Source organism: Castellaniella sp. (genome assembly GCF_041677825.1).
Lineage (GTDB): Bacteria > Pseudomonadota > Gammaproteobacteria > Burkholderiales > Burkholderiaceae_B > Castellaniella.
In genome coordinates this window covers 1-57,362 of record NZ_JBAYPG010000021.1, presented here as the reverse complement: position 1 = coordinate 57,362, position 57,362 = coordinate 1, and the positions used below count along the sequence as shown (strand labels likewise).

Below are 57,362 nucleotides of genomic sequence, written 5' to 3'. Positions count from 1 at the left end.
CACGTTCCTTAACGAAATCATGGTTTATCCCTATGCGAGAGCATGATAAAACACGTATTGCAATGGCCAATCGGATTTTCTTCCGTTTGTATCAATGCGCAAACATGTTGCATAAAACAGGGACCAGGGCAATTGATTCCGCGGGGTTGACCACCCAGCAGTGGGCGGTCCTGGGCGCCCTGTCGCGTCCGCAGGTCGAAGGCGGGATGAGTGTCGGCGATCTGGCTCGGTACCTGAAGGTCAGCCGGCAGAATCTTTCTGGTGTGCTGAGCCGCATGGACCGGGCCGGGCATGTCTGCATGATGGCCGACGAACATGACCGCCGCTCACGTCTGGTGCAGATGACTGCGTCGGGCCGGAACGTCTGGAAAATGGGTGCGCAGCCAAAGATCTTCGACTACTACGAAGACGTATTGACCGGATTCTCGGTCAACGACATGGCGCACATCATTCACTACCTGCTCAAACTGCTCGACAACATGGAGCGCATCGACAAGGCGCAGAGCCAAGGCAGTGGCAGGCCAGAGTGAGCAGAATCCCGATCTGCGAACTTCCTGGCCTGCGCACCACACGTGCCACGGCCCCGTTGCTGCACTGCGCGTGCAATGCCGCGCAGCGTGCACGGTGCTGCTGCGCAGAGCATGCCAGGGTCAGCGCAGCGCCCCACCCTGCGGTGCACAGAACAAGCCCTGAGCCACCTCAGCGGTTGCCGTTTCGGTGGCCTTGTAATGCAGCTTCTTGCCGGTTGCCGAAAGTGGCAGGGCATCGACGATGCGATACTGCCTGGGCCGCATGAACGAGGACAGCATGGGGTGCGCGCGGCAATGTTCGTCCAGCGCATCGGCCATCTCCTGCACCGAGCCCTGCGCCCTCGCATCATCGCGCAACACCACATAGGCCACCACACGCTGGCCCCATTTTTCATCCGGCACACCCACCACCAGAGCATCGGCCACGGCAGGATGTTCGCCCAACGCAGCCTCTACGCCAACTGGATAGACTTTTTCACCCCCCGAGAGCAGCATGTCATCCCGACGGCCAACGATGGTGACGTATTCGTTCTCGTCCCAGGTCGCCAGATCGCCGATGTACAGCCAGCCATCACGATAGTGTTCGGCATCCTGATCCGGATTGTTGAAATACTGGGCGGCGCACTTGGGCGAACGGACGATGACCTCGCCCACTTCCTGGCCATCACGGGCCGCCAGTTCATGGGGCCCCGCGCGTCGATCGTCGAAAATCTTCACCACGGCCACATCATCGTCGATCATGGCCCGCCCGGCGGAGCCCGACATGGCCGGCAGATCGGTCGGGCGCAGGAACGTGTTCCAGAACCCCTCGGTACTGCCGTACCCATTGAAGATACGCGGGCTGAGCACGCGCTGGTAGCGCAGCGCCGCCTCGCGATCCAGGGGCGAACCCATGGTCACCAGACCTTTCAGGGACGAAAGGTCACGCGGATTCTTTTCCTGGGCATCGGCCAGCATGGCCAGATTCGTGGGCGCGCCGATCAGGAACGTGAGCTGATGGCTGGTCACCAGGTCGAGCACACGCTCGGCATTGAACGCCCGCAATGGCACGATGCAACTGCCCACATAGAACGAAGGGTTCGGGCCGGCACAATAGAGCCCGCCACGATGGAACCACGGCGTCATGTTGAGCGTGCGGTCTTCGGGCGCCAGCGGGAACTGCATGATCACATCATGTGCCGACATGACCTCGATCATGCTGTTCATCGGCACCCCCTTGGGCATGCCGGTGGTGCCCGATGTATGCAGACGGGTGGTTTCTTCCCAGATGGTGCAGGAGACCTGCGGCACCGGCCCGCTCGATTCGAGCACATCCCGAAACCCCAGGGCCACGGCCCCCGATGGCGCCTCGATGGCATTGTCGCCCACGGCAACCAGGGCACGGGGCACATGACTGCAGCGCTTCAGGGCATCATCGATCAATGGGCCCAGCTCGGTGTCGTAAATGAACACCTTGGGTTTGTAGAAGTCCAGCAGGAATGCCGTTTCGCCAGACGCCAGGCGGAAATTCATGGGTGCACCCACGGCACCCGCGATCTGCGTGGCCAGGTACAGAAGCGCGAACTCGGGGCCATTGAACAGCTGGTAGGCCACGACATCGCCGTGGCCCACGCCGAGTTCTGCCAGGCCAGCGGCGACCCGATCCGCGGCCTCGCCCAGTTCGCGGTAGGTCCAGCGTTGGCCGGATACCGGGTCCTCCATCGCAATGCGTGTCGCGTAGCGACCGAGATTGCGCCGAAAGCCATTGATGTAGGTGAAGTGATTCTCGATGTAGTCACGATAGGGTGCTGCATCGTAGGCCGGGGGTACTGCAGACTGGTTCATGGATTGTCTCCCTTGATAACAAGGGTTCGACCGGATCGTTCGTCGATGTTTTTCCGGTCGATGCCCTGAAAGATAGCGTGCCGGGGCCACCGGCAGGTCTTATTTCGCGTACTTGCGAAAATCGGGCTTGCGCTTTTCCTTGAAGGAATTGACGCCTTCCCGTGATTCCTCGGTGTCGTAGTACAGCTTCAGGGCGTACATGCCCATGCCGGCAATGCCCGCCTGGTGGGCCGTGTCCATGTTGAAGCTGCGCTTGGCGATGGCAATGGCCGTCGGGCTCTTGGCGCAGATTTCTTCGGCCCACTGCTGTACGGTTTCATCCAGCTTCTCGGGCGCCACGCAGATATTGGCCAGCCCCATGGCGACCGCCTCCTGGCCGCTGTAGCGACGGCACAGGTACCAGATCTCGCGCGCTTTCTTTTCGCCGACCACGCGCGTGAGATAGGCCGTGCCAAAGCCGGGATCGACCGAGCCCATGCTGGGACCGACCTGGCCAAAGATGGCCTTTTCGGAGCAGATCGTCAGGTCGCAGATGGTGCACAGGACATTGCCGCCACCGATGGCATAGCCCTGCACGCGGGCAATGACCGGCTTGGGGACATCGCGCAGGGTGCTGTGCAACTCTTCCACCGGCAGGCCCACCGTGCCACGGCCATCGTAATTGCCGTCATGCGCGGATTGGTCGCCCCCTGTGCAGAAGGCCCGGTCACCGGCACCGGCCAGAACGATACAGCCCACTTCGCGGTCGTAGCCCGCCTTGTTCAGTGCCTGGATCAGTTCTTCGCAGGTCGTGCCGCGAAACGCATTCATTTTCTCGGGCCGGTTGATGGTGATCCAGGCCACGCCGTTGCGGACCTCATACAGAATGTCTTCAAACGCTTTCGTCATAGAGAGTTCTCCTTGGTTGTCATTCAAATTAACCGTGCATGGTCAGCCCGCCAGACACGCTGAGGACCTGCCCGGTGACAAAGCCCGCATCGTCGCTGGCAAAGAATGCAATGGCCGCGGCCAGATCCTCACCCTTGCCCAGGCGGCCCAGCGGGATGGCGCTGCGAAACGCCTCGACCAGTTTGGCCGGATCGCGTGCCCCTTCGGTGACACTGTCGAGCAGCGCCGTTTCCGTGGGCCCCGGGCACACCACATTCACCGTGATCCCATGGCGCGCATGCTCGCGCGCCAGCGTCTTGGCAATCGACACCAGCCCGCCCTTGCAGGCCGAATACACGGCCTCGCCGGATGACCCGCCCCGGGCCGCGTCAGAGGCCACGTTGACGATACGGCCATAGCCGCGCTCGACCATCTGCGGCAATACCACGTGCAGCATGTGCAGGGCGCCAACCAGATTGATGGCAATGATCCTGTCCCATTCGGCGGGAACCGTCTTGACAAAGGGTTTGAAAATATCCCAGCCGGCATTGTTGACCAGGGCATCGATGGGGCCGAGTTGGGCCTGCACCCCGGCCACTGCGGCTTCGACCTGCGCGCGCTCGGTGATGTCGCACTGGAAGGCTGCGGCCTGGCCACCGGCCTCGCGAATCTGGGCGACCACCGCCTCGGCGGCCTCGTGGTTCAGATCCAGCACCCCGACCCGGGCGGATTCCTGCGCCAGGCGCCGGGCCGTTGCACCACCAATTCCGCCGCCGCCACCTGTTACGATGACCGTCCTGTCCCGGAATCTTTGCATCTTGCTTTCCCCTGTTGGCTATCGAGTGTGTCAGGCTTACGGCTCTGACACATGAACTAAGACAATATATTGTTATACATCAACCTGGATCTTGCAATCCTGTTTCTATGAAGAACACAAAAATTATGGTTTTCACTTATGAGTGATCATGATCCTGTCCAGATGGCACTGGCCAACAGAATCTTCTTTCGTTTGTATCAATGTGCAAACATGTTGCATAAAACAGGGACTCGGGCCATTGATTCAGAGGGGCTGACCACGCAGCAATGGGCGGTGCTGGGTGCCTTGTCCCGGGATCGGGTCAAGGACGGCATGAGCATCGGCGATCTGGCGTGCTACCTGATGGTGAGCCGCCAGAATCTGTCGGGCGTGCTCAGTCGCATGGAGCGCGACGGCCACGTCTGCATGGCCGCCGATACCCGCGACCGGCGTTCGAGATTGGTGAAGATGACGGAGACCGGCCGGTATGTATGGCAAATGGGGGCCCAGCCCAAGATCTACGATTACTACGAAGAGGTGCTCACCGGCTTCTCGATCAACGACATGACCCACACCCTGCACTATCTGCTCAAGCTGCTCGACAATATGGAACGCATCGACAAAGCACAGAGCGAAAGTCGCGGGGACGGGCACTGAACCTTGCGTACAGCCCCGAACCCACAGGCCCTTGCACACTGATTCTCATGCAGAACCACAAAAAACCATCCAGCCACGAGGCCGGCTTCAGCCACCTTCTGTCGCCGCTTCACCTGCGCGGCGCCCGGCTGCCCAACCGCGTGATCATGGGCGCCATGCACACCCGCCTCGAGACCCTCGAGCGCGCCCCGGAACGCATCCATGCCTTCTATCGCGAACGCGCCCTGGGCGAGGTCGGCATGATCATCACCGGCGGTGTCGCCCCCAATGAAGCCGGCCGCATGGAGGTCGACGCACCGGTGATGGGCACCGCCAGCGCGCGTCAATGGCATCGCGCCATCATCGACGCCGTCTCCGGCACAGCCACGCTGATGTGCCTGCAGATCCTGCACGCCGGCCGCTATGCGCGGGGGCCGGGGTCGGTTGCGCCGTCGGCCATCCAGAGCCGCATCAGCCGGCAGATGCCGCGCATGCTGACCACGGCCGAGGTCTGGCAAACCATCGATGATTACGCACGCGCCGCCGCGATGGCCCGCGATCTGGGCTACCACGCCGTTGAGATCATGGGCTCCGAAGGCTATCTCATCAACCAGTTCACCGCCCCGGTGACGAACCAGCGTGAAGATGAATTCGGCGGCAGTTTCGAGGCCCGCGTGCGCTTTCCCCTCGAAATCCTCAAAGCGGTGCGCGCCCGGGTGGGCGCGGACTTCCCCATCATGTACCGCATCTCGGCCGTGGACCTGGTCGATGGCGGCATGTCGGGCGACGAGACGCTGGCCTTTGCGCGCCTGCTCGACCGATCCGGATGTGACATCCTGAACACGGGCATCGGCTGGCATGAATCCACGGTGCCGACCATTGCGCACTCGGTGCCCCGTGCCGCCTGGCGCTACGCCACCGCACGCATCAAGCAAGTGGTCGACATGCCGGTGGCCGCCTCGAACCGCATCAATGACCCCCATCTGGCCGAACAGCTGCTGGCCGATGGCAGCGCCGATCTCGTGTCCATGGCGCGCCCGCTGCTGGCCGACCCCGAATTCGTGCAAAAAGCACGGCAGGGCCGCACGCGCTCGATCAACACCTGCATCGCCTGCAACCAGGCCTGCCTGGATCGCATTTTCAGCGCCGACACGGCATCGTGCCTGGTCAACCCACGTGCCGGGCATGAACTCGAACTGCAAATGGCCGCGCCAGCACGCGCAAAGCGCATCGCGGTGATCGGTGCGGGGGCGGCTGGCATCAGTTTTGCATTCAACGCGGCGCAACGGGGCCATCAGGTTGCGCTGTATGAAGCATCGGACCGTATCGGCGGCCAATTGCTCATGGCCCGGAACATCCCCGGCAAGACCGAATTCGATGAGATGCTGCGCTATTTCTCCACCCGCCTGGCCGAAGAGCGGGTCGACATCCGCCTGCGCTGCGCTCCCACAGCAGACGAACTGCTGGCCGCAGGCTTTGACGAGATCGTCATCGCCACGGGCGTGGTGCCCAGACGCCCGGACATCCCCGGCATCGATCACCCCAAAGTGCTCGACTATGCCCAGGTGCTCGTGCAGGGCGCGCCGGTCGGCCACCGGGTGGCCATCATCGGGGCCGGGGGCATCGGCTTCGACATGGCCGAGTTCCTGCTGGGTGGCCCCCCGCACGTGCCCCCGGCCATGGCCGAATTTGCACGTGAATATCCGCTGGATCTGACCTGCCGGGCGCCGGGTGGGCTGCGGCCCGCCACGCCGCCTGTTCCCACGCGCCGCGAGGTAACTTTGCTGCAACGCAGCACAAGGCGTTTCGGCGCTGCGCTGGCGCCATCCACCGGCTGGATCCGGCGCGACAGAATCAAGCGCCAGGGCGTGCAGTGCATCGGCGGGCTGACCTACCGGCACATCGACGATCAGGGCCTGCACTATGCCATCGACGGCACGCCACACACGCTCGCGGTCGATACCATCATCCTCTGCGCGGGCCAGGACCCCGACCGGCGCCTGCACGCGGCCCTGCAGGCCCGCAAGCCGACCATGCCCGTGCACATGATAGGCGGCGCCGATGTCGCCGTCGAACTGGACGCGGTGCGCGCAATCGACCAGGGTACCCGCCTCGCACTGCGCATCTGAACCGCAGGCCGGCTCAACTGCAGGCCGGCGGCGTGACCCACCACGCCCGGACGTACGGGCTCAGGGTGCGAGGAAAAGCTCCATGCGGATGCCGCCGGGCTCGTAGAACATGCAGTGCCTGGCCGGCCCATCGCCCACGGGCTGCGGTGCGAACTCGACCTGAACCCCCGGGTAGGCCTCGATGCGGGCAAACAGGGACAGCAGTTCGGACTCGTCGGCCACCGCCAGGGCCACATGATGCAGGCCCACCTGATTCTTGCGATCGAAGGCCGTGGCCTGTGGACCGGTTTGCCAGAGCGTGAAAAACGCCGTGCCGTTGGTGACGAAGCGGGCGGGATAGTCGGGCACTTCGCGCGCCACCTTCCAGCCCAGGCAATCAGTGAAAAAGGCGCTCGTCTGGTCCAGGTCGGAAACAGACAGGCCCAGGTGATGGATACCGGATGCGCTCATGGACAGCCCCTATCGGCTATTGGAACAGGCCCCATTGTGCCACCCGTGCGCGCCCCTGGCGACAGTACCCACGCCTGCAGGCGAGTCTCCCGAATGCAGGCAAGTCTCCCCGACGGGCATGCCTGCCCACCACTGCGCCGCCACCGCCTATTCGACCGTCACGCTCTTGGCCAGATTGCGCGGCTTGTCGACATCGGTGCCGCGCACGCAGGCCGCATGATAGGCCAGCAACTGCAGCGGCACCGTGTGCAGGATGGGCGACAGGCGGCCGTAGTGCTCGGGCATGCGGATCACATGCATGCCTTCGGACACCACGATCTGTGAATCGGCATCGGCAAACACGTAGAGTTCACCACCCCGGGCGCGGACTTCCTGCATGTTGGACTTCAGCTTCTCGAGCAGTTCGTCGTGCGGCGCGATGGTGACCACGGGCATGGCATCGGTCACCAGGGCCAGCGGCCCGTGCTTGAGTTCGCCCGCCGGGTAGGCTTCGGCGTGAATGTAGCTGATTTCCTTCAGCTTGAGCGCGCCTTCGAGGGCAATCGGATAATGCATGCCGCGCCCCAGGAACAGGGCGTGTTCCTTGCCGGCAAAGCGATCGGCCCAGGCCATGATCTGCGGCTCGAGCGCCAGCACGGCGGCCAGCGCCACCGGCAGATGGCGCAGGGCCTTGAGCGCCTGCTCTTCGGCGTCGGCATTCAGCCGGCCACGCGTCTTGGCCAGCGACAGGGCGAGCAGGTAGAGCGCCGTGAGCTGGGTGGTGAACGCCTTGGTGGACGCCACGCCGATTTCGACCCCGGCCCGGGTGATGAAATTGAGCTCGCATTCGCGCACCATGGCGCTGGTGGCCACGTTGCAGACGGTCAGCGTATGCATCATGCCCAGGCCGCGCGCATGCTTGAGCGCCGCGAGCGTGTCGGCAGTCTCGCCCGACTGCGAGATCGTGACCACCAGCGTGCGTGGATCGGGCACGCTGGTGCGGTACCGGTATTCGCTGGCAATCTCGACGTTGACGGGAATGCCGGCCATGGATTCGATCCAGTAGCGTGCGGTCAGGCCGGCGTAATGGCTGGTGCCGCAGGCCAGGATGAGCACCTGGTCGATGGCATCGAATACCGCGCCCGCCCGCTCGCCGAACAGCGCCGGGGATATGGCCTCGATGTCCTGCAGCGTGTCGCTGACGGCGCGCGGCTGCTCGAAAATCTCTTTCTGCATGTAGTGCCGATACGGGCCCAGTTCGGCCTCGCCCGTGTGCAACTGGACCCGATGCTCGACACGGGTCACGGCGCGGCCGGCCCGGTCGTAGACGTGCACCCCGTCCAGATGCACATCGACCACGTCGCCATCATCCAGATACAGGATGCGCGAGGTCGTGCCGGCCAGCGCCAGGGCGTCGGATGCCAGGTACTGGCCTTCATCGGCCAGGCCCACTACCAGCGGCGAACCCTGGCGCGCGCCCACGATGCGTTGCGGCTCGCCCGCGCAGAACACCGCAATAGCGTAGGCGCCCTCGAGGCGCCGGGTGGTCTGCTGCACCGCCTGCAGCAGATCGCCCTGGTACAGATGATCGATGAGATGGGCGATCACCTCGGTATCGGTCTGGCTGTGAAAGACATAGCCCGCGGCCTCGAGTACGGCCCGCAGGGCATCGTGATTTTCTATGATGCCGTTGTGCACCAGGGCAATGCGCGCCGCGCCGCCCTCGGGCCCCGAGAAGTGCGGATGGGCATTGTGCGTGAGCGGCGCACCGTGGGTCGCCCAACGGGTATGGGCAATGCCGGTGGCCCCCTGCACCCCGTCGCGCACGGTCTGCGCGACCAGTTCGGCGACCCGGTGGGTGCTGCGCAGCCGCTGCAGCCCCTGCCCGTCGTGCACGGCCACGCCACAGGAGTCATAGCCGCGGTATTCGAGCCTGCGCAGGCCCTCGAGCAGGACAGGGACGATGTTGTGCCGCGCCACCGCGCCGACGATGCCACACATGAGCAGGCTCCGCAAAAAGTCTGACCGTCATATTACGACGAAATGGATTCCACACATTTTATTGCAATGCAGTACAATGCTCGATTGCCTGTTTTCTGACCACAGGTCCAGCGCCGGGGCGATGCCCCTGGCTGCAACGCGATTCATCATGGCGTTCTGGGTGCACACGGTCGGCACATGCGACTGATACGCCGCGGCAGCATTCTGCGGCTCACCCCCTGGGGCGCGACCCGCCCCGGGCATACGGCTGCAACGGCAGCCACAAGGAACCCATGTCGTTCTCCTCTCTGGGGCTTGGCCCCATGCTGCTCGCTGCCCTGACCGATCAGGGCATCCACACCCCCACATCCGTCCAGGCCGCAGCCATCCCGCGCGCGCTGGCCGGCCACGACCTGATGGTGTCGGCCCAGACCGGCAGCGGCAAGACCGCCGCCTTCATGCTGCCCGCACTCGAGCACCTGAGCCAGCGTCACGCTGCCGGCAAGCGGGGCGTGCGTGTGCTGGTTCTGGCGCCCACCCGTGAACTGGCCCTGCAGGTCGCCGACGCGACCCGCGCCTATGCCGGCAAGATGAACGGCCTGCGCGTGGCCACGGTGGTGGGTGGCATGCCCTACGGCACCCAGATCAAGGCCCTGGCCCGGCGGGTCGATGTATTGGTGGCCACCCCGGGGCGCCTGCTCGATCATCTGCAGGCCGGCCGTGTCGACCTGTCCGGCGTCGAAACGCTGGTGCTGGACGAGGCCGATCGCATGCTCGACATGGGCTTCATCGATGACATCCACACCATTGTCGGGGCCACGCCGGGCAGCCGCCAGACGCTGCTGTTCTCGGCCACGCTGGATGACCACATCAGCCGGCTGGCCCAGGCCCTGATGCGCGATCCGCAACGCCTGCAGATCACCACCCCGCAGCACCGGCACGCCAACATCCACCAGCACCTGCTGTACGCCGACAACCCCGGCCACAAGCGACGCCTGCTCGATCACCTGCTGCGCGACAGCGACCTGGATCAGGCCATCGTCTTCACCGCCACCAAGCGCGGCGCCGACGACCTCGCCGACCACCTGGCCGATCAGGGCTTTGCCGCAGTGGCCCTGCATGGCGACATGAACCAGCGCCAGCGCACCCGCACCCTGGGGCTGGTGCACAAGGGCCGGGTGCGCGTGCTGGTCGCCACCGATGTGGCAGCGCGCGGCCTGGACGTGCAGACCATCACCCACTCGATCAACTATGACCTGCCCATGCAGGCCGAAGACTATGTACACCGCATCGGCCGCACCGGGCGGGCCGGACGCGACGGCCAGGCCATCACCCTGGCGATGCACGCCGAGCGCCACAAGGTGCGCCGTATCGAGCACTACATGGGCTGCCCCATCCCCACGGAGACCATCCCCGGGCTCGAGCCGCAGGCCCCTGCGCCGAGCCGCCAGAAGCGGCCGGCACGGCACCATGGCAGCCCGGATACCGGGCGACCGGGTGCCGGCAGGCCGGGCGCGGGTCGGGCGACGGCGGGTGGCCGAAATGACACGCGTCGATCGACCGATGGCCGCACTGACGCACGCCAATCTGCGGGTGGCCGCAGTGAAACACGCCGGGCCGCTGCCGATGCCCAGCCCGGAACAGGGCGCCCGGCTTCGCGCGCCGCCCAGAAAACGCCGCGCCCCCGCGCTCAGACCCCCAGATACGCCTGAATCACCCGGGGGTGCTGCAGCAGCTGCTGCCCCGTGTCGGACAGCACCATGTTGCCATTTTCGAGCACATAGCCGTACTGTGCCAGCCTGAGCGCCTGCCGGACATTCTGCTCGACCAGCAACAGCGTGAGGCCGTCTTCGTGGATGGTACGCAAGGCCTGGAAGATCTCGCGCACGATCAGCGGGGCCAGCCCCATCGAGGGCTCGTCGAGCAGCAGCAGCCGGGGCCTGGCCATGAGCGCGCGGCCGATCGCCAGCATCTGCTGCTCGCCGCCCGACAGGTTGCCCGCCAGACCATGCAGGCGTTCGCGCAGGCGCGGAAACAGGTTGAAGACGTAATCGAAATCCTGCGGGCGGCCATTGCCCCCGAATCGATAGGCCCCCAATTCCAGGTTTTCCTTGATGCTCATCGTGGCCAGGATGGCCCGGCCCTCGGGCACCTGGATGATGCCGCGCGCGACGATCTTGTGCGCCGGCAGATGGGTGATGTCATCGCCCTCGAACAGCACCTGCCCCTGCGCCTTGGGTATCAGCCCGGACAGCGCCAGCAGGGTGGTGGTCTTGCCGGCCCCATTGGCGCCCACCAGCGCGGTGATGCCGTTCTGGACCAGGGTGAAATCGATACCACGGACTGCCTGGACATGCCCATAGCGCACGGCAAGACCACGGACTTCGAGCGCATTGCTCATGGCGTGTCCTCATCGTCGCGCCCCAGGTATGCCTCGATCACATCCGGGTTGCGCTGGATGTCGGCGGGCGCCCCGGAGGCGATCACCTTGCCGAAGTTCAGCACGGTGATCTGGTCGCACAGCCCCATGACGAAGTGCATGTCGTGTTCGATCATCAGGATGGTATAGCCCCTGCCCCGTATCTCCTGGATCCAGTTCATCAGTTCGGCGCGTTCACCCGTATTCATGCCCGCTGCCGGCTCATCGAGCAGCAGCAGGCTGGGCTGGCTCGCCAGGGCCCGGGCCAGTTCGAGACGCCGCTGTTCGCCATAGGAAAGATTGTCGGCCAGTTCGTCGGTCTTGTGGTCCAGCTTGAGCCACTGGAGCAGCTCGCGTGCGCGACCGAGTGCAGCCGATTCTTGCTGGCGAAAGCCGCTGGTGCCCAGCAGCATGGGGAAAAAGCCATACATCAGGTGGCGGTGTGCCCCCACGACCACGTTCTGCAGCAGGGTCATGTCCTTGAACAGCCGGATGTTCTGGAAGGTTCGCGCCAGCCCGCGGCGCGCGATCTGGTGGGGTCGCCGGCCCAGCAGGGACGCCTGATGGAAGCGGATGTCGCCGCGATCGGGTGCCAGCAGCCCCGTGATCAGATTGAACAGCGTCGTCTTGCCGGCGCCATTCGGGCCGATCAGCCCATGGATGGCCCCCTCGGGCACCTGCAGGTCGACATCCTGCAGAACCTGCAGGCCGCCGAAACGCAGGGAAATGCGCGACAGTTCAAGCATGGTCTGCCGCCCCCTTGCGCCGCCAGCGCGCAAAACGGGCCGGATCCCAGACCCCCTGGGGCAGGAACAGCACGATCAGGACCAGCACCGCGCCATTGATGATCAGACTGAAATCGATGAATTCATGGAACATCTCGGGCAGCAGCGTGATGATGGTACTGCCCAGCACCGGCCCGACCAGGCTGGTGATCCCGCCCAGGATCGCCATGGTCAGGATATGCACCGCGCGACTGAAGCCATATTCGTTCGGGCCGATGAAAAACGTCAGGTGCGCATCCAGGGCGCCCGCCAGGCCTGCAATGGCAGCCCCCAGGACCAGCGCCAGCAGTTCGTTCGCCGACACATTGATGCCCATCAGGCTGGCCGCCGTCTCATCGCTGCGGATGGCATCGAACGCCCGGCCGATCCGCGCACGCTTGATGCGCCACAGGACGAACAGCACGATGGCCAGGGCCAGGAACACATGCCACCACTGCGTCAGTTGCGGGATGCCGTTGAGCCCGCGTGCACCCCCGGTCAGGGAATCGACGTTCAGGATCACCACCCGCACCACCTCGCCAAAGGCCAGTGTGGCCATGGCCAGATAAATACCCGAAAGCCGGATCACCGGCAGGCCGATGACCAGCGCAGCCAAGGCAGGAAACAGCATGCCCGCGCCCAGCGACACCAGGAACGGCGTGCCCAGCTTCATGGTGAACAGCGCCGCTGCATAGGCCCCGATGCCCATGAACGCGGCATTGGCGATCGACAGCACGCCACAGGCCAGCGTCAGCCAGATGGACAGGGCCAGCAGGGCATTGATGCCCAGCGACAGGATCATGTTGCTGTAAATGGCCCAGAAGGTGATCAGGCTGTCCATGGGCGCATCATGCCTTGCGTTGGGCGGCCGTGCCGAACAGCCCCTGGGGGCGCAGCAGCAGCACGGCAAACAGCAGGCCGAAGGCAATCGCATCGCGCGCGCTGGAACCGATATAGGCCACCGACAGCACCTGGGAGAACCCCAGGAACAGCCCGCCGATGAGGGCACCGGGAATACTGCCCATCCCGCCCAGGATGACCACGGCCACCCCGGCGAGCAGCATGGGCTCACCCATCAGGGGATACAGGGCATTCGAGTACAGACCGATCAGCACGCCCGCCATCCCGCCCAGACCGCCCGCCAGGAACGACGTGGAGAAGAACATGCGTTCCACGTGGATGCCCATCAGGCGCGCGGCCCTGGGCGACTCGGCCACGGCGCGCAGCGCACGGCCATAGCGGGTCCCCTTGATCGCGTACATCAGCAACACCATGAGGGAGACCGAGACCAGGATGATGAGAATCTCGATCACCGTGACCCGGATGCCGGCCACCGCGATCACGTCTTCGGGCAACAGCCCCTGCGGGAATCGCAGATTGTCGGGCCCAAACAGAATGCGCACGCCATTGGCCAGGATGGTGGCCACGCCGATGGTCGCCACCATGAGGATCAGTTCGGGCGCGTCACGTTGACGCAGCGGGCGCAGAATCAGCCAGTCGATGCCGGCCCCCAGCAGGCCAGCGGCCAGAAAGGCCGCCCCCATGCCAGCCCAGAGCGGCAGGCCCAGATCCACGATCGTCACCAGCGCCACATAGGCGCCCGCCATGAAGACCGCGCCATGGGCCAGGTTGACGACGCGCAGCACCCCGAAGATCAGGGTGAAGCCCAGCGCGAACAAGGCAAACACGCAGCCCAGGGAGATGGCATTGATGAGTTGCTGTGCGAGCATGTCGGGAAAAGGGTCATCGAGTGGCTCTGCAGGCGGGCATGGGCCCGCCTGCAGGCCTGTTCAACACGCGACCGCCGCCGGGCCAGCCATGGGCAAGGGCCGGCCGGGGTGCCGCAGGAATGGGTCAGTCGACCAGGACGAAGCGGCCATCCTTGGTGACGCTGATGATGGCTTTCTGGTCGGCATCGTACCCGGTGGGCTGGCCCTGGCGATCGAGATGGCGCTTGAATTTGAAGGGCCCGGTGGCTCCCGTCCAGGTGATCTCGGGCAGGGCATCGCGCAGCGCCGTGCGGTCGGCCGCGATATCACCGCTGAGTTCGATCTGCCCGATGGCCTGGGCAAGAATATTGGCCGCATCGTAGGCCTGGGCAGCGAACTGATCCGGATTGGCCTTGTAGCGCGCATTGAAGGCCTCGATGAACTTCGTGTTCTCGGGCGTCTTGTGGTCGAGCGACCAGGGGCTGCCCACCCACAGGTCGTTCGAGGCCGCACCCGGTGCCGTGGTGAAGATCCGGTCGGAGTTCATGCCATTGCCGCCGATGAACGGCAGGTCGATACCCAGCTGGCGCGCCTGCACCATGATGGGCCCGCCTTCGGCCAGTGCCGCAATGACGATGGCATCGGGTTCGGTGCCCTTGATCTTGGTGAGCTGGGCCTTGAAGTCGACATCGCCCTTGACGAAGGTCTCTTCGGTGGTGATCTCGATACCCTGATCGGTGAGCGTCTGCTTGAAGATGTCGTACTCGTCGACGGTGAAGTCATCGTCATTGCCATACAGGATGGCCACCTTCTTCAGGCCGAGCTTTTCCTTGGCCACGGCCACCGTGACCGGCAGCACGTCGGCTTCGATGACGGCATTGCGGAAAATATAGTCGCCAATGGACGTGATGTCATAGGCCGTGTTCGACGAGCTCAGGGCCACCGTCTTGGCGGATTGGGCCGTGGGGTCGGCGGCCTGGGCCGTATTGGACACCGTGGTGCCGAAAATGGCCAGCACCTTGTCGCCGAAGATCAGCCGCTTGTAGGCATTGATGGCCGCGCCCTTTTCGCTCTTGGTGTCCTGGAGGACCAGCGTGATCGTGTTGCCATTGACGCCACCCGCAGCATTGATTTCATCGACGGCCATCTCGAAGCCATTGACGATGGCCTTGCCATAGAGGGCTCCACCGCCGGTGAGCGCCTGTCCGACCCCGATCTTGATGTCGGCCGCATGCGCCGGTGCGAGGGCCGCGGCGGAAAACAGGGCTGCAATCAGCAGCCGTGCAGAAAGTTTCATGGCTTCAGTCTCCAGTTCTCGTGGGTGAAATCGATTGTAGAATGTAACCCGAATTGCGCGCTGCGACCAGACGGCACGCCCGCCGGGCTGCAATATGCAATATCGTTGGCGCTGCCGTTGCGCCGGCAACGGCTCAAAGGCCGTTGGTGCCGTCGAAGACCTGCGGATTCAGGAGCACGCTGCGGTCCACGTCGCGGATGTCGGTGCGGCCACAGAAGGCCATGCTGACATCGAGCTCTTTGGCCATCAGTTCGAGACAGCGGCGCACGCCGGCCTCGCCGAACGCCCCCAGGGCATACAGGAACGGCCGCCCCATCATCACCCCCCGGGCCCCCAGGGCCACCGCCCGCAGGATATCCTGGCCACCGCGCACACCGCCATCGAGCAGGACCTCGATTTCGCCGCCGACCTCGGCCACGATGTCGGGCAGCATGGAGATCGACGAGGGCGCGCCATCGAGCTGGCGCCCGCCGTGGTTGGAGACGATCAGGGCGTCGGCGCCCGCGTCGACCGCCTTGCGCGCATCGCGGGCATCGAGAATGCCCTTGAGAATGATCTTGCCGCCCCAGCGTTCCTTGATCCACTCGAGATCGCCCCAACTGAGCGTGGGATCGAACTGCTGCTCGGTCCAGGCCGACAGCGAGCTGAGATCGGTGACCCCCTTGGCATGCCCGACGATATTGCCGAACGAGCGCCGCCGCGTCGACAGCATGTGCATGCACCAGTACGGCTTGGTGGCGAGGTTGAGCAGGTTGAGCAGGGTGGGCCTGGGCGGCGTGGACAGACCGTTCTTGATGTCTTTGTGGCGCTGCCCGAGGATCTGCAGATCCAGCGTGACGACCAGCGCCGAACAGCCCGCATTGCGGGCCCGGTCGATCAGCCGGCCGATGAAGTCGCGGTCGCGCATCACGTACAGCTGAAACCAGAAGGGCCGGCTGGTATGCGCGGCAATGTCTTCGATGGAGCAGATGCTCATGGTCGACAGGGTGAACGGAATGCCGAAATTCTCGGCTGCCCGCGCTGCCAGGATCTCGCCATCGGCATGCTGCATACCCGTGAGCCCGGTGGGGGACAACGCAAGCGGCATGGCGACCTCTTCACCCAGCAGGGTGCTGCGCAGGCTGCGATGCTCGAAATCGATCCCCACCCGCTGGCAGAACTTGATCAACGAGAAATCGGCTTCATTGGCCCGGTAGGTCTGCTCGGTCCATGAGCCTGAATCGGCATAATCGTAGAACATGCGCGGCACGCGGCACTGGGCCACCCGGCGGAAATCTTCCACGCAGGTCATTTTGTTCAGTGATGGAAACAAGCCTGGACTCCTTTTTATGGTGCGTCGAGGGCGGCGGGACGAGACAGGGACCTGGCGTGCGCCCCGCTGCAGTGATTCGCTGCAGTGATTATAAGTCGCGCCCACACGCTTGCCACCCGCCTGCTATGCTTCGCCCATGCACCCGAGCCTGCCTGAAATTCATATCCCGTCCGGCCTGCCCCGGCCCGATGCCACCGCCCTTGCCCACGGACGCAAGGTCCAGGACCATCTGGTACGGGCCATAGGCGCCGCCGGCGGCATTCTGCCCTTCCAGCAATGGATGCAGGCCGCCCTGTATGCCCCGGCGCTCGGCTATTACAGCGCCGGCAGCACCAAGCTGGATGCGGCGGGCGATTTCACCACAGCGCCCGAAACCACGCCCCTGTTTGGCCAGACGCTGGCTCGCCAGGTCGCCGAAGTGCTGCGGGTCAGCGGCTGCGCGCAGGTGCTCGAGTTCGGTGCCGGCAGCGGGTCTTTGGCAAACAGCCTTCTTGCGGCCCTGCATGCGCTCGGGATCACGGCGCAGTATCACATTCTGGAAGTCTCCGCCGACCTGCGCGCCCGCCAGCAGGCCCGGCTGGCCGCCTGGGGCGCCCAGGTCCGCTGGCTGGACATGCCGCCCCAGGGCTTCTGCGGCTGCGTGCTGGCCAATGAAGTGCTCGACGCCATGCCCGTCATTCTGTTCCGGTTCGACGCCAGCGGCCAGGCGCACGAGCTTGGCGTGGCCCTGGCCCCTGACCCGTCCGACCCACCACAAGACGGCGCCATGCCCTTTCGCTGGGCGAGCCACCCGCTGGCCGCCGAGGCCGCGCGCCTGGTGGCCGATCGCCTGCCCGCGTGGCCGGGCTACCAGTCGGAACTGAACCTGCGCGCCGAGGCCTGGGTGCGTGACATGGGGCGCTGGCTGCACAAGGGGGTGGCACTGCTGATCGACTACGGCTTTCCGCGCGCCGAGTACTACCACCCGCAGCGCCACCAGGGCACGCTCATGTGCCACTTTCGCCACCACGCCCATGACCAGCCGCTGATCCTGCCCGGCCTGCAGGACATCACGGCCCATGTGGACTTCACGGCCATGGCCGATGCCGCCCTCGATGGCGGGCTGGATGTCCTGGGCTATACCTCGCAGGCCCGTTTCCTGCTCAACCTGGGGCTCACCGACCTGCTGCCCGCCGCCGGGCCACAGGCCGCGCCTGATGCCGCCGCACGGGCCCGTCAGCTGGCTGCCCTGAATACCCTGCTGTCCGAGGCCGAAATGGGCGAACTCTTCAAGGTGCTGGCCATTGGCCGCGGCGTGGCGCCACCCTTGGCCGGCTTTGTCCGGGGCGACCGGCGCGACCGCCTCTGATGCCCGGTCGCCTGCAGCCGTGGGGCAGACCGCAGCTACGCACGCAGAGCCCCGATTTTGCTAATCGGCAAACAACGGCCCGGATGCCAGGGCCTGCAGGCGCGCGGCGCGCAGGGCCTGGCGCAGGCGCTCGACATCGCCACCTGCAGCGCGCGCAATGGCACCGGCATCCACGGCGCGCACCGCATCCAGGCGCCGTGCCCAGCGGCTCTGATCCAGCCCGCGCTGCACGCAGCCAGCGGCCGCCAAGAGGTCCAGGCAGCGTTGCGGGCGGCGCAACGCATCGCAGGACTCGAACACGGCCAGCCAGACCTGCGGACTGTCTTCTCCGGCCGCCAGGCGCTGCAGCAGCGCGGGCAGCAGACGGGCCAGATCCTGGCAGGCGCCCGGCGCCTTGAGATGGGCCTGCAGGCCCGGCGCCGATGCGCGGCACAGCAGCGCATGGCGCTGCGCCAGACCGAGGCCTTGCCGCACCGCACAATCCAGGCCATCGGCCACCGCCGCGTCCCAGACCAGCCCGGGAGCCACCCGTGCGAGCGCCCCACTGGCCTCGAGCACCTGCAGCATGCGTGCCGGGCAGGCCGTCATCAGCCCCTTGGCGAGTTCCTGCCAGACGCGTTCGGGCACCAGCGCATCGACCTCACCCTGGGTGACCAGCGTGCGGCACAGGTCCAGGGTTTCCGGGGCAATGGAAAAATCCACAAAGCGCGCCGCGAAGCGGGCCAGCCGCAACAGGCGCACCGGATCCTCGGCAAAGGCCGGGCCCGTATGGCGCAATACCCGGGCCTGGATATCGGCCACGCCGCCCAGAGGGTCCACCAGCCGCCCATCGGGTGCGCGCGCAATGGCGTTCACGGTCAGGTCGCGGCGCTGCAGGTCTTCTTCGAGGGTGACGTCCTGCCCCGCATGGAACACAAAGCCGTGGTAACCGCGCCCGGACTTGCGTTCGGTGCGCGCCAGCGCGTATTCCTCGTGGGTGTGCGGGTGCAGGAACACGGGGAAATCACCGCCCACGGGCACGAAGCCGCGCGCCGCCATGATTTCAGGGGTGGCCCCCACCACCACCCAGTCGCGATCGCCTGCGGGCAGGCCCAGCAGGGCATCGCGCACCGCCCCCCCCACGATATAGACGTCCAGACCGGCCACGGCCGGATCGGCAGCGGATTGCCTGCCTCGATGCGCAGACGCGCGCACGGACGGCCTGCCTGCCGGCCCGCTCACGGCAGCGCCGTAGCCACCTGGCCATCGGGGCCTACGGTGCCCAGCATGGCTTTCAGGGACTGCGGCTCGCCCGTGAAGAGCATGGCGTAGTAGGCCGTGTTCGACAGGACATTCTTCACGTACAGGCGGGTTTCGGTGAACGGGATGGTTTCGGCGAAGATGGCGCCCTCTACAGGCGCCTGCAACTGCTTGCGCCAACGCTTGGGCCGCCCCGGGCCCGCGTTGTAACCGGCCGTGGCCAGCATCTGCGACCCCCCCAGGTCACGCAGCACCATGTCCAGATAGCGCGTGCCCAGAATGGTGTTGGTGTCGAAATCATTGACCTGCGAAGGCTTGAAGTTCTTCAGGCCGATCTTCTTGGCCACCCAGCGGGCGGTGGCCGGCATGAGTTGCATCAGGCCCGACGCCCCCACCCGTGAGCGTGCATCGGTGATGAAGCGGGATTCCTGGCGGATCAGCCCGTACACCCAGGCAGGGTCCAGATCGATCTCGTGCGCCTTCGCGGCCACCTGCCCTTCGAAGGGCGCAATGAAGCGCTGGCTGAAATCGGACACCTGCCGGGTGAGCAGCGAGGTATTGACCACGCGATCATAGATGTGCTCTTCGCGCGCGAACTCGGCTGCACCGCGCAACTGCGCATCGCTCATGCCGCGCAGCGCGAAATTCCACTCGGGCACGGCCTCGCGGCGCCAGCCCTGATCGAACAGGGCCACTGCCCGCTGCAGGCCGGGGTGGTTGCGTGCCTGCGCCACCCAGGCCGGATCCAGGGCTTCGGGCTGGGGCGGCAGGTGGGGCGTGCGGCCCAGTTCTTCGATGGCGAGCAAACCGTAGAAGCCCTGATCACCGGTAATGGCCTCATACAGCCCACGCGCCTGATCCGTCTGCCCGGTGGCTGCCAATGCCCGGCCCTTCCAGTAGCGCCAGACGGGCTCGGCGGCCTGGCGAGCGCTCATCTTGTCGATCGCGGCCGCAACCCGGGCCCAGTCGATGGGCGCCTGGCGCAGTTCGGCACGGACTTCCCAGGCGTGGTTGTAATCGGTCTTCGGAGCGTGCCCGGAGCGCCGATACCAACGCGCCGCATCGGGCTCGACATTGAGTGCCGCCACCAGGCCGAACTGCCCCCAGACCCATTCGAGATTCTGCGCCGGCAACTGGCTGGCCCAGTGGTCTTCGATGTAGCGCGCAGATTTTTCGCGCTCGCCACCGCGTGCCAGCCGTGACAGGGCGATGGTGGCCAGTTCGACATCGACATCCCGGCGTGGCCTGGGGTGTTTTTTCAGCCACTGCAGCGGATTCTTGATGAGCGCGGCATACTGCACCATCTCGGGCGTGTCGAAGATCACCGCCGCCATGCGATCGGCCGGCGCCTGCTTGCCGGCTTCGAGCAGGGCGTGCAACAGGCTGTTGAGCTGGGGCCGATCGAGAAGCTGGTCGGCGGCCAGCTGATCGACCAGATCGCGGCAATCGGCCGTGGGCTGCACCGCATCGAGAACCTCGGCGGCCTGGATCAGCTGCCCGGTCTGGTGCCGGGCCAGCAACAACGCACAGCGCACCGATGCAGAGGGGTCGGACACGGGTGGAATCTGCAAGGCAGCGGCGAAATCGCTTGCGCGCACGCTGGCGAGAATCCAGTCGGCCCGGATGCGCTCGGCCAGGTACGGATTGTCGACCTGATCGAGAAACAGCCGGACATCGGCCTCGGGCACCGGCAGGGTGCGATCCTGCAGGCGCCTGCGCAACAGCCAGTATTCTGGATACATGCCCAGCACGGGGTCGGCCGACGCCAGGGGAGCGAGGCGCGTGACATCGGCCCAGCGCCCCTTGTTCATGGCCTCGTAGGCATCGACCACGGCCTTGCGGGCCGCCGGTGGCACCTGGGGCGCAGGCTGGGGTACGACCTTGGGCGGCAGCATCACCTGGTCGGATGCATCGGCCAGCTGGGCCACCAGCCGCGGGGCGCCCGCAGCCGCCTTGCCTTCGACGGCCGGGCTCGGGTCCTGGGCCCCGGCGCAGGCCACCAGCCCCATCGAGACCCCCAACACGAGCCAGCGCTGCGGCCTGCAACCCCACTGCTTTAGAATGTCCTTCACCATCTTCATCTGCTCCACCGACCCCCATGAATCAGAACGCACAGAATACCCCAGAAGGCCTGCGCAAGCGACTGCGCCAGCTGCGCAGCGCGCTGCCCGACACCGAACGCAGCCGCGGCGCCCTGCTGATGCGCGGGCGCCTCTTCACCTGGCTGGCCACGCGGCGCAGCGCCCTGCGTGAACAGGGCAGGCCCGATCCCCGGCATATTGCCGCCTTCTGGGCCCTGCCCGAAGAGCCCGACCTGCAGGGCCTGCTGCGCCAGTGGGCCATGGACGACGAACTGAGCGTGTCCCTGCCGGTGGTGACGGGCCCGGCGCAGCCCCTGGCGTTCCGCCTCTGGACGCCAGACACCCCGATGCTGCCGGGCCCCTACGGCATACTCGAACCCGAAGGCCCGCCCGCACCGGCGCCGGATGTGATCCTGGTGCCCACCCTGGGCTACACCCGCCAGGGTGACCGCATCGGCTACGGCGGCGGCTATTACGACCGCACCCTGGCGGCCCTGAAGGCCGGCGGCCACCCCTTCATCAGCGTAGGCATTGCCTGGGCCAGTGGCGACCTGAGCGGCGAACCGCACCAGCCCCAGCCGCACGACATCCGCCTGGACGCCATCCTGACCGACAAGGGCTGGGCCCTCGCGGTGCCCGAGCCCTGATCCAGCGCCAGGCCGCGGGTTCTCAGGCCGCCTGTGCCAGCCCGAGGTTGGCGCAGATGCGGCTGACGGCCTCGGCGTGGTTCAGCGTATAGAAATGGACCCCCGGGGCACCGTGCTCGAGCAGGCGGGCCACCAGGCCGGACACCAGGTCGATGCCAAAGGCCCGGATCGAGGCCCTGTCATCACCGAAGTCCTGCAGCCGCAGGCGCATCCAGCGCGGGATTTCTGCGCCGCACATGGTTGAAAAGCGCGCCAGTTGCGTATAGTTGGTGACCGGCATGATGCCCGGGGTGATGGGGATATCGAGCCCGCGGGCCCGCACCCGGTCGACGAAGTCGAAATACGCATCGGCATTGAAGAAGTACTGCGTGATCGCCCCGTCGGCGCCCGCGCGCACCTTGTCGACAAAATGCTGCAGATCCTGCCGGGCGCTGTCGGCCTGCGGATGCATCTCGGGGTACGCGGCCACCTCGATGTGAAAGCGGTCACCGTAGTGCGCCCGAATGAAGCGCACCAGGTCTGCCGCATAGTGCAGCTCACCGGTATCCCCCCCCATGCCTGACGGCAGGTCACCCCGCAGGGCCACGAGCCGCTGCACGCCACGCGCCGCGTAATCATCCAGCAGCACCCGGAGATCGGCCCGGGTGGCCCCCATGCACGACAGGTGCGGGGCGACATCGCCCCCCAGGTTCTGCAGCATCTTCACGGTCTCGACGGTACCGCTGCGGGTGGACCCGCCGGCACCGAAGGTGACGCTCACCCAGGCAGGGCCCAGCGCGGCCAGTTGCTTGGCCGAGCGCACCAGACGCTCTTGCGCGGCGATGTCGCGCGGCGGGAAATACTCGAAGCTGATCGTCGGCGTACTCATGACATGATCAGCAGATTGGCGAGCGCGGTGGACACCAGGCTGTAGATGGCCGCGCCCAGCAGCGCCCACCAGAAGCCATCCACCTGAAAGCCACGCAGGATGGAGCCCGCGAACCAGAACACCAGCGCATTGATCACCAGCAGGAACAGCCCCAGCGTCACCACGGTGAGCGGCAGGGTCAGCAGCACCAGCAGGGGCTTGACCACGGCATTGAGCAGCCCCAGCACCAGCGCGGCGATCAGCGCCGAGCCGAACGAAGAGACCACGATGCCCGGGAGCACCCAGGCCACGATCAGCAGGGCAATGGCATTGAGCAACCAGAGCAGAAAGAGCATGAGGTTTCTCCGAAAGAATCAATAACGATAATGATCGGGCTTGAATGGCCCGGCCACGGGCACGCCGATGTAGTCGGCCTGCTGCTGCGAGAGGTCGGTCAGGCGCACGCCCAGTTTCCCGAGGTGCAGGCGGGCCACTTTCTCATCCAGATGCTTGGGCAGCACATACACCTGGCCCGTGCGGTAATGATCGCCGCGCGTGAACAGTTCGATCTGCGCGATCGTCTGGTTGGTGAAGGACGCCGACATCACGAACGAGGGGTGCCCGGTTGCGCAGCCCAGGTTGACCAGGCGCCCGCGTGCCAGCAGGATCACCCGCTTGCCATCCGGAAAAATGATGTGGTCCACCTGGGGCTTGATTTCTTCCCAGGCAAGGTCTTCGACCGAGGCCACATTGATTTCGCTGTCGAAGTGGCCGATATTGCAGACGATGGCCTGATCCTTCATGCGGTAGAGATGGTCGCGGTCGATCACGTGGTAATTGCCGGTGGCCGTCACGAAAATGTCGGCCTGCTCGACCACCTCGGGGTCATCCAGGCACACCACCCGATACCCTTCCATCGAGGCCTGAAGGGCACAGATGGGGTCGATCTCGGTGACCCACACCTGCGCGCGCAAGGCCGCCAGCGCCTGGGCACACCCCTTGCCGACATCGCCGAAGCCACAGACGATGGCCACCTTGCCGGCCACCATCACGTCCGTGGCCCGCTTGATGCCATCGACCAGTGATTCGCGACAGCCATACAGGTTGTCGAACTTGGACTTGGTGACCGAATCGTTCACGTTGATCGCCGGGATCCTGAGCTCGCCGCGCTGGGACATCTGATACAGGCGGTGCACCCCCGTCGTGGTTTCTTCGGTCACCCCGCGAATGTGCTCGAGGCGGCTGGAATACCAATGGGGGTCCTGGGCCAGGCGCTCACGGATCGCGGCATACAGCACGCGCTCTTCTTCGTTTTCGGGCTGCGCGATGACGCTGGCGTCGGTTTCGGCGCGCGCGCCCAGATGCAGCAGCAGGGTGGCATCGCCCCCGTCATCGAGGATCATGTTGGCCGGCTCACCGGGCCAGTCGAAGATGCGATGGGTGTACTGCCAGTAGTCTTCCAGCGATTCGCCCTTCACGGCAAACACGGGGGTGCCCCCGGCGGCAATGGCCGCCGCGGCATGATCCTGGGTGGAAAAGATGTTGCACGAGGCCCAGCGCACTTCGGCACCCAGTGCTTCGAGCGTTTCGATGAGCACCGCGGTCTGGATGGTCATGTGCAGGCTGCCGGCAATGCGTGCACCCCTGAGCGGCCGGGACGCGGCGTATTCTTCGCGTATGGCCATCAGGCCGGGCATTTCGGTTTCGGCAATGGCGATCTCGCGCCGGCCCCATTCGGCCAGGGCGATATCGGCAATGATGTAGTCGTGTGCAGTCGTCATGGTGATCCTGATGATGCTGCACGGACGAAGGCCGGACACATGCCCACCCCTGCCCGTGCAGGGCTGGGCGCCGTTCGATGAAGAATGCCCCCGAGCCTGACGGCCGCCGTGCCTGCATGACGCAGGTGATCGGGCCGTTGCAGCGCCCCTCGGGGAAAGGTGGGTATTATAGCCGATCAGCCCCGCCGGGCCGTCGCGTACAGCGCGTTGAGCACATGCACCACCGCCCGGGCCACTGGATATCAAGCGGCAGGCAACGTGATGCCCATTCAGGCAGCCGCCTTGAGTACCTGCACCTTGTCGGTGGCTTCCCAGGTGAATTCGGGCTCGGAACGACCGAAGTGCCCATACGCGGCTGACTTGGAATAAATCGGCCGCAGCAGGTCGAGCATGTCGATGATGCCCTTGGGCCGCAGATCGAAGTGCTCGCGCACCAGGCGTGCGATCTGTTCGTCGGGGATCACCCCCGTGCCCTCGGTGTAGACCGTGATGTTGATGGGCTCGGCCACCCCGATGGCGTAGCTGACCTGCACCTGGCACTGGCGCGCCAGACCCGCGGCAACGATGTTCTTGGCCACATAGCGCGCCGCGTAGGCGGCCGAGCGGTCGACCTTGGATGGATCCTTGCCCGAGAATGCACCGCCCCCGTGCGGGCAGGCGCCGCCGTACGTATCCACAATGATCTTGCGGCCCGTCAGGCCGCAGTCGCCCTGCGGCCCGCCGATGACGAATTTTCCGGTGGGATTCACCAGAAAGCGGGTGCGTTCGGTGAGCAGACCCGGCGCAAACACGGGGCGGATGATGTGCTCGATCACGGCCTCGTGGATGTCGGCCTGGGCGATGTCGGGGTGATGCTGCGTGGACACCACCACCGTATCCACTTCGGCCGGCTTGCCGTCGATGTAGCGAAACGTGACCTGCGACTTGGCATCGGGCCGCAGCCAGGGCAACCGGCCGTCCTTGCGCAGTTCGGACTGCCGCTGCATGATGCGATGTGCATACCAGATGGGCGCCGGCATGAGATCCGGGGTTTCGTCGCAGGCATAGCCGAACATCAGCCCCTGGTCACCCGCCCCCTGGTTGAGGATTTCTTCGGGTGTGCGATCGACCCCCTGGGCGATGTCGGGCGACTGCTTGTCATAGGCCACCAGAACCGCGCAGCCCTTGTAGTCGATACCGTAATCGGTGTTGTCGTAGCCGATGCGGCGGATGGTGTCGCGGGCGATCTGGATGTAATCGATGGTCGCCTGGCTGGTGATTTCACCCGCCAGCAGCACCAGGCCGGTATTGCACAGGGTCTCGGCGGCCACGCGCGAGTGTGGGTCCTGGGCGAGCAAGGCATCGAGGATGGCATCGGAAATCTGATCGGCGACCTTGTCCGGGTGGCCTTCGGAAACGGATTCTGAGGTGAAGAGAAAATCGTGTTGTGCCACAGTGCTTTCCTGGCTGGCACCAGCCGCCAGCCGCCAGCCGGTGCGAGGTTGAACGAAAATGCGTTGCACCTCTGCGGTCGGGGCGCGACGCTTTAGCGGATGGAGCCCGCGGGTGAATGCGGGTGATCGCTCCGCAAGTTGTCGGTTAACTCAGCGATCCCGGGCATTTTAAGCGAAAATAAGGGTTTTCCGCATGAAGAACTTCCACCGTCAGGGTCTTTTTCACTGATTCGCTGCGCCCATGTTGCTGTTTTTTGCCCGTCTCATGGCCTGGTTGCCGCTTTCGTGGCTGCAGGCGGCCGGCCGCCTGATCGGTCTGGCCGCCTACCACTACCCCAGCCGCTACCAGCGCCGCCTGCGCCGGCATACACGCTGGGCGGGTTACGGCGACCCCGCCTTCGTGCGCAGGGCAGCCGCCGAAACCGGCGCCATGATGGCCGAGATCCCCAAGGTGTGGTGGCGTACCGAAGAGTGCCTGGCCAGGGTCGTCAGCGACCAGGAGGCCATCGTGCAGGCGGCGCTCGCCGAAGGCCGGGGGGTGCTGTATCTGACCCCGCACCTGGGCTGTTTTGAAATCACTGCACGCCACCTGACCCGCTACGGGCCCATCACGGTCATGTTCCGCCCGGCGCGCCAGGCCATCCTGCAACCGCTGGTCGAGTCCTCGCGCGACATGCACAACCTGCACGCCGTACCGGCCAATCGCCAGGGCGTACGCGAATTCGTGCGCGCCCTGCGCCGGGGCGAAGCCGTGGGCATGCTGCCCGACCAGGTCCCCGGCGAAGGCGAAGGGATCTGGCTGCCATTCTTCGGCGAATACGCGCTGACCATGACGCTCGCCGCCCGGCTTGCACTGCAGACCAAAGTGGCCGTGATCCTGACCGCGGGCGAGCGTTTGCCCCGCGGACGAGGCTGGCGCATCCACTACCTGCGCCTGCCCGAACCACTGCCCGATACGGTCGGGGCCACGGCCATCGCCATCAACCAGGCCATGGAGACCCTGATCCGCCGCTTTCCCGAACAATACCTGTGGGGCTACAACCGCTACAAACAACCCGACGAAGCCCCGCCACACCCCGATGAAATGCAAGCCCCCGGCATGCCACCCGAGGACAGGGTGCTGCCGCCTGCCCAAATGGAACCCCGCCCTGCGCCCGTGACTGACGCCCGCCCCGCACCTGCTGCGCCGGCCTGTGCCGCGCCCCAGGCCCGGCCAACACATCATGAGCACTGAACCGGTGCCTCCGCGGCCCAGGGCTGCGCGCGAAGAAGCCGCGGCACACTCGCCTGCGCGGCCGGGCGATGCCTGTGCACCGCCGGCCGGCGGCGCGCCCTGGCGTGGCGACACGGTGCGGCAACGGCTGCTCGGCCACATCCTGGGCCACTTTGCCCACTGCTCCACGCGCAGCCGTCTGCGCTGGGGTCGCATCCTGGGCTGGCTGGTGCCCCGGCTGCTGCGCTCACGGGCCCACGTGGTCGACGTCAACCTGCAGAAGTGCTTTCCGGATCTCGACCCGGCTGCGCGTCGCGCGCTGGCGGCTCGGCACTACCGGTTGCTCGCACAGTCCTTCGTGGACCGCGGCCTGTGCTGGTACGGCACGCCCGAGCGCATCTGCGCCACCATCAGCCTGCACGGCGAAGCGCACCTGCAGACCCTGCTCGACCAGGGCCGGCGCGTCCTCATGTTCGCCCCGCACTTCATTGCCCTGGATGCCGCCGCCACGCGCCTGACGCTGTTCCTGAAAGAATCCGCCACCCTGTACAGCCGCCAGAGCAACCCGGACGTGGACGAGGTCGTGCGCCGCGGCCGGGGGCGCTTCAACCAGGTGCATCTGGTGCGCCGGCAGGATGGCGTGCGCGGTCTGATCCGCCACCTGCGGCGCGGTACGCCCGTGTATTACCTGCCCGACATGGACTTCGGCCGCCAGGGCAGTGCTTTCGTGCCCTTTTTCGGCGTGCCGGCAGCCACCCTGCTGTCGGCCGCCCAGATCGCGGCGACCTGGGATGCGGTGGTCGTGCCCATCATCAGCCGGCTGGACCCCGACACAGGCCAATACCGGGTCGACATCGGCCCACCGCTCGAGGATTTCCCGGGCGCGGCCGATCCCGAGGCCGCCACGGCCCGCCTGAACGCGCTCATCGAGGCCGAGGTCCGACGTGATCCAGCCCAGTACTATTGGGTGCATCGCCGCTTCAAGACGCGCCCGCCCGGCGAACCCGGCTTTTATTGATCCCGGGCCACTTTGATCCGGGACCACTGGCGGGCTCTGGCTGATGCTGGTCGCGCCGACCCCGCCTCTCCGCCGACCATCCCTGCCCGCGATGCCCGGCCCGGCACCCGCAGGCTGCAGGCGCCCCCCATGGCCGGGCACCCTGCCAGACGTTAAGATAGAGTCATTCTTGATTCACTGCCCCAGACGCCCGACCATGACACCGGACACCTCCCGCGCTCGAGAGATCGCCGAATTTCTCAGCCGGAATCCAGATTTCCTCAGCGAGCATGCCGACGTGTTCGCCACGCTCGAAGTCCCGCACCCGCACAGCCCGGGTGTCATTTCACTGGCCGAACGCCAGATTCTGGCCCTGCGTGCACGCCTGCAGACGCGTGAGGCACACCTCGACCAGTTGCTGCGCCATGCCGACGGCAACCAGCGCATCCACCAGGGGGTCACCGACTGGTGCAGCCATATGCTGGCCGAACCCGATGCGCAGCGTATCCCCGATCTGATCCTCAGCACCCTGTCACGGCAATTCGAACTCGACAGCATCGCCCTGCGGCTATGGGGTCTGGCTGGCCTGCCCGAGGGCGAATATATGCAGGACGTCGCCCAGGAAACCCGCAGCTACGCCGCATCGCTGCACAAGCCGTACTGTGGCCCGGTGACAGCTCAGGATGCGGCCGCATGGCTGGGTGAGGCACCTGCCTCGCTGGCCCTGCTGCCCCTGCGCACCCCGGATGCACAGCAATCCATCGGCCTGCTGGTACTGGGTTCCAACGATGAGCGGCGCTTCACTACCGACATGGGCACCGACTTTCTCGAACAGATCGCGCAACTGGCGGGCGCTGCCCTGAGCCGGCTCGCACCGGATCAGCCCGATGCCATCGCCTGACGCCACCGAAGTCTGGTTGGCTCATCTGGCGCATGAGCAACGCTACTCCAGCCACACCATAGACGCTTATCGCCATGATCTGCAGTTGCTGCAGCGCTGTTGCGCCGGCCAGGCGCTCAAGACCCTCGATGCGCTCGATCTGCGCCAGGCACTCCGACGCCTGCACGGCCAGGGCCACGAACCCCGCAGCCTGGCCCGGGCACTGGCCGCATGGCGCAGCTATTACACCTGGTGCGTGCGCGCAGGTCACCTGAGCGGCAACCCGGCCGTGGGCATACGCGCCCCAAAAGCGCCACGCAACCTGCCCAAGGCCCTGTCGGTCGATCAGGCCCAGGCCCTGCTCGACCGTGCGCAACTGCCACCCGCTGAATCCCCCGTCGAAAAACGCGACATGGCGATGTTCGAAGTGCTGTATTCAGCGGGCCTGCGCCTGGCCGAACTGGTCAGTCTGGACTGGCGGGCCCGGCAAGGCCCGGAATACCGTTCACAGAGCTGGATCGAGCTCGAAGAGGCCCAGGCCATCGTACGCGGCAAGGGCAACAAGACCCGCATCGTCCCCCTCGGGCATCAGGCGCTCGCGGCCCTGCAGGCCTGGCTTCCCGTACGCGCCAGCCTGCTGGCCCCGCAATCCGGCGTGGATGCCAGGGCCGCCCTGTTTCTGGGCGTACGCGGCGCCCGTATCAGCCCGCGCGTCGTGCAGTTGCAATTGCAGGCCCTGGCTCGGCGCACGGGGCTGCCGGTGCACGTGCACCCACACAGCCTGCGGCACAGCTTTGCCAGCCACCTGTTGCAATCATCCCATGATTTGCGCGCCGTGCAGGAACTGCTGGGTCACGCCAATATTTCGACCACGCAGATCTACACCCGGCTCGATTTCCAGCACCTGGCGGCGACGTATGACCAGGCGCATCCGCGCGCCCAGCGGAAAACGGACGCCTGAGCACGCCAGATGATGCCCCAGGCAGAACTTTTGAACGCGCCAGGCAGGTCTCCCAGGCCAGGCCCCTGAGCGCGCCAGACGGGCTTCTCAGGGGGCTTCCCTGGCGGGACCTCCGGATGTGGCCGTGGCGCGGCGGGCGCAGCCCATGACTGGGCGCCGCACTCCTGATCAATGCGCGGTCCCTTCCTGTGTCAGGGCGCGCTCCAGGCCCACGAGCTTGCCCAGAACCCCGACCAGCATGATGGACAGCCCCCCCATCAGCACGGCGATGACCGCAACAACCGGGTCATCAAAGGTACGCATCCTTTGATAGGTCGCAATAGGCAGCGTCATGCTGTCGGGATCTGCAAGAAATACGTTGATCGTGAAGTTGTCCACTGTCTCCACAAGAATGAAGACCAGCGCCGCAATGACACCCGGTTTGAGCTGCGGCAGGACGACTTTGCGGTATTTCCGGAAACCGACAGCCCCCAGATCCTCTGCGGCTTCTTCAAGCTCGGGATTCAGGCCGTTATAGTTGGCCAACAGGGCATTGACGGCCATCGGCAGGCAGAAGATCGACATCGCAATGGTCATCCGAACCAGGCCATCGTTCACGTTCAGATAGCCGAACATCGAAAGCAGCGCGATGCCTGTCACAACCCCCGGCAGCATCAGTGTCGAGCTGAGAATCACCTCGAACAGCTCTGCCTTTGGAATGAGCCTTCGGGCAATGATATGCGCCGTCGCCAGCGAAGAAACCAGACAGATCGGAATGGTGAACACCGTGAGCCACAGGGTGTTCTTGATGGAATTCATGAGAATTGAATTGTCCAGCAGCACCTTGTACCAGCGCAGCGAGAAATTCAAGTCCCATGACCAGTATCGATTCGGCGAAAATGAATACAGGGTGATGATCAGCAACGGCAGAAGCAGAACCACCACCAGCAAGATGGCGAACGCCTCGGTATTGCGCCACCGGATTCTATGGTTGAATAACATATGTCTCATGCCCTGCTTGCCAATGCCCTGTTTGCCAATACCCTGGGCACCACTTTGCCCAGCAGGTATGCAAGTGAAATCGTCAGTATGGACGCGAGCACGAATATGATTGCGACCGCAGCCGCATACGGAATGTCATAATTCAACTCGACCTCCCGATAGACCGCATTGGACAGCAGAACGACCTTGCCGCCGCCCAGCAGAAGGGGCATGACGAAAGTCGACAATGACAGGCTGTAGACAAGTATCCACGCCGAACCGAGCCCGCCCAGGCTTTGTGGGATGATGACCCGGATGAATGTATACAGGCGCCCTGCACCAAGATCCTGGGCTGCCTCCTCATAGATTTCCGGCAGATTCTTCAAGGTGCCGATCAGCACGAACGCACCGTACGGAAAAAGATAATGCAGCAATGCGATGGTCACGCCGGTCGTGTTGTAGATGAGGCTCAAAGGCTGGTCGATCAATCCAAGCTGGAGCATCAGGTCGTTGAATGGCCCCCGCTTTCCCAGCACAATGAGCCAGGAATAGGCCCTGGTAATGGTGCCCGAGAAAAATGTCACCACCAGAACGAACAGGAACAATGATCTGAGCCATTTTCGCCGGATCCGCACGATTGCGTAGCAGAATGGAAAGGCCAGCAAAAGCACCGCTGCCGTAACGAATATGGAATACACAATGGTGTAAACGACCACTCCCTTGAGTATGGCGTCATCTGCAAACCTGGCATAATTCGAAAAATCATATGGCGCACCAAAACTGAGGGTGCCCGGCGCCATCGTCGAGGTACTGCTCACAAATAAAATGACATACGCCAGAGTCAGCAAGCCCATCAGTACACAGCTCGGGGCCAGAAGCGCAATTTTCCTGGAATTCATTTCAATCTGATCACACTTTCGGACGGAATCGTCACAAGCACAGGATGGTCCCTGAATTCGTTGTAATGTTTGCGTTTGGTTCTTGTTTCCAGAAATCCGATTTCAGTCTGAACCCTGAGCAGGACATTCTCCCCTTTCAGGTAGAATTCCGCCACCCGGCCGATCAACTGATTCTCACCAAGGCTTGCGGTCTCTGGCTGACTGCAACCCTCGATCCGGATTTCCTCGCTGCGGATGCCTATGGCAACGGAGCGCCCCGGCGCGTCGTCTTCGCTGGATGGAATCGACAGGCTGGAGGCAGCCATCGTGAACACGGCCCCCGTACCCGAAACGCGGTCTATCCTGCCATTCAGGATGTTTTCCACCTTCATGAAACCGGCCGCATACAGATCGACTGGAAAATCATAAAGACTGGTCGGTATGCCATATTGAACGATTCGCCCATTGCCCATGAGCGCAATGTGGTCGGACAGGATCATGGCTTCATCCTGATCGTGAGTCACGGCAATGGTGGTGACGCCCGTTCTCTTCTGAATGTCCCGCATTTCGAGTTGCATGGTACTGCGCAGGCTTTCATCGAGCGCAGAGAACGGCTCGTCGAGCAGCAGAATATCAGGCTCGATGACCAGCGAACGCGCCAGTGCCACGCGCTGTCTCTGGCCACCCGACAGCTGCTTGGGGTATCTGCCCTTGAGATTCGTGATGTCGACCAACTCCAGCATTTCATGGACCTTGGCGTCAATTTCCCTTCTCGGGAATTTCCTGACCCGCAGGCCGAATGCCACGTTCTCGAACACCGTCAGATTCGGAAACAGGGCATAGCTCTGGAACATCATGGAGGTCGGCCTCTTTTCCGGGGGCAGATTCTCGTATTGCTTCCCATTGATGATGATCTGCCCGCTATCCGGTGCGGTGAACCCCCCTATCATACGGAGCAGAGTTGTCTTGCCTGAGCCGGATGGACCCAGCAAGGTGATGAACGCCCCCCTGTCGATCTTCAAATCCAGCGATTTGATGACCTCAGTCGAACCAAATGATTTTGTGATACCGGAAAGCCTCAGAATGCAATCCGGCTCACCGCCATTGAAATCCCGTGTCATTTGACATCCACCATGATCTGATGCATTGAAATCCGCAGGCATGTGCGGATTTCAACATGACTCCATTATTCGCACTCAGTGACTGAAATGCCCCTGATCGCCTGAAACAGGCTGCGTATTCCGACCAGAATGCTTTGCTCTGAAATATCGAATTTCTCATTGTGGTGGCCGCCGACAACCCCACTGCCTATCAGGGTGTACACGGATTTCCCCCCCAATTCGTTCACCCTGTCCATGAAGAAGGTGGCATCTTCGCTTCCCGAGGCACTCCAGGTGGCGGCGCTGACATTCTCGCGCAAGGGCGTTTTGTCCAGGATAGCCCGGATCCGGTTGGCCAATTCTACGTTCGACTCCACGGCCAGTGCATTGCCAACGCTCACGATTTCAGCTGCGATGCCCGATGCGCCTGCATAACCCTCTATGATTTTCCGGCCGTTTTCGGTCAGGTACTCGAGCACCTCGTTGGTGCTCCCCCTGAATTCGATTTCCATTCGGACGCGGTCGGCAATGATGTTTCTGCCCGACCCACCGGATATCTTGCCGACATTGATCCGGCTCGTCCCCTGGCTGTGTCTGGGCAAGGCATGCAATGCGTTGATGATCTGTGCGGCGGCCAATATGGCATTCCGGCCCTTTTCGGGCGACACACCCGCGTGCGCGGCCCGCCCTCTCAGCTCGATGTCCCACTTGCTGCTGGCCAGAAAACCATTGACCGACGGATAGAACATGCTGGTCTCGGCGCCCAGGCCAATGTGCACGGCAAGAAAGTAATCTGCTTCGTCCACGACACCGGCTTTCATCATGGGCAGCGCGCCGCGACAGCCTTCCTCGGCAGGCTGGAATATGAGCAGGATTTTTCCATTGAGTTCGTGCTGCGCCTGCGTGAGCAGTTTTGCAACGCCCAGGCCAATGGCAACGTGGGCATCGTGACCGCAGGCGTGCATGACGCCGTCATTCCCTGAACGATAGCCTTGCGCTGCCGGGCAGTGCGCGGCATCGGCGGACTCCAGAATGGGCAGGGCATCCATATCGACGCGCAAGGCAATCACCGGACCCTTGCGCCCGGTATCCAGGTAGCCCACGACCCCGGTATGGCCGCCTTTCATCCTCTCGAGCACGTCTTTCGATTCGGGAAATTCCTTCAGGGCCGCATCGAATCTTTGATCCAGCACGTCCTGATCCGGTAATCCATAGATGTATCTGGAATCCATCACATCCTTGCCGAACCGGGTTTCGATCCCCAGGGATTTCAGGTGATTCAGCACCAGCAAGGCCGTGCGAAACTCACTGAACCCCAGTTCGGGATTCATGTGCAAATCACGACGAATCCCGATGATTTCCCTTTCAAAGGCGCTCTCTTTGCTCATTTTCTCCGTCCATTCCGTTGGCATGCGGATTCATTGACAACACATTCAATCGGCGGCACCCCTACTGGGGCCCACTGGTTGGATCAAGCGCCCATTGCACGTATTGTTCCTGTTCCTTCTGGAAACGGTTCCAGATGTCCCGGAGTTCATCGATGGGCCGCTCGCTCCAATCGACCCGCAGGTTGGTGACCGGCCAGCTCATGTCCCTGGAGACCACCAGGCCCGCCGAATGCTCGTCATGGATTTCTCCCCCCCGCGCACAGCCCGCCTGCAGGGCGGATACCAGACGCTCCTCGAGGCATTCATCGGCACGCTCGGCGAAGGTGTCCAGCATGGCGTCGATCACCTCGGTGGAACTCAGCAAGTTCCCGAGCGCAAGGCAATCCTCTCCGATTTTGCCTGCTTTGCCATCGAAAGCCTGCTCACCGGTATGGACAGCCTTGCCGCCATGCAGATCCATGACGCCTATTTGCCTGTATTCCGGGCGATTGGTGTTCCTGATCAACTCTTCGATGATGCTGCCGGGTATTTTTCCGTGCCTCAGCAAGCGCTGGCCAAGTACGCCCAGGTTCGGATCAGTGATGTTCTGTGTGACCACGGCGCCCAGAGGGCTCACCCATGCACACCGGCTGGCCACCGCGATGGAAGACGAACTGATTGCCACGCCAAAGGCTTTGGTTCTTTTGCAGAATCCAGCAATGGAAAATGTCACTCTATACCCCTTATAGTCAATCGCCGCCCCCTTGGGGGACGACGACGTTGCCACCAGCGATCCCGGCAAGATCCACGGGGATCTCAGCCTTTTTCAGGATTGCTGTATTTCCAGTAATTACCCCTGTACCATATGGTCTTGGCAATGAATGCAGCGTCATTCCATTCGCCCCACAGGAAACTTGAAGAGCGGTTGATCTGCCAGGGCAGGCCCAGGAAGTACAAACCCGCCTGGGGTGAGATGCCGTACGTATGGATGGGCGAGCCATCATCTTTCAGGGCCTCATCGACATCGATCCAGTCATACTTGAGCTGGAAGCCATGCGACCAGATGATGTTCCTGATATTGTCGTCCTTGAGGTTCAGGCGTCGTATCGGATACATCTCGTCGTTGGTGATGGGCGGCACATACCAGGCATCTGGATCATCAGGCAGATCGAGCCCATTGCGCATGATGTATTCATCCGCCAGTTTCAGGCTTTCGAGGTACTTCAGGTTGCTGTAGTCTATCGAGCCCTTCAGGGTATTGCGAAATACCACATTGCCATTCTCGAAGCCACTCGTTTGCCCTACGAGCCGCATGCCCATGGCATTCAACTTTCGATAATCGATCGTCTGGCTGATATGGGCGCCACTGACTGCAATCGTGGTATGCGTCTGGCCTTCGATGGGGGTCGCATCCCACATCCCCAGAACGGATGACCACCAGGCGAAATCCATGCCCCGATACGAGCGCGGCGGGCGCATGTTCTGGCCCAGCGACAAGTACACCGTTCGGCCACTGACCATCAGTTCAACAGCGATCTGGGTACCCGACGAGCCCGAGCCGACGACCAGGGTCGCCCCCGGATTCAACTGGTCGGGATTCCTGTACTCGCACGAATGGAGTTGCAGGATATCCTTCGATTTCGGTATCAAGGTAGACTGCCGTGGCGTCCTCATCGTGCCTGAGGCGGCGATGATGTTCCTGCAGGTGATTGTCCCCTCGCTGGTTTCAACACTGAAACCTCTTTTGCCGACCAGCCGCTGCACCCGCCGGACCTGTATCCCCGTACGCACGGGTGCGGCGATGTTCTTCGCATACAGCTCAAGATAGGCCACCAGCTGTTTTGCGGTCGCGAAATCCTGTGCGCCGACGCCCGGGATTTCGAGGGTGGGCAGGCGATCGTGCCATGCCGGTCCGTTTGAAACGAGCGAATCCCATCGATCATTGCGCCAGCTTTCACCGATGCTGTGCTGTTCGAGAATCACGTGCGGGCAGCCATACCGCGTCAGATGCTCACTCGCAGACAAACCGGCCTGACCGGCCCCAACGACCACTGTATCAATATGTTTTTCCAACATGGCGGTTCCGTTATCCATAGGACCTATTTGCAAAACTCTTCGGCGCTCAACGCAATCACCTTGGCCACCTCGACCATCTCATCGATGGCGACATAGGCGCCTTCGGGCCCGCTCAGATTGATTCCGGTCGTTGGTCCGTAATTGATGCTGGGTATGCCGGCAGCCCACAACGAGGAGCTGTCGCATGCCGAATAGGAGAGGGGCAGTACGGCGCCCACGTTATTGGGTTTCTTGCCGGCAACCACCTCGTAGTTTTCAGCCACGATCCGGACGATGTCGGAGTCGACTGGGACATCCACCGATTCCATCACGATGGTTCTTCTGCCCTTGATGATCTCGGGCGGTGGCAGGGTGATGGCATAGTCCAGCTCCGGATCCGCCTCTTTCAGCGGCGCCAGATGCCGTTCGATGTCGTCGATGATGGCGTCCGCAGTCTGGCCGGGCAAAAAGTGCACATCCAGGACTATGGTGCATATGTCCGGCACATAGGGCGCTTCGGCCAGGCTGTAGCTTTCGCCGCGCCCGCCAATGATTGAACCCACATTGTGCAGTGGCAGTTTGGGCAGCTGCGGATTGGCTTCAATGGAAAATTTCAGCGTTTCAAGGCGCTTGACGAGACCCGCCATCTTGTTGATCGCATGGATGGTGTTTTCCATCCGGCTGATGTGCCCTGAATACCCCTTGACCGTGATGCCCAGGTGGATGATTCCCGCATGCATCGTACAGATGTTCCCCGGCCCGAAAGGCTCCGTCAGGATGGCCGCGTCCGTCCTTAGCCCGCTTTCCATCAAATAGGACGTACCGACGCCCCCTTGCGTCTCGCCCGCAACACAGGCAACGACGATATCCCCGGAGAGTTTCCTGCCGGCCTTGCGAAAGGCTTCGGCGGCCATGATCATGGTGGCCAGCCCGCCTTTCATGTTCTGCAGCCCGTGCCCATAGAGTTTGCCATCATCTTCCCAGGGCTCCCAGGGGTTCCTGTCCCACCCAGTGGTGAGCGAATTGATGTCGATATGACCGTTGAGCATGAGGCTGCGGCCATTGCCGGTTCCTTTCAGGCGCGCAATGGTTTGATATCGTCCTGGCTCCACTTCCTGGAGCTCGACTTCATAGCCCCGTTCCCTGAACCAGCTCTCCAGAAACCGGGCGATGGGTGTTTCCTCTTCCTTGAAACTGGGTATCCGCGCCAGTTCCTTGGCAAACTCCACGATCTCGCGTTCGTCGATGTAGTCTGTGATGTTGCTCTTCATTTCACGCAGCTCTCGTTTGTCTGTCATTCATTGTCTTTCTCCGTCTGTCGGCCATACTGAATCGGGATATGTCCTTCGACATATCCCGACCAGACCCATTATTTGGCTATTTCGCTATGGAAGCGCCGCGACCATTCATCGGCATGTTCGTTCAGGATGACTTCGTCGATGGAAATCAACTGATCCTCGGCCGGCATCAAGCCCGATATTTCTTCGGGTGCCTGCGCCTTCCGGTTGACAGGTACCGAGAAATGGCCTGCAGCGAGCTTTTCCTGAGCATCCTTGTTCAACACGTAGTCGATGAACTTCGTTGCGGAATCCTTCTTCGGCGTGTTCACCAGCATCATGACGTCGTAGGTGATTGGCGTCGGCGCAGGAATGACCATTTGCAGATTGTCGACGTCTTCGGCCAGGGCTTCCTTGAAGACCGGCGTCGCTACCAGAATATCCACCTCGCCTGTGGCAATCGCCTTTCTCGCATCGGAATCCGACGGGAACCAGACCGAAACATTCGGCGCAAGGCGCTTGAGCGCGTCAAAGCCGGGATCGATGTTTGTGATATCGCCACCATTCAATACAGACGCCAATACCAGCAGGCGCCCCTGATACATTTCGAACGCCGGAGCCGCAATATTGTTCTTGTAGCCTTCATTCCAGAGATCTTCCCACTTCGTGATCGGTGCATCAACGGCGTCTCCGCGGTAGACCACATTCAGCGGGTAATAGTACGCACCGACCCAGTTCTCGCTGATACCTGAACTTATTATGTCGTCCTTGTTGGTCAGCGCATCGAGATCTATTTTTGCGAACAGTTCCGTGTCATTCTGCGCTCTGGCTGCAACCGATGAGGTCGTGAACCATACATCGACGTTGGGATTGGCGCGATTCTGCGATATCTGTACCAAACCTTCCGTGGACGAAGTCTGCGGAATCGGGTTGACCTTGATTCCAGTTTCTTTCGTAAAGGCGTCAGCAATCTCCTGCAGCCCCTGCTCCCAGGTAATCCCCCAGGCCTTCACATTGATGGTTTCTGCCGATGCGTTGGACACCAGCAAGGCCGCTGCACACAGCCCAACCAAGCTCATTTTCATGTGTTCCCTCATACAGATGATTGATCAAGATAATGGAATGCAATTCATGTATTTTTTGCTCATGACCCTCCATGATTCACGACAGTGCCGCATCGGCAGACAGATCGAGACGAGATGGTCCAGACGCATTCGGTTGGCGATGATCATGGGCCGCCAGGACCAAACGGCCAGGACAGCAGGCCCCCCGCAGGCCAGCGCGATCTTTGCCTGTCGTTCCGATATTGGATTTTCTCCATGTACCCGATCACCTGCCTTCGGGCGCACTGGAGAATCGTGTTTGGGATATGCCCGGGGAATCGCCCACCAGGGGCCGTTCCCGGCATGTCTTTGATTGCCTGAACCCCACTATGCCCTGCAGCCTGCATCGGCTGCCGACGGGGGTTCCCGCCACCGCTCTTGAAGCGGCATTTTTCCGGATGACCAGGAATTCAACCTCTGATGACCTGGACATCATGCAAACCAATGCTTTTGACATGGATTTTCGGATTCTGCTCCGGCTTGTACAACGGAGCAATATACTTGATACAAATCAAATTTAACAGTAAGGATAAACCCTAGTATCCGGCCAGCAGCACACAGGCCCCGGCCAGGGCCAGCCAGGGGCCAAAGACCAGCGCCTGATCCGCCTGCAGGCGCCTGCGCCAGGCCAGCCAGGCCGCCATCACCAGCCCGCAGAGCGAAGCCAGCAGGAGCACCATGGGCAGAGCCTGCCAGCCCAGCCAGGCACCAAGCGCCGCGAGCATTTTGAAGTCACCCTGGCCCATGCCCTCACGCCGGCGCAGCAGCGCATAGCCATGTGCAATCAGCCATGGAATGCCATAGCCGGCCACGGCCCCGAGCAGGGCCTCGGTCAGGGGCGCAAACGTACCATCGAGGTTGACCAGCAGGCCAAGCCAGAGCAGAGGCTGGGTCAGGCCGTCCGGCAACAGGCCGGTGCGCGCGTCGACCCAGGCCAGCATCCACAAGGCCAGCAAGAAAATGACCGCGGCAAGCGCGGCCCAGTTGGCCCCGAACCGCAAGGCGCATCCCAGGGTCAGCAACAGGCTGCCGGCCCACCAGAGGCCGCGAGCCCGCTTGCGTTGCAAGGGTGCCACGGGCCACAGGGGGGCAATGAGGGCCGGTGCCGGGTCCGCCTCCGGTGGCCAGGCCAGCGCCTGCAGCAGCCGGGCAGACCACAGCGGCAGCGCCGCCCCCAGCAACGCGCCCAGCAGCAGGCAGGCTGCCATCCCGAACCATACGGACGTTGGCCACGGGGCCCAGAGCGTTGCAGTCATTGGAGGCGTCTATCAGTATGTTCTGGAACGGCGGCGCGACTGCACACGCTGCTGCAGCGCGATCAGACCCGGCACGGGCGCCGCGCCGCTGGCCAGGATGCAGGTACAGGGCACCGCGCCGCCACCATGGCCACTGTAGCGTTCGTTCAGCGGCCGCACAATGCAGCCATGTGTCAGATCTGCGACGCGGCATCCGCCCCAGCGCCCAGCACCCGCAGCAGTTGCCCTGCATTGTGCTCGAGCATGCCCAGATACGTACCGGCTGGCTGGCCTGGCCTGTCCAGCGTGTCGGCAAAAAGCGGTCCGGCCAGGGGCACACCGGTTTCGCGGGACACCTGCTCGAGCGCCTGCGAGGGGCTGCCTTGCTCGAGAAACAGGGCCCGCACGGGCTGGGACCGCAGCGTACGGATCCAGGCGGCCATGACGCGCGCCGAGGGTTCGGCATGGCCGCCTGCATCGCGCAAGGGCAGAATGCGCAGGCCCCAGGCCTGGGCCAGATAGCCGAATGCATCATGCGCGGTGGCCAGCACACGGTCTTCGGGCGGCACCTGGGCCAATTGCCCGCGCCAGCGCGCATCGGCTGCAAGCAATCGGGCGGACAGCCGCTCGGCGCGCGCCTGATACTGTGCGGCATGGGCTGGATCCGCCTGCGCCAGACCCGCCGCAATCTGGCCGAGATAGTGCGCGCCCAGCGCGGGATCCTGCCAGGCATGCGGATCCGGTAGCGCCTGTCCCGGCATGAGACGTGGCGTCACCCCCTGGGTCGCAACCACCTCCAGCCCGGCAAAACCCGACGCTGCGCGCAGGGCCGGCAACCAGCCTTCGAGGTTCAGGCCGTTGCTCACCAGCACCTGTGCACGACCCAGCGCCTGTAGATCACCCGGGGTGGGTTCATGGTCATGTACCTCGGCCAGCGGGCCCACGATCACGTGCACATCCACCCATTTGCCACCGACTTCGCGCACCATGTCGCCCAGAATCGAGAAAGTGGCGACCACGGGCACCGGGCCCGCGGCCGCACGCACCGGCATGGGTGCAGCCGCCAGCCCCGACAGCAGCAGCACAGGCGCCAGGCTGGTACCCAGCCCCGTGGCCACCCACGCCACCCGGCGGCGCTGACGCCGCCAGGCCTGCCACAGGCCACCGCGCGGACCGGCGGCCACCGACAGAAAATACACCAGCCCGGCGAGCAGAATGATGGCCGGGGAGGCGGCCACATCGAAGTGGTATGACAGCACCAGCCCCGCCCAGGACGCCAGTGCCCCCAGGATGGCGGCGAGCACCATCTGGCCCCCCACCGAGTGCACCCAGAAGCGCGCAGCCGTGGCCGGCAGCATCATGATCCCCACCACCATCAAGGTGCCGAGCACCTGAAAGCCAGCCACGAGGTTGAGTACCAGCAGCAGCAGGAATGCCATGTGCGCCCAGGCCCCGGCACGCCCGCCTTCGGCCCGCAGAAAGTCCGGATCCAGGCATTCGAGCACCAGCACGCGGTACAGGGCAGCCAGGGCCAGCAGGGTCAGGCTGCTGACAGCCGTGACCAGCAACAGGGCGGCATCGCCCAGGCCCAGAACAGTGCCGAACAAGACGTGCATGAGATCGGCACTGGTGCCCTTGAGCGAGACCAGGAGAACCCCGAGCCCCAGGGAAACGAGATAGAAGGCTGCGAAACTGGCATCTTCACGCAGCGGTGTGATGCGCGACACCAGCCCCGCCAGCACCGCCACGACCACCCCGGTGATGAGGCCACCGAGGGTCATGGCCGCCAGGGAAAAGCCGGCTGTCAGGAAACCCACGGCCACCCCCGGCAAGATGGCGTGCGCCATGGCATCGCCCATCAGGCTCAGGCGTCGCAGCACCAGCACCACGCCCAGCGGACCCGCGGCCAGCGAAAGCGCCCAGGAACCGACCAGGGCGCGACGCATGAAGCCAAAATCGAAGAAAGGCTGCACCAGTACGTGCCACAGCGTACTCATGCCGCCTCTCCTGCACACAGATGGCGCGCCAGATGCAGATGCGCCGGGGTGAGCACCTCGGACGTCGGCCCCCAGGCCACCTGCTGGCGCGCAAGCAGCAGGCTGTGTGGAAAATGGGCGCGCACCATATCCAGATCATGCAGCACCACGATCAAGGTGCGCCCTTGCGCGTGCCATTGCTGCAGCAGCGCCAGCAGATCCTCGGTCGTGGCCCGATCCACTGCGGCAAAGGGCTCGTCGAGCACGATGACCCGGGCATCGCGCACGATGAGCCGCGCAAACAGGGCGCGCTGCAGTTGGCCGCCCGACAGGGTAGCGATGGGCTGGCGCCCCAGGCCCGCCAGCCCCACGGCCTGCAATGCGGCTTCGACGGCCTCATGATCAGCCTGCGACAGGCCACGCCAGGGCCCCAGGTGACGCCAGGCGCCCAGCGCCACCAGATCGAACGTGCGCATCGGCACCGTGCGATCCAGCGTGCCACGCTGCGGCAGGCAGGCCAGCTGGCCGCGCACGCCCTCATGCAGCAGGATCTGCCCCCGTACGGGGGCCAGACGCCCGGCGAGTGCATCGACCAGCGTGGACTTGCCGGCCCCATTGGGCCCCACGATGGCCGTCAGGGACCCCTGGTTGAACACGCCGTCCAGATCGCGCACGATCACCCGCCCCTGGCGGGCCAGCCAGACCCGCTTCAACGTAATCGCTGGCAATGCGGCCGTGACTGGTAGCGCGCCTGTGGCTGGCAGCGCCTTCTTGACCGGCAATGCCTCTTTGACTGGCAATGCGTCTTTGGCTGGCTGCGCGCCTATGGCTGGCTGAGCCTCTGCGATCGAGGCACCCATACCCGCGGCATCGCTGGCCGGCGAGGCCGGCGGCGTGGCCACTGCGTGCTGGCCGAGCCTCATTGCAGCGCCCAGAAGGTCAGCCACCACAGCACCACCACCACCCCGCCGGCAGCGGCCATGCGGCTGGCTGCCGAGGCCAGCAGTGCCGAACTCCGTATCCGACGGGTAGAAACCAGAAATGCCATGCGGGTGCACCTGAATCGTGAAGAAAGAAGCAGAATGTTATGTTATAACATAACCATCATGTCCCAATCTGCCGATACCCTGGGCAAACGTGCCATCGCCCGCCAACTGTCCCACGCCGAGCAGCTCTGTGCACAGCGTGGAACGCGCTTGACCCCATTGCGCCGCCAGGTGCTCGAAGCCCTGCTGCACCATCCGGGCAGCCTCAAGGCCTACGAACTGCTTGCCTTGCTGCAGGATTCACAGCCGGGTGCGGCCCCGCCCACGGTCTACCGTGCCCTCGATTTCCTGACCGCTCAGGGCCTCATCCATCGTCTCGATGCCATCAACGCCTGGAGCGCCTGTACAGACGCGGGTGGCGAGCGCCACGACCTGCTGCTGGTGTGTACCCGCTGCGGGCGGGTGGCCGAACTGAATGACCCGGCATTGGGCGCGCAACTGGCCCGCTGCATTGCGCGTGCCGGCTTTGCCCTGGCAGACGACGAGTCCGAACTCCCTGAAGTACGGGCGCTTTGTGGTACTTGCGCGACACGGCCCGGCGTCTGAAACCCGTTCCCGGCAAGCCGCAGCGGACCATCAGAGCGCCAGCCCAGGGGCTGTGCGCATACCGGCCGGTTCGCCCGACGGGCGTATGTGCCGGGCCCGAACGGACCTGGACCAAGCACAAGTTTGCCCAATCCTTACTATCATGATGTAATGGCGTGTTCACCCTTGCCACTTGACAAAAATGAATTCTGCCTTATCGGAGCCCATGATCCCCGTCACGGTTCTGACCGGTTTCCTCGGGGCGGGCAAAACCACCTTGCTGCGCCGCATTCTGTCCGAATTCCACGGGCAGCGCATTGCGGTGATCGAAAACGAGTTCGGTGAAGAGAACATCGACAACGATCTGCTCGTGCAGGACAGTGAAGAACAGATCATCGAACTGAGCAACGGCTGCGTGTGCTGTACGGTGCGCGGCGATCTGGTGCGCACGCTGGGCGATCTGGCCGAACGCCGCGCCCGGGGCGAGCTGGCGTTTGACCGGGTCATCATTGAAACCACCGGCATGGCCAATCCGGGCCCGGTCTGCCAGACCTTCTTCATGGATGACGAGATCGCCGAAACATTCCGGCTCGATGCCGTGATCACCGTGGTCGATGCCTGCCATGGCATGGCCACGCTCGATCGCCAGGAAGAAGCCCAGCGCCAGGTGGGCTTTGCCGACCGCATCCTGGTCTCCAAAAAGGATCTGGTCAACGAGGCCGATTATCAGGCATTGCGCAAGCGCCTGATGCACATCAATCCGCGCGCCACCATCGCGCCCGCGCACTTCGGCGAAACCGACCTGAACGTGCTGCTCGATGTCAGCGGCTTCAACCTGGATGCCATCCTCGACATCGACCCCGAATTCCTGGCCGAACAGGCCCACGATCATGACGCCCATCATGACCACGAACACGGCCACGATCACGAAATCGACGAAGAGGGTCACGAGTGCGGCCCGGGCTGCCACCACGACCACCATGGCCACCATCACGCGCACCACGACGACATCGGTGCATTCGTGTTTCGCTCCGAACGGCCCTTCGACCCGGAACGGCTCGAGGATTTCCTGAGCGGCGTGGTCCAGATCTACGGCACCGACCTGCTGCGCTACAAAGGCATCCTGTACATCAAGGGCATCCAGCGGCGCATGCTGTTCCAGGGGGTGCACATGATGTTCGGCGCCGAACCGGGCAAGCCCTGGACAACCCGTGAAACACCGAATACCCGCATGGTCTTCATCGGCCGTACACTGCCCAGGGACATCTTCACACAGGGGCTGGAACAATGTCTGGCCTGAACGCTGCCTCGGCACCGCCCCGCAATCCGATGCGCAGGCAGCCAGACACCCAGACACAATGACAAAGGATCACGACATGGCTAGCAAATCCAGTGCACACACTCCGGTCCGGCTGCTGACCGAAAAGGAACTGTTGGCAATGCCCGAGAAGGACTACATGAACGACGCCCAGCTGGCATTCTTCCGCGAACGCCTGCGCGAACTCGAGCACGAAATCCTCACCAATGCCGGCGCCACCACCGAAAACCTGCGCGAAACGCAGTACGTCCCCGACCCGGCCGACCGGGCCACCATCGAAGAAGAGCACGCACTCGAACTGCGCACCCGCGACCGCGAGCGCAAGCTGCTCAAGAAGGTGCAGCAATCCATCGCGCGCATCGATACGGGTGAATACGGCTGGTGCGAAGAAACCGGCGAACCCATCGGTCTGGCCCGTCTGCTCGCGCGCCCCACCGCCACGCTCTCGCTCGAAGCCCAGGAACGGCGCGAAATGCGCCAGAAACTGTACGGTGACTGACCCGGTGTGCAGCAGGCCTCGCCGTTCAGCGCAGAAAAGAACAACCGATGCGCGATAGGGCCATGACCCCCGATGCCCTGCCGGCTCCAGGCCGGGCACGCGGGCACAGTGCCGCCCGCAGGCCTTGAAATAACCACATTCGCCCCCATGTAGCTCTACCCCAGCCAAGAGAGCACCATGGAATCCTTTCACGCCACCACCATTCTTTGTGTCCGTCGCGGTCAGCAGGTGGCCCTGGGTGGCGATGGCCAGGTTACCCTGGGCAACATCGTCATCAAGGCCACGGCCCGCAAGATTCGCCGCCTGTACCACGACCGCGTACTGGCGGGCTTTGCAGGCGCCACGGCCGACGCCTTCACCCTCCAGGAACGCTTCGAGGCCAAGCTCGAAAAGCACCAGGGCCACCTCATGCGGGCCGCGGTCGAGCTCACGCGCGACTGGCGCACCGACCGCGTCCTGCGCCGCCTCGAGGCCATGCTGATCGTGGCCGATGCCGAACACACCCTCATCCTCACTGGCAATGGCGACGTGCTCGAGCCCGAACATGGCATCGCCGCCATCGGCTCCGGTGGCGCCTACGCGCAATCGGCCGCCCGCGCCCTGCTGCAGGCCACCGATCTCGAGCCGGCCGAGGTGGTCGCCCGCTCGCTCGAAATCGCCGGCGAACTCTGCATCTACACCAACCAGAATCACATCATCGAAACGCTGTAAACCCTCATGTCAGACGTCAATACCCCCATGACCCCCCGCGAGATCGTCTCCGAGCTCGACAAGCACATCGTCGGCCAGGAGCGCGCCAAGCGCTCGGTTGCGGTGGCCCTGCGCAACCGCTGGCGCCGCCAGCAGGTCGCCGAGCCGCTGCGCCATGAGATCGTGCCGAAGAACATCCTCATGATCGGCCCCACGGGGGTGGGCAAGACTGAAATCGCCCGCCGCCTGGCGCGGCTTGCCAATGCCCCGTTCATCAAGATCGAAGCCACCAAATTCACCGAAGTGGGTTACGTGGGGCGCGACGTGGACACCATCGTGCGCGATCTGGTCGAAGTCGCCGCCAAGCAGATCCGCGAAACCGAGACCCGGCGTGTGCGCACCCAGGCCGAAGACGCGGCCGAAGACCGCATCCTCGATGCCCTGCTGCCACCGCCGCGCAACGCCCGCGGCGAACCCGAGCGCGAAGAAACCAATACCCGGCAGATCTTTCGCAAGCGCCTGCGCGAAGGCCAGCTGGACGACACCCAGATCGAGATCGACATCGCCCAGGCGCCCGCCCGCATGGAAATCATGGCGCCACCCGGCATGGAAGAAATGACCGAGCAGTTGCGCGGCATGTTCGCCGGTCTGGCCCAGGGCAAGACCAAATCGCGCAAACTGTCGGTGCGCGAGGCCTTCCGCCTGCTGGTGGATGAAGAAGCCGCCCGGCGCATCAATGAAGACGATCTGCGTGGCCACGCGGTCACCCTGGTCGAGCAGCACGGCATCGTCTTTCTGGATGAAATCGACAAGATCGCCGCGCGTCAGGAGCAGGGCGGTGCCGATGTCTCGCGCCAGGGCGTGCAGCGCGACCTGCTGCCGCTGGTCGAAGGCACCACGGTCAGCACCAAGTACGGCATGGTCAAGACCGACCATATCCTGTTCATCGCCTCGGGGGCCTTCCACCTGTCGCGCCCGTCAGACCTGATCCCCGAACTGCAGGGCCGCTTCCCCATCCGGGTCGAGCTCGATTCGCTCACCACCGAAGACTTCGTGCGCATCCTGAACGAAACCGACGCCTCGCTGGTCAAGCAATATGTCGCCCTTCTGGGCACCGAAGACGTCACACTCGAATTCACCGATGAAGGTATTCACCGCCTGGCCGAACTGGCCTGGCAGGTGAACGAGCGCACCGAGAACATCGGCGCGCGCCGCCTGTATACGGTGATGGAAAAACTGCTCGAAGACCTGTCGTTCGAAGCGGCCAACCCGGGATCCGACACGGTACGCATCGATGCCGCCTACGTGAACGACAAGCTGTCGGAAGCCGCTGCCAGCCAGGACCTGGCCCGCTACGTGCTGTAGCCCGCCACAGCCGTGGGCTGCGCTGGCGCCGTTGTGGCTGGGTGGCTGCAGCTGGATGACAGCGGCTGGGCGGCTGCGGCAGCCGCCATGAGGCGGCCATCCATGAGGCGGCCATGCATGGCCCGCGGGTTCACTTGCCCAGTTGCACGATGCGGTACTGCTTGTCGTTGCGCTCGGCCGTGAACTTGACCGTATCGCCCGCCGACACCCCGGCCAGCAGGGCGGGGTCGATCTGATAGACCAGCGTCATGGCCGGCAGCTCGAGTGCGGCGATTGCACCGTGCTGGATGGCGATCTTGCCCTTGGCTACATCGACCCGCACCACCTTGCCGCTGGCCTGTGCCTGCACGGGCTGGGCCACCACCACCTGCGCCGCCAGACCCGTGGCGGCCAGCAGGGCCACGGCCCCCGCCGAAAGCGTGCTTGGGTTCATGCGCTACACTCCCTTGAATTTTCAGCAACTGGATCAGCATACCGCGAAACGCGCGCATTGCGCCGCACCCATGCCTGAGCCCTCCGCCACCAGAGACCACTGCGCCAAAACCGCCGTGCCAGAGACCACTGCACCAAAAACCGCCATGCCAGAGAACGCGGCACCCGACACCCCCGCAGCCACGCGCCCGCACGGTGGCGTGTCCGGCTACACCCTGCGCCGCGCCACCCCGGCCGATCTGCCTGCGGTGCACCGCCTGATGCACGAAATGGCCACATTCGAACAACTGCTCGACACCTTCCGGGCCACGCCCGCAAGCCTCGCGCGCAGCTTCTTCGGCCCCGAGCCTGCCGCGCACTGCCTGGTCATCACGCCGGACGACCAGCCTGGGCAACTGGTGGCCTATGTCATGTGGTTCCACAATTATTCCAGCTTCCTCGATCGGCGCGGGCTGTATCTGGAAGACGTGTATATCACGCCCGGGCATCGTGGCCGGGGCCTGGGCGGCTGGGTGCTTCGGCACCTCGCCGCCCAGGCACTGGAGCTCGGTTGCGGGCGCTTCGAATGGGTGGTGCTCGACTGGAACCAGAATGCAATCGACTTCTATCGCCACCATGGCGCCGAAGTCCTGCCAGACTGGCGCATCGTGCGCGTCACGGGGGACGCGCTGCGGCGCCTTGCCAGCCCCGCGTCCGGGGATGCGGCGCCACATTGAGGCTGGGCCGCACATCAGTCGTACGAGCGTCGATCCTCGATCAGCCGCCCGTCTTCGGGCAGGCCGCCCGGCGCCGTGAAATGCACCTCGCCGCGCAGCTTGGTGACTTCACGCATCGCGTCGGCAATCCGGCCCTGCAAGCCATCCGGGTCAGCCCCCACCTCGACCTGCAGAATCATCTCATCGCTGCTCATGCGGCCGTCGACGACCAGCCTGGCCTTGTGGATCTCGGGAAAGCGCCCGACGATCTCTGCCACCTGACTGGGATAGACAAACATGCCCCGGATCTTGGTCGCCTGATCGGTGCGCCCGAGCCAGCCCCGGATGCGCTTGTTGGTGCGCCCTGTGGCGCATTGGCCCGGCAGTACGGCCGACAGATCACCCGTGCCGAAGCGGATCAGCGGGTAATCCGGGTTCAGGTTGGTGACCACCAGTTCACCCATCTCGCCATCCGGCACCGGGGTGCCCGTGCCCGGGTGGACAATCTCGACGATCAGGTCTTCATCCAGCACCAGGCCCTCGCGCGCCGATGTCTCATACGCGATCAGGCCGACATCGGCCGTGCCATAGCACTGAAAGCCCTGGATACCCTGCGTGATCAGCCAGTCTCGCAGGCTGGGTGGAAACGCCTCGGCCGACAGAAGCGCCTTGGCCAGGCTCGGAATGCGCACCCCAAGCGCCTGGGCCCGCTCGACGATCAGCCTGAGAAAGCTGGGCGTACCCACATAGCCCGCCGGACACAGATCGGCGATGGCGCGCACCTGCTGTTCGGTTTGCCCCGTGCCCGCGGCAAACACGGTACACCCCAGCGCATGCGCTGCGGCTTCCATCATGGCGCCCGCCGGGACGAAGTGATAGCTGAACGCATTGTGCACGAGCTCGCCACGCCGAAAGCCGGCCGCGTACAGGGCGCGCCCCATGCGCCAGTAATCCCGGCCCTTGCCCTGAAGCTCGTAGATGGGCCCCGGGCTGGCGAACACACGCGGCAGGTCGGGCCCGTAGACCAGGGCACTGAAGCCGCCGAACAAGCCGCTTGCGCCATTGCCCTGCCGGTGGCTGCCCTGAAGTTCGCGCAGATCATGCTTGCGCGTCACCGGCAGTTGCTCGAGCGCCTGGCGGTCGCGCACCTGCGCGGCGTCCACGCCCGCCAGAATGGCCGAGAACATGGGGGACCTGGCCTGCGCATGGGCAATCTGCCGCTGCAGTGCTGCCATGAGGGCCATTTCGCGTTCTTGCGCGGTGCGCGTCTCGCGCTCGTCGTAGTATGGGCTGCTCATCATCGTTTCACGCCAACCAGCGCTTGCGCCGTTTGTAGCTTTTGACATCCCTGAGGCTGGTGCGCTCGGCGTCACCGACCCCAAGATAGAATTCCTTCACATCTTCATTGTTGCGCAGATCGGACGCCAGCCCATCGAGCACGATGCGCCCGTTTTCCATGATGTAGCCGTAGTCGGCGTACTTGAGGGCCATGTTGGTGTTCTGCTCGGCCAGCAGGAAAGTGACCTGTTCGCGCTGGTTCAGATCATGCACGATATTGAAGACCTCTTCAACGATCTGGGGCGCCAGGCCCATGGAAGGCTCATCGAGCAGCACCAGCCGCGGATCGGACATCAGGGCGCGCCCGATGGCGCACATCTGCTGCTCCCCACCCGAGGTGTACGCTGCCTGCGAATGGCGCCGTTCCTTGAGACGCGGGAAATAGGCATAGACCTTGTCCAGGTTGTGCATGGTATCCGCCTTGCGTTTCAGGGTGTAGGCCCCGGTCAGCAGGTTTTCCTCTATGGTCAGGTGCGCAAAGCAATGGCGCCCTTCCATGACCTGTATGACCCCGCGCTTGACCAGATCGGCGGGCGTCAGCCGTTCGATGTGCTCGCCGCGCAGGGTGATGGAGCCTTTCGTGACCTCGCCGCGTTCGGCCCCCAGCAGGTTCGATATGGCGCGCAGCACCGTGGTCTTGCCCGCGCCATTGCCGCCCAGCAGGGCCACGATGCGCCCTTCGGACACGCGCAGCGAGACGCCCTTGAGCACCAGGATGACCCGGTTGTAGATCACCTCGATGCCATTGACATCGAGGATGACATCAGTATCAGTCATTGACGACGTTCCATCGTTGTTCATGAAGGGCCGGGCTGCAGACGGTCAGCGGTCTGCATCGGCCGCCCGGCCACGAGGGCCGGGCGGCCAGCCCGACAGCCCGTTACGGCTGGCAATCGGCCTGCGTGCGACGCGTCAGCTTCTTTTCGGCTGCATACTTGTCGGCCGAAGCCTTGACCATGGGCTGCAGGACATCCAGATCGGCCTGCAGCCAGTCTGAACTCAGCTCCCACGTTTCGCCATTCCAGGTATAGGCCCGGGCCGCCGAGGGCCCCATGTGATCGGCGCAGCTGGTCTGGACCGGGCGCATGATGTCATCGAGACCCAGTTCGACCAGCCTGGCTTCGTCCAGATCCATGTTTTCATAGCCCCAGCGTGCCTGCTCGCTGGTCATCACCTGGCCCTTGCCGTACTGCTCCTGGGCCCGCCGCACGCCCTCGACCGCGAACATGGCATTCATCAGCCCACGCATGTACAGGGCCTCACCCACTTCTTCCTCGGGGCCGCTGCCCTGGCCATTGGCATGCAGCGTGCTGCGCACCTCTTTGGCGATCTTCGAGTCGGCACCCGGGCCCGGCAGCAGCAGCACGGCGCTGTAGCCTTCGGCCCCATCGACACCCTTCACGTCCGATTCGGAGCCCGAGGGCCAGACGCCCACGATCTTGGTGGCCGGAAAGCCCGTGGCCTGAGCCTCTTTGAGCGCGGTGCTGTTCATGATGCCCCAGCCCCAGAGCAGGACATAGTCGGGGCGGTTCTGGCGGATCTGCAGCCAGGCGGATTTCTGATCCACACCCGGATGGGTGACCGCGATCGTATCCAGATTGAAGCCATGCATTTCAGCCCGCTTGCGCAGGACCGGAATCGCTTCCTTGCCGTATGGGCTGTCGTGGTAGAGCAGCGTGATCTTCTTGCCCTTGAGCTTGTCGAGCCCGCCTTCACGGCTGGCCACATACTGCAACTGGGCATCCGCAGAAGCCCAGTGCGTCCCGGCCAATGGGAAACTCCACTTGAAGACCTCGCCATCGGCGCTCTCGCTCAGACCATAGCCCGGCGTGAGAATGGGGATCCGGTCTTCAGGGCCCTTCTCGGTCAACGCGAAGGTAATGCCCGTCGACATCGTCTGGAATACGGTCGCCCCCCCGTTGGCATCCTTCATGCGCTCGTAGCATTCCACGCCACGGTCAGTGGCGTAGCCGGTCTCGCACTCTTCCCAGAGCACCTTGACGCCGTTGATGCCGCCCTTGGCATTGACCAGCTTGAAATAATCCACGAACCCGTTGGCCCAGGGCGTGCCACTGGGTGCATAGGGTCCGGTGCGAAACGTCAGCAGCGGAAAATACTGCGCCTCGTCCTGTGCCATGGCGCTTGTCGTGATCATCGTACTGCCGACCACGCCAATCAGGACGCCCATCAAGAACTTGTTGAACTTCATCATTGTCTCCCGTATGTAAATGCGATCATCCTGTCAGTGCGCCCCGGATCAGTCGCCTGTCCGGGCCCGCCTGCGGGTTGAACTCCTTGCACTGCCAACTGCACTGCGCCACTGCGCCCCCCGCGATTCAATGCGGAAAGGGCCAGATTCTCAACTTCTGCCTGCCGATGGACCACAGCCGTGCCAGACCATGCGGCTCGACGATCAGAAACCACACCGTCAGCCCGCCGAAGACCATGAGTTCGGTATGCGCCAGGCCTGCGGTGGACATCCGGATGCCGAATGGATCCAGCAACAGCGGCATGAGCTGGGTCAGGGCAATCGGCAGCACGATCACGAAGGCCGCACCGAAGAACCCGCCCATGATCGAACCCATGCCGCCGATGATCACCATGAACAGCAGACGAATCGACATGTCGACTGAAAAGGCCGCGGGCTCCCAGGCACTCAGGTGGATGAACCCCCAAAGTGCCCCGCTCACGCCGATGATGAACGAACTGACCGCAAACGCGCTCAGTTTGGCGTAGGTCGGACGGATGCCGATCACCACAGCCGCCACATCCATGTCGCGTATGGCCATCCATTCGCGGCCCAGCGCGCCGCGCACCAGATTCTTCGACAGCAGGGCGATCAGGCAGACCATGGCCAGGGCAAACCAATACTTGGCCCAGGTGCTGCTCAGGGGCAGGCCAAAGACCTCAAGCCCCGAGACCGACACACCCCCGGTCGTCGAATAATTGGTCAGCCAGGCCACCCTGAGGAAAATCCAGTCGCTGAAGAACTGGGCCGCCAGCGTGGTCACGGCCAGATACAGCCCCTTGACCCGCAAGCTGGGCAGGCCGAAGAGGATGCCGAAGAAGGTCGCGCACAGCCCCCCCAGTATCAGCGCCAGCAGCAGCGGAATGCCCGGAAAATGCACCATGACGTTGTAGGTGCCATAGGCACCCACGGCCATGAAGGCCCCCGAACCCAGCGAAATCTGGCCGCAATAGCCCACCAGGATGTTGATGCCGATGGCCGCCATCGACATGATCAGGAACGGGATGATGATGGCGCGCAGCAGGTAGTCGCTGGCCAGCATGGGCACGGCCGCGAAAGCCAGCACCACAAGGACGAGGATGACCACGCGATCCTGGGTGACCGGGAAGATCTGCTGATCTGCCTGGTAGCTGCTCTTGTACTGCCCGTTTTCTCTGTAGAACATATGGCTACACTCAACCGATGTAATGCGCGCGAACGACGCCGGATTGCTGCCGCAACGGCCTGAAGGGTGTCATATCCGGTCGATGATCTTCTCGCCGAACAGCCCCTGCGGCCTGAACAGCAGGAACACCAGCGCCAGCACGTAGGCGAACCAGATTTCGATCCCGCTGCCTATGATGGGCCCCAGATAGACCTCGGACATCTTCTCGCCGACCCCGATGATCAGCCCGCCGACAATGGCCCCCGGAATCGACGTCAGCCCGCCCAGGATGACCACCGGCAGGGCCCGCAGCGCGATGGTGCCCAGCGAGAACTGCACCCCCAGCTTGCTGCCCCAGATCATGCCGGTGACCGTGGCCACGACGCCCGCCACACACCACACGATGACCCACATGCGATTGAGCGGAATGCCCACCGACTGCGCCGCCATGTGGTCGTCGGCAACGGCGCGCAGGGCCCGGCCCGACGTCGTTTTCTGGAAGAACAGGGCCAGCAGCGTGACCAGTACGGCGGCGATGACCGCTGCGATCAGGTCTTCCTGGTTGACCATGATCCCGCCCTCGAAGGTCGAGTTGAACAGGAACAGCGGATCCTTGGGCATCCCGATACGGATCTTGTAGACGCTGCTGCCGAAGATGGACTGCCCCATGCCTTCGAGGAAAGACGCGATGCCCAGCGTGGCCAGCAGCAGGGTCGCGCCATCCTGATTGACCAGATAGCGCAGCACCAGCCGCTCGATCAGCCAGGCCAGCACGAACATCATGGCCATGGCCAGGCCAAAGGCCAGTACGTTGGCCAGCACCTTGCTCTGCAGGCCGAGGAACTGGGGGATCCATTCGGCAAAGCGCGCCATGGCCAGGGCCGCCAGCAGCACCATGGCCCCCTGGGCAAAGTTGAAGACGCCCGATGCCTTGAAAATCAGCACGAACCCCAGCCCGACCAGTGCATACAGCATGCCGGCCATCAGACCACCGATCAGTATTTCTATGAAGAATGCCATGTGTGTCGTTCCATCAGGCGCAGGCCAGCAAGGCGCGCGGCGCGCGGGAGGATGAATGGAGGCTCATTGCGATGACCCGAGATAGGCATCGATGACCTCCTGGTTGCTGCGCACCTCTGCGGGCGCCCCGTCACCGATTTTCTTGCCATAATCGAGCACCACGACCCGATCTGAAATGTCCATGACGATGCTCATGTCGTGCTCGATCAGCACCATGGTGGTGCCGAACTCGTCGTTCACGTCCAGAATGAAGCGGCTCATGTCATGCTTTTCTTCGATGCTCATGCCGGCCATGGGCTCATCGAGCAACACCATCTGCGGCTCCATTGCCAGGGCACGCCCCAGGTCCACCCGCTTCTGCAGCCCGTAGGGCAGCTGGCCCACCGGCGTCTTGCGATACGACTGGATCTCGAGAAAATCGATGATTTCCTCGACGAAACGGCGGTGCCGCACTTCTTCGCGGCTGGCGGGCCCGAGCCAGACTGCCTGCTGGAAAAGATTCGAACGGACTTTCAGGTTGCGCCCTGTCATGATGTTGTCGATGACGCTCATCCCCTTGAACAGCGCAAGGTTCTGGAATGTGCGCGCAATGCCCATGGCCGCGATCTGCCGGCTGCTGCGACGCGTGAATTCCTGGCCGCGAAACAGAATGGAGCCCTGCTGGGGCGCGTAAATGCCGTTGATGCAATTGAGCAGCGAGCTCTTGCCCGCCCCGTTGGGTCCGATGATGGAACGGATCTCATGCTTGCGCACATCGAACGAGATGTCCGTCAGCGCCTTGACGCCACCAAAGCTCAGACTGATGTGGCTGACATCCAGAATGACATCCCCGATCGGCCTAGACATGGCGGGCTCCATTGGCGTCTGATGACGCCGGATCGACGGTGCGCGCATCCCGGATGCTCAATGTGGCACGGATCCGGGTGCTGCGCCCATCTTCGAAATGAATGGTGGTCTCGATGTCCTGTTGCTCCAGGCCGCCATAGAGCGCATCGACCAGCGGGCGGTATTTTTCCTCGATGTGCTTGCGCCGCACCTTGTTGGTGCGCGTGAGCTCGCCATCGTCGGCATCGAGCTCCTTGTGCAGCACGAGGAAGCGGTGGATCTGCGAACCCGACAGCCGGGCATCCCGGCTCAGCTGCTGATTGACCTTTTCGACGCAATCCTGCATGAGCTCATAGACCTCGACCTTCTGGGCCAGGTCGGTATAGCCGGTGTAGGGCAGGCCACGGCGCTCGGCCCAGTTGCCCACCGCCTCGTAATCGATGTTGAGCATGACGCAGACCCGTTCACGGCCGTGCCCATAGGCCACCGCCTCCTTGATCTGCGGATAGAACTTGAGCATGTTCTCGATGTACTTGGGGGCGAACATGGCGCCGTCGTTGGCTCCCCCCGAGAGGCGGCCCACGTCCTTGACCCGGTCGATGATGTGCAGCCGCCCGGCGTCATCGAGATAGCCGGCGTCACTGGTGTGGTACCAGCCATCCTCGCCCAGCACCTCGGCCGTGGCGGCCGGCTCTTTGTAGTATTCCTTGAACATGCCCGGAGAGCGCACCAGGATTTCGCCATTGTCCGCCACCTTGAGCTCGACCCCCTTGACTGGCACGCCCACGCTTTCGACATCCACGTCATGATCCGGCTGAAGGCACACGAACACGGCCGCTTCAGTCATGCCATACAACTGCTTCAGGTTGATCCCGATCGAGCGGTAGAACGTGAACAGATCGGGGCCGATCGCCTCGCCCGCCGTATAGGCGATCCGGATCCGGCTGAAGCCCAGGCTGTTGCGCAGGGGCCCGTAGACCAGCAGGTCGCCCAGGCCGTACATCAGCCGTTCCAGCGGGTTGACCGACTGCCCATTCATGCGCCTGGGCCCCACGCGACGGGCCAGGCGCATGCAGGCGGCAAACAGCGTGCGCTTCACCCAGCCGGCGTCTTCCATGCGGATCAGAATGCTGGTCAGGCGGGCCTCGAACACCCGCGGCGGCGCAAAGAAATAGGTCGGGCCGATCTCCTTGAGATCGATATCCACCGTGCTGGCAGCCTCGGGGCAGCTGACCACATAGCCACACAACAGCCACTGCGCGTAGCTGAAGATGATCTGGCCGATCCAGGCCGGCGGCAGATAGGCCAGCACCTCTTCCCCGGATGTCAGGCCATCGAAGTCGGCACCGGCCTGCGCACTGCTGATCAGGCTGAAATAAGTGTGCACGACCCCTTTGGGCGTGCCCGTGGTGCCCGATGTGAAGAACATCGACGCCACATCGCCGGGCTGGGTGGCCTCGATCTCGCCCTCGATGAACCCTGGGTGCCCCGCCAGAAACGCCTGGCCGGCCTCGAGCAGCACATCGGATGAGGCCAGGCCCGGCTCGCTGTAATTGCGCAGGCCTCGCGGCTCGTCATAGTAGATGGCCTGCAGTGTGGGACATTGCTCGCGGATCTGCAGCAATTTGTCGACCTGCTCCTGGTCTTCGACCAGGGCAAAGCGCATGCCGGCATTGTTGATGGGAAAGGCGTATTCGGCGGCCACGCTGTCTTCGTACATGGGCACCGGGATGGCACCCAGCGCCTGAATGGCCAACAGGGCGCCGTAGAGACGGATCCGGTTGCTGCCGATCACCGCCACGTGCTCACCACGCCGCAGCCCGGCCTCATGCAGCCCACAGGCCATGTGGGACATGAATTCGGATAGCTCGTGCCAGTTCATTGTCTGCCAGATGCCATAGCGTTTTTCGCGGATGGCAACGACATCCGGACGCTGTCTGGCCTGCTGCAGCAAAAGCCTGGGAAATGTGCTGGACACTGTCACACCCTCGATGACGGGCGGGCCCGATGTCGATTGAACAGGATCATTGCGCAGTCTCCGTGCCGCTCCAGTTGCCGACGGGCGTGTTCTTGATGTAGACGGTGCCGGTCAGCGTGGAAATCAGCACCGGCGCGCCGCCATCGCGCCCGTGGCGCATGACCTCGAT

At 63.9% G+C, this 57,362-nt stretch carries 51 protein-coding genes, 3 pseudogenes and 1 riboswitch; of the genes and pseudogenes, 16 read left to right on the top strand and 38 right to left on the bottom strand.

The annotated features are described in order from the left end of the window. The first annotated feature begins 62 nt into the window (after positions 1-62). Entirely contained in the window at positions 63-530 is a 468-nt protein-coding gene (locus tag WCY17_RS09945) for a MarR family winged helix-turn-helix transcriptional regulator (RefSeq protein ID WP_372702022.1), read from the top strand. 120 nt (positions 531-650) lie between these two features. Here WCY17_RS09945 and WCY17_RS09940 read toward each other — a convergent pair whose 3' ends face one another. The 3 genes from WCY17_RS09940 to WCY17_RS09930 form a co-directional block, all read right to left on the bottom strand. Further along, on the bottom strand, positions 651-2,354 hold the full coding sequence (locus WCY17_RS09940) for a class I adenylate-forming enzyme family protein (RefSeq protein ID WP_372702021.1): 1,704 nt from the start codon (positions 2,352-2,354) through the stop codon (positions 651-653). A 99-nt stretch (positions 2,355-2,453) separates the two neighbouring features. Beyond that, positions 2,454-3,242, bottom strand: a complete 789-nt coding sequence (badI, locus tag WCY17_RS09935; RefSeq protein WP_372702020.1) for a 2-ketocyclohexanecarboxyl-CoA hydrolase — start codon at positions 3,240-3,242, stop codon at positions 2,454-2,456. A 28-nt stretch (positions 3,243-3,270) separates the two neighbouring features. Further along, positions 3,271-4,038: a glucose 1-dehydrogenase gene (locus WCY17_RS09930; protein WP_372702019.1), complete on the bottom strand. Its 768-nt coding sequence runs from the start codon at positions 4,036-4,038 to the stop codon at positions 3,271-3,273. Positions 4,039-4,248: 210 nt separating this feature from the next. Between WCY17_RS09930 and WCY17_RS09925 the strand changes: the two genes are divergently transcribed. Continuing rightward, positions 4,249-4,674 (top strand): MarR family transcriptional regulator, encoded by a 426-nt coding sequence (locus WCY17_RS09925; protein ID WP_372702018.1) that lies wholly within the window; start codon positions 4,249-4,251, stop codon positions 4,672-4,674. A 47-nt stretch (positions 4,675-4,721) separates the two neighbouring features. Next, a complete protein-coding gene (locus tag WCY17_RS09920) occupies positions 4,722-6,782 on the top strand; it encodes an FAD-dependent oxidoreductase (protein ID WP_372702017.1) in 2,061 nt (686 codons plus the stop codon). A gap of 60 nt (positions 6,783-6,842) precedes the next feature. Here WCY17_RS09920 and WCY17_RS09915 read toward each other — a convergent pair whose 3' ends face one another. Both WCY17_RS09915 and glmS read right to left on the bottom strand, forming a co-directional pair. After that, positions 6,843-7,232 carry a VOC family protein gene (locus tag WCY17_RS09915; protein WP_372702016.1) on the bottom strand — a complete coding sequence of 130 codons (390 nt, stop codon included), beginning with the start codon at positions 7,230-7,232 and terminating at the stop codon, positions 6,843-6,845. A gap of 147 nt (positions 7,233-7,379) precedes the next feature. Beyond that, positions 7,380-9,212, bottom strand: coding sequence for a glutamine--fructose-6-phosphate transaminase (isomerizing) (gene glmS, locus WCY17_RS09910; RefSeq protein ID WP_372702015.1), 1,833 nt, complete (start codon positions 9,210-9,212; stop codon positions 7,380-7,382). 272 nt (positions 9,213-9,484) lie between these two features. On the opposite strand from glmS, the pseudogene WCY17_RS09905 reads away from it, so the two are divergent. Further along, positions 9,485-10,894, top strand: a pseudogene (locus WCY17_RS09905) (DEAD/DEAH box helicase); the annotation flags it as partial. Here the strand turns inward: WCY17_RS09905 and WCY17_RS09900 are convergent. The 6 genes from WCY17_RS09900 to WCY17_RS09875 form a co-directional block, all read right to left on the bottom strand. Beyond that, positions 10,882-11,592 carry an ABC transporter ATP-binding protein gene (locus WCY17_RS09900; RefSeq protein ID WP_372702014.1) on the bottom strand — a complete coding sequence of 237 codons (711 nt, stop codon included), beginning with the start codon at positions 11,590-11,592 and terminating at the stop codon, positions 10,882-10,884. The pseudogene WCY17_RS09905 and the gene WCY17_RS09900 sit on opposite strands and share 13 nt — an antisense overlap. Further along, positions 11,589-12,356, bottom strand: coding sequence for an ABC transporter ATP-binding protein (locus tag WCY17_RS09895; protein ID WP_372702013.1), 768 nt, complete (start codon positions 12,354-12,356; stop codon positions 11,589-11,591). Before WCY17_RS09895 ends, WCY17_RS09900 begins: the two co-directional genes overlap by 4 nt. Next, complete coding sequence (locus tag WCY17_RS09890) at positions 12,349-13,215, bottom strand: branched-chain amino acid ABC transporter permease (RefSeq protein WP_372702012.1); 867 nt, start codon at positions 13,213-13,215, stop codon at positions 12,349-12,351. The genes WCY17_RS09895 and WCY17_RS09890 overlap by 8 nt, the downstream gene beginning before the upstream one ends. 7 nt (positions 13,216-13,222) lie before the next feature. Further along, positions 13,223-14,104 (bottom strand): branched-chain amino acid ABC transporter permease, encoded by an 882-nt coding sequence (locus tag WCY17_RS09885; RefSeq protein ID WP_372702011.1) that lies wholly within the window; start codon positions 14,102-14,104, stop codon positions 13,223-13,225. 124 nt (positions 14,105-14,228) lie between these two features. Beyond that, positions 14,229-15,380 (bottom strand): ABC transporter substrate-binding protein, encoded by a 1,152-nt coding sequence (locus WCY17_RS09880; protein WP_372702010.1) that lies wholly within the window; start codon positions 15,378-15,380, stop codon positions 14,229-14,231. A 133-nt stretch (positions 15,381-15,513) separates the two neighbouring features. Beyond that, the gene (locus WCY17_RS09875; protein WP_372702033.1) at positions 15,514-16,671 is read right to left on the bottom strand and encodes an L-lactate dehydrogenase; all 1,158 of its coding nucleotides are present in this window, start codon (positions 16,669-16,671) and stop codon (positions 15,514-15,516) included. A gap of 157 nt (positions 16,672-16,828) precedes the next feature. On the opposite strand from WCY17_RS09875, the gene WCY17_RS09870 reads away from it, so the two are divergent. Beyond that, complete coding sequence (locus WCY17_RS09870) at positions 16,829-18,040, top strand: class I SAM-dependent methyltransferase (RefSeq protein ID WP_372702009.1); 1,212 nt, start codon at positions 16,829-16,831, stop codon at positions 18,038-18,040. 60 nt (positions 18,041-18,100) lie between these two features. Here the strand turns inward: WCY17_RS09870 and WCY17_RS09865 are convergent, their stop codons facing one another. Then, a complete protein-coding gene (locus WCY17_RS09865) occupies positions 18,101-19,234 on the bottom strand; it encodes a hypothetical protein (RefSeq protein WP_372702032.1) in 1,134 nt (377 codons plus the stop codon). Between the two features lie 23 nt (positions 19,235-19,257). Next, complete coding sequence (locus WCY17_RS09860) at positions 19,258-21,360, bottom strand: transglycosylase SLT domain-containing protein (protein WP_372702008.1); 2,103 nt, start codon at positions 21,358-21,360, stop codon at positions 19,258-19,260. A gap of 17 nt (positions 21,361-21,377) precedes the next feature. Between WCY17_RS09860 and WCY17_RS09855 the strand changes: the two genes are divergently transcribed. Beyond that, the gene (locus WCY17_RS09855) at positions 21,378-22,007 is read left to right on the top strand and encodes a 5-formyltetrahydrofolate cyclo-ligase (protein WP_372702007.1); all 630 of its coding nucleotides are present in this window, start codon (positions 21,378-21,380) and stop codon (positions 22,005-22,007) included. A gap of 22 nt (positions 22,008-22,029) precedes the next feature. Here WCY17_RS09855 and metF read toward each other — a convergent pair whose 3' ends face one another. The 4 genes from metF to metK all read right to left on the bottom strand — a co-directional run bounded on the left by metF (position 22,030) and on the right by metK (position 26,068). After that, positions 22,030-22,875 carry a methylenetetrahydrofolate reductase [NAD(P)H] gene (gene metF, locus WCY17_RS09850; RefSeq protein ID WP_372702006.1) on the bottom strand — a complete coding sequence of 282 codons (846 nt, stop codon included), beginning with the start codon at positions 22,873-22,875 and terminating at the stop codon, positions 22,030-22,032. Continuing rightward, entirely contained in the window at positions 22,872-23,210 is a 339-nt protein-coding gene (locus tag WCY17_RS09845; RefSeq protein ID WP_372702005.1) for a phage holin family protein, read from the bottom strand. Before WCY17_RS09845 ends, metF begins: the two co-directional genes overlap by 4 nt. Positions 23,211-23,228: 18 nt before the next feature. Further along, positions 23,229-24,635: an adenosylhomocysteinase gene (gene ahcY / locus WCY17_RS09840; protein WP_372702004.1), complete on the bottom strand. Its 1,407-nt coding sequence runs from the start codon at positions 24,633-24,635 to the stop codon at positions 23,229-23,231. 58 nt (positions 24,636-24,693) lie between these two features. Next, positions 24,694-24,792, bottom strand: a riboswitch (S-adenosyl-L-homocysteine riboswitch). A gap of 112 nt (positions 24,793-24,904) precedes the next feature. Then, entirely contained in the window at positions 24,905-26,068 is a 1,164-nt protein-coding gene (metK, locus tag WCY17_RS09835) for a methionine adenosyltransferase (protein WP_372702003.1), read from the bottom strand. Positions 26,069-26,309: 241 nt separating this feature from the next. Here metK and WCY17_RS09830 point away from each other — a divergent pair, with 241 nt between their 5' ends. From WCY17_RS09830 to xerC, 4 genes are all read left to right on the top strand, one after another. Beyond that, positions 26,310-27,302, top strand: coding sequence for a lysophospholipid acyltransferase family protein (locus WCY17_RS09830; RefSeq protein WP_372702002.1), 993 nt, complete (start codon positions 26,310-26,312; stop codon positions 27,300-27,302). Beyond that, the gene (locus WCY17_RS09825) at positions 27,292-28,299 is read left to right on the top strand and encodes a lysophospholipid acyltransferase family protein (protein WP_372702001.1); all 1,008 of its coding nucleotides are present in this window, start codon (positions 27,292-27,294) and stop codon (positions 28,297-28,299) included. Before WCY17_RS09830 ends, WCY17_RS09825 begins: the two co-directional genes overlap by 11 nt. Before the next feature lie 196 nt (positions 28,300-28,495). Further along, a complete protein-coding gene (locus WCY17_RS09820; RefSeq protein ID WP_372702000.1) occupies positions 28,496-29,179 on the top strand; it encodes a DUF484 family protein in 684 nt (227 codons plus the stop codon). Further along, on the top strand, positions 29,166-30,119 hold the full coding sequence (gene xerC, locus WCY17_RS09815) for a tyrosine recombinase XerC (protein WP_372701999.1): 954 nt from the start codon (positions 29,166-29,168) through the stop codon (positions 30,117-30,119). The genes WCY17_RS09820 and xerC overlap by 14 nt, the downstream gene beginning before the upstream one ends. Positions 30,120-30,287: 168 nt before the next feature. On the opposite strand, the gene WCY17_RS09810 is transcribed toward xerC, so the two are convergent. The 13 genes and pseudogenes from WCY17_RS09810 to WCY17_RS09750 all read right to left on the bottom strand — a co-directional run bounded on the left by WCY17_RS09810 (position 30,288) and on the right by WCY17_RS09750 (position 43,118). After that, positions 30,288-30,941 carry an ABC transporter permease gene (locus WCY17_RS09810; protein WP_372701998.1) on the bottom strand — a complete coding sequence of 218 codons (654 nt, stop codon included), beginning with the start codon at positions 30,939-30,941 and terminating at the stop codon, positions 30,288-30,290. Positions 30,942-31,105: 164 nt separating this feature from the next. Further along, positions 31,106-31,978: an ABC transporter permease gene (locus WCY17_RS09805; protein WP_372701997.1), complete on the bottom strand. Its 873-nt coding sequence runs from the start codon at positions 31,976-31,978 to the stop codon at positions 31,106-31,108. After that, entirely contained in the window at positions 31,975-33,120 is a 1,146-nt protein-coding gene (locus tag WCY17_RS09800) for an ABC transporter ATP-binding protein (protein ID WP_372701996.1), read from the bottom strand. The genes WCY17_RS09805 and WCY17_RS09800 overlap by 4 nt, the downstream gene beginning before the upstream one ends. Before the next feature lie 23 nt (positions 33,121-33,143). Continuing rightward, complete coding sequence (locus WCY17_RS09795; RefSeq protein WP_372701995.1) at positions 33,144-34,445, bottom strand: amidohydrolase; 1,302 nt, start codon at positions 34,443-34,445, stop codon at positions 33,144-33,146. Between the two features lie 61 nt (positions 34,446-34,506). Then, a complete protein-coding gene (locus WCY17_RS09790; RefSeq protein ID WP_372701994.1) occupies positions 34,507-35,157 on the bottom strand; it encodes a DUF1028 domain-containing protein in 651 nt (216 codons plus the stop codon). 83 nt (positions 35,158-35,240) lie between these two features. Beyond that, positions 35,241-36,500 (bottom strand): flavin-containing monooxygenase, encoded by a 1,260-nt coding sequence (locus WCY17_RS09785; protein WP_372701993.1) that lies wholly within the window; start codon positions 36,498-36,500, stop codon positions 35,241-35,243. A 23-nt stretch (positions 36,501-36,523) separates the two neighbouring features. Then, entirely contained in the window at positions 36,524-37,777 is a 1,254-nt protein-coding gene (locus WCY17_RS09780) for a M20 family metallopeptidase (RefSeq protein WP_372701992.1), read from the bottom strand. A 71-nt stretch (positions 37,778-37,848) separates the two neighbouring features. Next, on the bottom strand, positions 37,849-38,841 hold the full coding sequence (locus tag WCY17_RS09775) for an extracellular solute-binding protein (RefSeq protein WP_372701991.1): 993 nt from the start codon (positions 38,839-38,841) through the stop codon (positions 37,849-37,851). 554 nt (positions 38,842-39,395) lie between these two features. After that, positions 39,396-40,115, bottom strand: coding sequence for an A24 family peptidase (locus tag WCY17_RS09770; protein ID WP_372701990.1), 720 nt, complete (start codon positions 40,113-40,115; stop codon positions 39,396-39,398). A gap of 173 nt (positions 40,116-40,288) precedes the next feature. Further along, positions 40,289-41,101: pseudogene (locus WCY17_RS09765) on the bottom strand (metal ABC transporter solute-binding protein, Zn/Mn family); the annotation flags it as partial. Between the two features lie 123 nt (positions 41,102-41,224). Further along, positions 41,225-42,091 (bottom strand): annotated as a pseudogene (locus WCY17_RS09760) (metal ABC transporter permease); the annotation flags it as partial. Continuing rightward, positions 42,088-42,798, bottom strand: a complete 711-nt coding sequence (locus WCY17_RS09755; protein ID WP_372702031.1) for a metal ABC transporter ATP-binding protein — start codon at positions 42,796-42,798, stop codon at positions 42,088-42,090. The gene WCY17_RS09755 and the pseudogene WCY17_RS09760, both read right to left, overlap by 4 nt. Positions 42,799-42,989: 191 nt before the next feature. Then, positions 42,990-43,118: a hypothetical protein gene (locus WCY17_RS09750; protein WP_372701989.1), complete on the bottom strand. Its 129-nt coding sequence runs from the start codon at positions 43,116-43,118 to the stop codon at positions 42,990-42,992. Between the two features lie 58 nt (positions 43,119-43,176). On the opposite strand from WCY17_RS09750, the gene WCY17_RS09745 reads away from it, so the two are divergent. The 5 genes from WCY17_RS09745 (at position 43,177) to hslU (ending at position 47,513) form a co-directional block, all read left to right on the top strand. Then, complete coding sequence (locus tag WCY17_RS09745) at positions 43,177-43,662, top strand: transcriptional repressor (protein WP_372701988.1); 486 nt, start codon at positions 43,177-43,179, stop codon at positions 43,660-43,662. 181 nt (positions 43,663-43,843) lie between these two features. Beyond that, a complete protein-coding gene (locus tag WCY17_RS09740; RefSeq protein ID WP_372701987.1) occupies positions 43,844-44,941 on the top strand; it encodes a GTP-binding protein in 1,098 nt (365 codons plus the stop codon). Positions 44,942-45,017: 76 nt separating this feature from the next. Further along, positions 45,018-45,458, top strand: coding sequence for an RNA polymerase-binding protein DksA (gene dksA / locus WCY17_RS09735; RefSeq protein WP_372701986.1), 441 nt, complete (start codon positions 45,018-45,020; stop codon positions 45,456-45,458). Between the two features lie 177 nt (positions 45,459-45,635). Further along, positions 45,636-46,169, top strand: coding sequence for an ATP-dependent protease subunit HslV (gene hslV, locus WCY17_RS09730; RefSeq protein ID WP_372701985.1), 534 nt, complete (start codon positions 45,636-45,638; stop codon positions 46,167-46,169). 27 nt (positions 46,170-46,196) lie between these two features. Further along, positions 46,197-47,513 carry an ATP-dependent protease ATPase subunit HslU gene (hslU, locus tag WCY17_RS09725; RefSeq protein WP_372702030.1) on the top strand — a complete coding sequence of 439 codons (1,317 nt, stop codon included), beginning with the start codon at positions 46,197-46,199 and terminating at the stop codon, positions 47,511-47,513. Positions 47,514-47,643: 130 nt separating this feature from the next. Here hslU and WCY17_RS09720 read toward each other — a convergent pair whose 3' ends face one another. Further along, a complete protein-coding gene (locus WCY17_RS09720; RefSeq protein ID WP_372701984.1) occupies positions 47,644-47,946 on the bottom strand; it encodes a copper-binding protein in 303 nt (100 codons plus the stop codon). A gap of 259 nt (positions 47,947-48,205) precedes the next feature. On the opposite strand from WCY17_RS09720, the gene WCY17_RS09715 reads away from it, so the two are divergent. Further along, a complete protein-coding gene (locus WCY17_RS09715; protein ID WP_372702029.1) occupies positions 48,206-48,661 on the top strand; it encodes an N-acetyltransferase family protein in 456 nt (151 codons plus the stop codon). 14 nt (positions 48,662-48,675) lie between these two features. Here WCY17_RS09715 and WCY17_RS09710 read toward each other — a convergent pair whose 3' ends face one another. The 7 genes from WCY17_RS09710 to WCY17_RS09680 all read right to left on the bottom strand — a co-directional run bounded on the left by WCY17_RS09710 (position 48,676) and on the right by WCY17_RS09680 (position 57,193). Then, positions 48,676-49,941, bottom strand: coding sequence for a phenylacetate--CoA ligase family protein (locus tag WCY17_RS09710; RefSeq protein ID WP_372701983.1), 1,266 nt, complete (start codon positions 49,939-49,941; stop codon positions 48,676-48,678). Between the two features lie 4 nt (positions 49,942-49,945). Further along, entirely contained in the window at positions 49,946-50,755 is an 810-nt protein-coding gene (locus WCY17_RS09705) for an ABC transporter ATP-binding protein (RefSeq protein ID WP_372701982.1), read from the bottom strand. Positions 50,756-50,858: 103 nt separating this feature from the next. Beyond that, a complete protein-coding gene (locus WCY17_RS09700) occupies positions 50,859-52,187 on the bottom strand; it encodes an ABC transporter substrate-binding protein (protein WP_372701981.1) in 1,329 nt (442 codons plus the stop codon). Positions 52,188-52,314: 127 nt separating this feature from the next. Further along, a complete protein-coding gene (locus WCY17_RS09695; RefSeq protein WP_372701980.1) occupies positions 52,315-53,391 on the bottom strand; it encodes a branched-chain amino acid ABC transporter permease in 1,077 nt (358 codons plus the stop codon). Positions 53,392-53,460: 69 nt separating this feature from the next. Next, positions 53,461-54,390: a branched-chain amino acid ABC transporter permease gene (locus WCY17_RS09690; RefSeq protein ID WP_372701979.1), complete on the bottom strand. Its 930-nt coding sequence runs from the start codon at positions 54,388-54,390 to the stop codon at positions 53,461-53,463. Positions 54,391-54,453: 63 nt separating this feature from the next. Next, a complete protein-coding gene (locus WCY17_RS09685) occupies positions 54,454-55,236 on the bottom strand; it encodes an ABC transporter ATP-binding protein (protein ID WP_372701978.1) in 783 nt (260 codons plus the stop codon). Continuing rightward, a complete protein-coding gene (locus WCY17_RS09680; protein WP_372701977.1) occupies positions 55,229-57,193 on the bottom strand; it encodes a long-chain fatty acid--CoA ligase in 1,965 nt (654 codons plus the stop codon). Before WCY17_RS09680 ends, WCY17_RS09685 begins: the two co-directional genes overlap by 8 nt. Positions 57,194-57,362 lie beyond the last annotated feature (169 nt).

Excerpts from the sequence above, each read along its gene's own strand:
- WCY17_RS09770 (WP_372701990.1), bottom strand. The coding sequence starts at position 40,115 with ATGACTGCAACGCTCTGGGCCCCGTGGCCAACGTCCGTATGGTTCGGG.
- WCY17_RS09705 (WP_372701982.1), bottom strand. The coding sequence starts at position 50,755 with ATGACTGATACTGATGTCATCCTCGATGTCAATGGCATCGAGGTGATC.
- WCY17_RS09685 (WP_372701978.1), bottom strand. The coding sequence starts at position 55,236 with ATGTCTAGGCCGATCGGGGATGTCATTCTGGATGTCAGCCACATCAGT.
- WCY17_RS09890 (WP_372702012.1), bottom strand. The coding sequence starts at position 13,215 with ATGGACAGCCTGATCACCTTCTGGGCCATTTACAGCAACATGATCCTG.
- WCY17_RS09900 (WP_372702014.1), bottom strand. The coding sequence starts at position 11,592 with ATGAGCAATGCGCTCGAAGTCCGTGGTCTTGCCGTGCGCTATGGGCAT.
- dksA (WP_372701986.1), top strand. The coding sequence starts at position 45,018 with ATGGCTAGCAAATCCAGTGCACACACTCCGGTCCGGCTGCTGACCGAA.
- WCY17_RS09880 (WP_372702010.1), bottom strand. The coding sequence starts at position 15,380 with ATGAAACTTTCTGCACGGCTGCTGATTGCAGCCCTGTTTTCCGCCGCG.
- WCY17_RS09870 (WP_372702009.1), top strand. The coding sequence starts at position 16,829 with ATGCACCCGAGCCTGCCTGAAATTCATATCCCGTCCGGCCTGCCCCGG.
- WCY17_RS09750 (WP_372701989.1), bottom strand. The coding sequence starts at position 43,118 with ATGGCATTTCTGGTTTCTACCCGTCGGATACGGAGTTCGGCACTGCTG.
- WCY17_RS09860 (WP_372702008.1), bottom strand. The coding sequence starts at position 21,360 with ATGAAGATGGTGAAGGACATTCTAAAGCAGTGGGGTTGCAGGCCGCAG.
- WCY17_RS09820 (WP_372702000.1), top strand. The coding sequence starts at position 28,496 with ATGACACCGGACACCTCCCGCGCTCGAGAGATCGCCGAATTTCTCAGC.
- hslV (WP_372701985.1), top strand. The coding sequence starts at position 45,636 with ATGGAATCCTTTCACGCCACCACCATTCTTTGTGTCCGTCGCGGTCAG.
- WCY17_RS09895 (WP_372702013.1), bottom strand. The coding sequence starts at position 12,356 with ATGCTTGAACTGTCGCGCATTTCCCTGCGTTTCGGCGGCCTGCAGGTT.
- WCY17_RS09805 (WP_372701997.1), bottom strand. The coding sequence starts at position 31,978 with ATGAATTCCAGGAAAATTGCGCTTCTGGCCCCGAGCTGTGTACTGATG.
- metF (WP_372702006.1), bottom strand. The coding sequence starts at position 22,875 with ATGAGTACGCCGACGATCAGCTTCGAGTATTTCCCGCCGCGCGACATC.
- WCY17_RS09845 (WP_372702005.1), bottom strand. The coding sequence starts at position 23,210 with ATGCTCTTTCTGCTCTGGTTGCTCAATGCCATTGCCCTGCTGATCGTG.
- WCY17_RS09710 (WP_372701983.1), bottom strand. The coding sequence starts at position 49,941 with ATGATGAGCAGCCCATACTACGACGAGCGCGAGACGCGCACCGCGCAA.
- WCY17_RS09920 (WP_372702017.1), top strand. The coding sequence starts at position 4,722 with ATGCAGAACCACAAAAAACCATCCAGCCACGAGGCCGGCTTCAGCCAC.
- WCY17_RS09830 (WP_372702002.1), top strand. The coding sequence starts at position 26,310 with ATGTTGCTGTTTTTTGCCCGTCTCATGGCCTGGTTGCCGCTTTCGTGG.
- WCY17_RS09800 (WP_372701996.1), bottom strand. The coding sequence starts at position 33,120 with ATGCCTGCGGATTTCAATGCATCAGATCATGGTGGATGTCAAATGACA.
- hslU (WP_372702030.1), top strand. The coding sequence starts at position 46,197 with ATGACCCCCCGCGAGATCGTCTCCGAGCTCGACAAGCACATCGTCGGC.
- WCY17_RS09925 (WP_372702018.1), top strand. The coding sequence starts at position 4,249 with ATGTTGCATAAAACAGGGACTCGGGCCATTGATTCAGAGGGGCTGACC.
- WCY17_RS09875 (WP_372702033.1), bottom strand. The coding sequence starts at position 16,671 with ATGACCTGCGTGGAAGATTTCCGCCGGGTGGCCCAGTGCCGCGTGCCG.
- WCY17_RS09715 (WP_372702029.1), top strand. The coding sequence starts at position 48,206 with ATGCACGAAATGGCCACATTCGAACAACTGCTCGACACCTTCCGGGCC.
- WCY17_RS09720 (WP_372701984.1), bottom strand. The coding sequence starts at position 47,946 with ATGAACCCAAGCACGCTTTCGGCGGGGGCCGTGGCCCTGCTGGCCGCC.
- WCY17_RS09785 (WP_372701993.1), bottom strand. The coding sequence starts at position 36,500 with ATGTTGGAAAAACATATTGATACAGTGGTCGTTGGGGCCGGTCAGGCC.
- WCY17_RS09780 (WP_372701992.1), bottom strand. The coding sequence starts at position 37,777 with ATGACAGACAAACGAGAGCTGCGTGAAATGAAGAGCAACATCACAGAC.
- glmS (WP_372702015.1), bottom strand. The coding sequence starts at position 9,212 with ATGTGTGGCATCGTCGGCGCGGTGGCGCGGCACAACATCGTCCCTGTC.
- WCY17_RS09855 (WP_372702007.1), top strand. The coding sequence starts at position 21,378 with ATGAATCAGAACGCACAGAATACCCCAGAAGGCCTGCGCAAGCGACTG.
- WCY17_RS09930 (WP_372702019.1), bottom strand. The coding sequence starts at position 4,038 with ATGCAAAGATTCCGGGACAGGACGGTCATCGTAACAGGTGGCGGCGGC.
- WCY17_RS09885 (WP_372702011.1), bottom strand. The coding sequence starts at position 14,104 with ATGCTCGCACAGCAACTCATCAATGCCATCTCCCTGGGCTGCGTGTTT.
- WCY17_RS09745 (WP_372701988.1), top strand. The coding sequence starts at position 43,177 with ATGTCCCAATCTGCCGATACCCTGGGCAAACGTGCCATCGCCCGCCAA.
- WCY17_RS09690 (WP_372701979.1), bottom strand. The coding sequence starts at position 54,390 with ATGGCATTCTTCATAGAAATACTGATCGGTGGTCTGATGGCCGGCATG.
- WCY17_RS09945 (WP_372702022.1), top strand. The coding sequence starts at position 63 with ATGGCCAATCGGATTTTCTTCCGTTTGTATCAATGCGCAAACATGTTG.
- WCY17_RS09700 (WP_372701981.1), bottom strand. The coding sequence starts at position 52,187 with ATGAAGTTCAACAAGTTCTTGATGGGCGTCCTGATTGGCGTGGTCGGC.
- WCY17_RS09695 (WP_372701980.1), bottom strand. The coding sequence starts at position 53,391 with ATGTTCTACAGAGAAAACGGGCAGTACAAGAGCAGCTACCAGGCAGAT.
- WCY17_RS09915 (WP_372702016.1), bottom strand. The coding sequence starts at position 7,232 with ATGAGCGCATCCGGTATCCATCACCTGGGCCTGTCTGTTTCCGACCTG.
- WCY17_RS09740 (WP_372701987.1), top strand. The coding sequence starts at position 43,844 with ATGAATTCTGCCTTATCGGAGCCCATGATCCCCGTCACGGTTCTGACC.
- ahcY (WP_372702004.1), bottom strand. The coding sequence starts at position 24,635 with ATGACGACTGCACACGACTACATCATTGCCGATATCGCCCTGGCCGAA.
- badI (WP_372702020.1), bottom strand. The coding sequence starts at position 3,242 with ATGACGAAAGCGTTTGAAGACATTCTGTATGAGGTCCGCAACGGCGTG.
- WCY17_RS09825 (WP_372702001.1), top strand. The coding sequence starts at position 27,292 with ATGAGCACTGAACCGGTGCCTCCGCGGCCCAGGGCTGCGCGCGAAGAA.
- WCY17_RS09940 (WP_372702021.1), bottom strand. The coding sequence starts at position 2,354 with ATGAACCAGTCTGCAGTACCCCCGGCCTACGATGCAGCACCCTATCGT.
- xerC (WP_372701999.1), top strand. The coding sequence starts at position 29,166 with ATGCCATCGCCTGACGCCACCGAAGTCTGGTTGGCTCATCTGGCGCAT.
- WCY17_RS09775 (WP_372701991.1), bottom strand. The coding sequence starts at position 38,841 with ATGAAAATGAGCTTGGTTGGGCTGTGTGCAGCGGCCTTGCTGGTGTCC.
- WCY17_RS09795 (WP_372701995.1), bottom strand. The coding sequence starts at position 34,445 with ATGAGCAAAGAGAGCGCCTTTGAAAGGGAAATCATCGGGATTCGTCGT.